Source organism: Streptococcus cristatus, from assembly GCF_003943535.1.
Lineage (GTDB): Bacteria > Bacillota > Bacilli > Lactobacillales > Streptococcaceae > Streptococcus > Streptococcus cristatus_L.
The window spans coordinates 1-57,671 of the sequence record NZ_RJPU01000001.1 but is presented as its reverse complement, the minus strand read 5'-3'; the positions used below and the strand labels follow the sequence as shown (position 1 = coordinate 57,671).

Sequence of the window (57,671 nt, the reverse complement as noted above, 5' to 3'; positions counted from 1 at the left end):
TTCCGAAACGCTCCGAATTTTTCAGGGTCGCCTTGCGAAAGAAATGACTAGGCACATGAGCCAGCTGGGAATTGGTCACATGGAAATAGTAACCATCTTTTTTGTTGTAATCAATCTTCAGATTACTGATGCCGCTGTGGGCACGTTCTTTAACTTCCAGCTCCGCAATCCATCCGGTCCCTTCCCGTAGCACAAGCCGATACTGATCCAAGGTCTCATCAAAACCGGTCCGAATGATATTTCCCTCGGTGATGATATGGGGTGCTTCCGGTGAAATGGCCGAGCTAATCAAGCCCGCCAACTCTGGAATAGGATCCAAGCCCTCAATCAAAGGCGCTAGATGCGGACTGCCAATCCCTTGCAAGATAGCCTTAATCTGAGGCACATTTCCCAATGTAGCTGCCAGCTGCAGCAGATCCTTAGGATTGGTCTTGCCAAAAGACACCCGACTAGCCAGCCGCTCGATATCATAGACTCCCTTGAGGCTCTCCGTCAAATCACTCCGCTCAAAGAAATGATCCAGAAAAACCTCGACGACATTCTGCCGCTGGCTAATTCGCACTTTATCAATCAGCGGACGCTGGATCCAAGAGCGCAGCATGCGGCCGCCCATGGCCGTCTTGGTCTCGTCCATCAGCCAATAAAGACTGCCGTGCTTCTTGCCCGAGCGAGCATTTTCTGTCAAATCCAGACTCGCCTTGGTAGCATAGTCCATTTGCAGAAAGTCCTTGATTTCATAATGCTGAGCCTTCTTTAAATGGCTGAGCTCCCTCATCTGGGTCCGGTGCACATACTCTAGCAATTTCCCCGCTGCCTGACGTTCCATAGGAGACAGTTTCTCTCCCAGCAGCTGGACATCGTCCAAGGCTGTCTGTACATAGGACAGCAAGAGGTTCATCTGCCCAGCCAAGACCTGTTCCTCAGCTTCTGGCAAGGCATAGCCCAGCACCACTTCCCTAGCTTTCAAATTGCGAATTTCCCCGCAGACCAAGCTAAAGTCCTCTAGACTGGTCACCTGAAACTCACCGGTCACCAAGTCCATATAAGCCAGGCCATAGAAGCCGTCTGAGTAATCCAAAGCCACCAGAAAGTTATTCGCAGAGTCGGGCTTAGTAGAGTCCACCACCGTTCCCGGCGTGATAACCTGAACGACCTCTCGCTTAACAACTCCCTTAGCTTCCTTGGGGTCTTCCATCTGCTCCGCAATCGCCACCTTATAGCCTGACTCGACCAAGACATCAATATACTGCTGCGCCGAATGATAGGGAACTCCGGCCATGGGAATGGGATTTTCTGCATTTTTATTGCGGCTGGTGAGAGAAATCTCTAAAATCTGGGCGGCATTGACCGCATCATCATAAAACAACTCATAGAAATCCCCCATCCGAAAGAGCAAGAAAGCATCTGGATAGTCCTTCTTGATATCCAAATACTGCTGCATGCCTGGCGATAACTTTTCTACTGCCATCTCTATCCTTTCTAAAAACAAACGAGGTCAGGACTTCCGTCTCAAACCTCTCCGTCAATTCTAAGCTTTTGGCTAGTCCATGCCTTCTTTGACACTCGTCTCGATTTCTCTAGCGGCATCCTGATCCCGGCAAATCACCAGCAAGGTATTGGCCCCTGCAACGGTTCCTAAAATCCGACTATCCAGCGAACCATCTACCACATTTGCCAAGACCGTCGCTTCGCCCAGTCCTGTACGGAAAACCAGCGTAAACTCCGCTCTAGAAACTGCCTGAACATGACTGGCCAGAAATCCAGCTAGATCCAACTCCTCTGCTTCATGAGCCAGCACATAGTAGACTTGCCCATCTTTCTTCAGCTTGGTCAAGCCAATCTCTCTTAAATCCCGCGAGAGGGTTGTTTGGGTCACAAATATCTCCTCGTCTTCCAGTCTTTTTTGAATATCCTTTTGTGTTCCTAACTTTTCTTCCTTGATCATCCATTTAATAAGCTGATGACGCTCACTCTTTCTCATACTCGACCTCATTGACTGAATATTTATACTCTCAATTATATCAAAAAATCTATCTTATACCAAAAAAATTGAAGATTCCTCATAAAATATGATAGAATAGTAACAAAAGACCCAAAGGAGCAAATATGGATAATAAACAATTAATCGCTAGCGAGTTGGCCAAAGTTATTGACAGCTTGGACCAAAGCGCTATCTCTAACCTACTAGAGCAACCGAAAAGTTCCGATCTTGGAGATATTGCCTTCCCAGCTTTCTCACTTGCAAAAGTAGAACGCAAGGCTCCTCAAGCTATCGCTGCGGATATTGCTGAAAAGATCGACCCAAGTCACTTTGAGAAAGTTGTCGCAACTGGACCTTATGTCAACTTCTTCCTCAACAAAGCTAAAATCTCTGATCAAGTCATCAAAGAAGTCATCAAGGAAGGCGCTGACTATGGTCAACAGAACGAAGGTCAGGGCGGAAATATCACAATCGACCTTTCCAGTCCCAACATTGCGAAACCTTTCTCTGTCGGTCACTTGCGTTCAACCGTTATTGGAGATGCCTTGTCCAATATTTTCCGCAAGATGGGCTACAATACCATCAAGATCAACCACTTAGGTGACTGGGGCAAGCAATTCGGTCTCCTCATGGTTGCCTACAAGAAATGGGGCAACAAGGAAGCCGTTGAAGCCAACCCAATCGATGAACTCTTGCAACTTTACGTCCGCATCAATGCTGAAATCGAAAACGATCCAGCCTTGGATGAAGAAGGTCGCCTCTGGTTCAAGAAACTGGAAGATGGCGATCCAGAAGCAACAGAACTCTGGCAATGGTTCCGTGACGAAAGTCTCGTTGAATTTAACCGCATCTATGAATTGCTCGGCGTTGAATTTGATAGCTTAAACGGAGAAGCCTTCTACAATGACAAGATGGACGAAGCCGTTAAAATTCTGGAAGACAAGGGTCTCTTGAAAGAATCAAAAGGCGCTAGCATTGTGGACTTGGACGATGTCAATCTCCCACCAGCTATGATTAAAAAATCAGACGGTGCTACGCTTTACATCACCCGGGATATTGCCACTGCTATGTACCGTGCGCGCACTTACAACTTCGTTAAGAACGTTTACGTCGTTGGTCAAGAGCAATCCAACCACTTCCGTCAGCTCAAGGCCGTCCTTAAGAAGATGGGATTTGACTGGAGCGATGACATGATCCACGTGGACTTTGGTCTGGTTACGAAAAACCGCCAAAAACTTTCAACACGTAAAGGAAATATCATCCTTCTGGAACCAACTCTGCAAGAAGCGATCAGCCGTGCAAAAGCTCAAATTGAAGAGAAAAATCCAAATCTGGAAAACAAAGAAGCTGTTGCCCATGCAGTTGGTGTCGGCGCCGTTAAATTCTACGATCTTAAGACTGACCGTCGTAATGGCTATGACTTTGATTTGGAAGCGATGGTTTCCTTTGAAGGTGAAACTGGACCGTATGTACAATATGCCTATGCACGTATCCAGTCTATCCTGCGCAAAGCAGACTTCAAGCCAAGTCTTGATGCCAACTACAACCTCAACGATGCTGAAAGCTGGGAAATTATCAAACTGCTCCAAGACTTCGCTCGCGTAGTCAAACGTGCAGCTGATAACTTTGAGCCATCTCTGATTGCCAAATACGCGATCAGCCTAGCTCAAGCTTTCAATAAATACTATGCTCACACTCGCATCTTGGATGAAAATCCTGAACGCGACAGCCGTCTAGCCCTCAGCTACACTACTGCTGTTGTGCTGAAGGAAGCTCTCCGCATGCTTGGTGTAGAAGCACCAGAAAAAATGTAACCCTACACAAACCTTCCAGTTTTGGGAGGTTTTCTTAGGAAGAGATATTTTATGAATGAAACTGCTTATATTTTAGTTGCCCTTAGCTTGGTCATTCTCTTTTTGTACAACAAAAGAGAAAAGGTAAAGTTGCAGATTTTGCTGCAGCAGGAACTCCTAAAAAGTGATCATTTTCGACAAGAACTCCAAGAAAAAATGGCCACTAGCGAAAACCAAAATGACCTTATTGCTTACATTAACAAAAACTACCGTTTAGGAATTTTATATTCAAAAGAGCTGGTCGAAACTATCGCTGGCGAGCATGCAAGTCAAGAATAGAAACAAAAGCCGTTCGATCAAAAATGTTGATCGAACGGCTTTTTACTTATGCTTTTATTTCGTACAATTCCTCGATAATGCCAGCTACTTTTTTAATATCGCCTAACATACCACGCATTTCAAAATCAGCTAAAACGGGGAAACCAAAACGTTGGCTGTATTGCTTAGCAGTCAGACAGTACTGGTTGTTAAAGTTACGATTACCACTTCCGATAACTCCCAAACACTTGCTAGCATTCTGTCCATAAGCTATAAAATCGGCCACATCCGTCGTAAGAATCTCAACATCGCCATTATCCACACCATTGCCACCTTCCAGATAGGTCGGTAGAAAAGTAATGAAAGGATTGGTCATTTCAAAGAACGGATGTCCCTCTTTCACTAAGTCTTTGATATGGATTTTCTCAATCTCTAAACTCGGATGCTGCTCTAACAAATAGTCGCTCAAACGACGGACAAAACTCTCTGTATTGCCACTCAAGCTGATATAAACTAAGGAAACTTTCATGTTTATTTGCTCCATTCCAAAAAAATAACATTTATCCACTCATCTAGATTATAAGCAGTAAATGTTATTTGCCAAATCTTAATTCTCTTCAGCTACTTCTACAGTTTCCTTTTGCTGCTTGATAAGCTTAAAGACAACAATCGAAAGGAAGATAAGACTAATCACAACAGAGAAGCCAATAGTGAAGTTCAGTCCCAGCATCTGAGATGAGAGTAAGGACGGATCTGAAAAAGAAGACGTTGCAATCCCTTTTGCCACCACATAACCATACGCTGTTCCAATCAGACCAATAAGAACGTTCACGATGTAAATAAGATTAGCTTTGAACATATCTTTCTTAAAAACGAAGAACCAAGCTGCAATCAAAAGAAGCAAGCCAACATAAAAGAAAATATTATTTATTAGCGAACCTGACAGTTCAGCGCTCTTGCTAAAGTAAGCTGCATACTGAGATTTTGCTGGCTCATTGATCCCCTTTAGTAAGGTTTCCACGGCATCATTTGAAGAGGAAAACTTCGAAATAAGCTCCCACAAAGTGCCTACTGTTTCTAATCCCAGTAAGACATAGAGATAAATTGGTTTCTTTTTCATAATAACCTCCTGTAAAGAAATACTTTTTCTTATTATACACCCAAAAGAAAAGACTGACAAGAGCCAAGGTCTGCTACGATTTTAAAGCTCTATCTACCAGAAAAGCTTATCCTCCAAGGCTACTTACTCTAGTCTTCTAACACGAAAAAAGCCAAGACAGGACTGTCTAGGCTTTTTTACTTATTTTAAATAATTAGTTCTCCAAATGCCATACTTCATCATTGTATTGTTGGATTGTACGGTCTGCTGAGAAGAAGCCAGCTTTTGCAATGTTAACGATCACTTTATCCAACCATGCATCGCGGTCTTCGTAGTCAGCAAGCATTTGCTCTTTCACCTTGATGTAGTCTTCCAAGTCAAGAAGCGTCATGAACCAGTCTTTGTTGATCAATTCATTGTAAAGACGTTCTAAGCGTTCTTTCTTACCTACTGCAAGAACAGCATCGCTGATGATAAAGTCAACCAACGGTTTGATAGCTGGACGAGCGTAAAATTCGCTTGATTTGTAGGCTGCTTTTGCGTAAAGGTCGATAACTGTTTCTGAATCTTCACCAAAGATGTAGATGTTGTCTTTGCCAACCAACTCAGCGATTTCCACGTTAGCACCGTCCATAGTACCAAGTGTCAAAGCACCGTTGAGCATGAATTTCATGTTACCAGTACCTGAAGCTTCTTTAGAAGCAAGTGAAATTTGCTCAGAAATATCACCAGCTGCAATCAAGAAGCTTGATGCTGTAACGTTATAGTTCTCAACCATAACCACTTGCAAGTGTGGTGCCACTGCTGGGTCATTCGCGATGATTTCTGACAAGCAAAGGATCAAGTGAATGATGTCTTGGGCAATTGTGTAAGCAGGAGCTGCCTTACCACCAAAGAAGACAGTGATTGGGCGAGCAGGAATGTTACCAGCCTTGATGTCCAAGTATTTGTGGATCACATACAAAGCGTTCATTTGTTGGCGTTTGTACTCGTGTAGACGCTTGATTTGGATATCAAAGATAGAATCTGGATTGATTTCTACACCTTGAGCTTCCTTCAAGTGACGAGCCAATTTACGCTTGTTGTGAGCCTTAATGCCTTCCAGCTTTTCTTTCACTTCTTGCTTGCCAGCAAAGTCAAGTAGACCTTCCAACTTAGTAGCATCATGGTGCCAATCGCGACCAAGAAGTTCATCTAAGTAGCTAGACAAACGTGGGTTAGCGTGCATGAGCCAACGACGGAATGTGATACCGTTTGTCTTGTTGTTGAATTTATCTGGATAAATATCGTAGAAAGCTTTCAACTCAGAGTTCTTCAAGATTTCAGTGTGGAGTGCTGCAACCCCGTTAACGCTGTATCCATAGTGGATATCCATGTGTGCCATGTGAACACGGCCGCTCTCGTCAATGATTTGAACAGCTGGATCTTTGTATTCTGCTTTGACACGACGATCCAATTCTTTGATGATTGGTACCAAGTGAGGAACCACTTCTTGCAAGAATTCAAGAGGCCATTTTTCAAGGGCTTCAGCAAGGATAGTGTGGTTTGTGTAGGCAGTCATGCTACGAACGATTGAGATCGCTTCATCAAGCTCGATACCACGCGCAGTCAAGAGACGGATCAATTCAGGAATAACCAGTGATGGGTGAGTGTCGTTGATTTGTACAACTGCATAGTCTGCAAGGTCATGCAAGTTGCTTCCTTTTTCGATCGCTTCGTCGATGATCAATTGTGCACCGTTTGAAACCATGAAGTATTGTTGGAAAATACGGAGCAATTCACCTTGCTTGTCACTATCATCTGGATAAAGGAAAAGAGTCAAGTTGTGAGCGATATCTGTCTTGTCAAATTCGATTCCCTCTTTGATGATGGAAGAATCAACTGAATCTAGGTCAAACAAGCGCAAACGGTTTTTAGTAGCTGTCTTGTAACCAGGTACATCGATATCGTAAAGAGTAGATGTCAATGTGAAGTGTGCAAATGGCACTTGGTAGCTACGACTTGAGCGAACCAACCAGTTTTGCTCAGTCAACCAGAAATTTGGAATAGTTGTTTGTTCATTGTTTTTAAGGACTTGTTGGAAAAGACCAAAGTGGTAGTTTAGTCCAACACCGTCACCATTGAGACCCAAGGTTGCGATAGAGTCCAAGAAGCAGGCTGCCAAACGGCCCAAACCACCATTACCAAGAGATGGTTCCAGTTCTACTTCTTCAACTTCGATCAAGTCTTTACCGGCAGCGGCAAGTTCTTTTTTCACATCGTCGTAAAGACCAAGGTTAATCAAGTTGTTTGACAAGAGTTTACCAATCAGAAACTCAGCAGAGATGTAGTAGAGTTTCTTTTTACCAGTATTAACTGGCTTTTGAGCGCTCGCTAATTTTGTGTAGTTCAAGAGAGCCAAATAAAGCTCTTCATTGCTACAATCAGCAATTTGCTTTTGATAAGTTTTTTGGATATATGTTTGTAAGTTTGACATGATTTCTCCTAGTATTAGAAAGTATTGAAATTTATTGTCTTATGAAAGTAAGTCCGTATTCAGACGACGATAGACCTTAGTCAAATGATAAAGCTGACCTTCTACGATAGGGTTAAGCTCTTCAGCTGTCATCCGCCATGCCCAGTTGCCGCCAATTGTAGAAGGCAGGTTCATGCGGGCAGAGCCATCTAGCTCTAGCAGATCTTGCATCGTTGCGATAGCCATGTAGCTAACGGAAGCAAAGATTGTACGAAGCATTGCATGTGGCACCGTTTCGTATTCTTTGCGGTTAGTGTACTGAGCCATGTATTCACGGGTTGGATCATCGATCTCATCCTTATACCAGCCCAATACAGTATTATTGTCGTGAGTACCAGTATACATCACAGAGTTATGTGGCGCCAAGTGTGGGCTATCAATGCTTTCATCATCTGGATTGAAAGCGAATTGCAGAATCTTCATACCTGGGAAGCCAGTTCGTTCACGCAATTCAATGACTTCATCCGTCATGAATCCAAGGTCTTCTGCAATGATGTTCAAATCACCTAAAGCTTCTTTCACTGCGGCAAACAGCTTATAACCTGGACCTTTGACCCAGTGACCAGTAGCTGCTGTGTCAGACTCAGCTGGCACTTCCCAATAAGACTCAAAGCCACGGAAGTGGTCAATCCGAACAATGTCGTAAATCTTAAAGCTTTCGCGAAGACGCTCAATCCACCAAGCATAGCCATCTTGATCCATGGCATCCCAATTATAAATTGGGTTACCCCACAATTGGCCAGTCTCTGAAAATTCATCTGGTGGGCAGCCAGCAACCTTGACTGGGCGACCTTGCTTATCTGTCTTGAAGAAGTGAGGCTGAGCCCATACATCTGCGCTGTCAGCAGCTACATAGATTGGCATGTCTCCAACGATCTCGATATGATGGTCATTGGCATATTTCTTGAGTTCCAACCATTGTTTAAAGAAGAGATATTGAGTTACACGGTGGTATTCCAGCTTGTCTGCCAATTTCTCACGATAGCTAGCCAAGCTTTCTGGTTGGCGACGACGAATCGCTTCATCTGGCCATTCTGTCCAAGCTTTCAGATCAAAATGCTCTTTAACAGCCATGTATTCTGCAAAAAGCTCCAACCAAGCTGCATTTTCCGCAACAAAGTGACGGAATTTGTCAAGATCGCCAACTTTAAGGAAACGAGCAACCGCTTTTTCCAAAAGAGGACGACGTGCTTCAAATACTTTTGCATAATCTACAGCTTTTGGATCATCACCAAAATCAACGCCTTTTAAATCTTCTTCTGCCAACAGGCCTTCGTCGATCAAGAAATCCAAATCAATAAAGTGAGTATTCCCTGCAAAGGCTGAGAAAGACTGGTAAGGAGAGTCCCCATAACTAGTCGTTCCCAAAGGCAAGATTTGCCAATAACGTTGCTTCGTTCTAACTAAAAAATCCACAAAATCATAAGCAGACTGACCAAAAGAACCAATCCCGTACTTGCCTGGCAAAGAGGAAATGTGCATCAATACACCACTTTGTCTCGCTTTCATATGTAACACCTCAAAAATTTTTTCATGCTTGTTTCCTACTTTATTTAGCGAAAACGTTTGCGTTGCTTGAATTATAACCTATTTTTTTTTCAAGTGCAAGCTTTTTAAAAAACTTTTTTATTTATTATACCATAGATTTCAATTTTCTATCCTTATATATCATATAAATTAGCACTCTTTCCTTAAAAATTTTTTAAAATTTTCTTAAAAACGCTTGCAAGCGTTTACCTTTTGTGCTAAAATTATTTTAAGTTCAAGAAAACGTTTGCGCTATGCAAGCGTGTTCTTAGATGGTATTATATTTTTTATTCTTTAGGAGGAATAATCATGAAAAACAAAATGTTGAAGAGCGTTGCTGTTCTCGGTACTGTTGCTTTAGCAGGTTTTATTTTGACAGCCTGCGGTAGCAAATCTTCTAAAAAAGAAACTGCTGCAAGCAACGAATTGACTGCTTATGTAGACCCAGGCTACAAGAGCTACATGGAAGAAGCTGCCAAAGCTTACGAAAAAGAAACCGGAACAAAGGTCACTATCAAAACTGGTGATGCTCTTACAGGTCTTGATAACCTTTCACTTGACAACCAATCTGGTAAATCTCCAGATGTCATGATGGCACCATACGACCGCGTAGGAAGCCTAGGTGCTGACGGACAACTTTCAGAAGTTGAGTTGGGTAAAGATGCAAAAGCTGACGATACTACTAAATCTTTGGTATCAATCGACGGTACTACTTACGGTGCTCCTGCTGTTATCGAGACCTTAGTAATGTACTATAACAAAGACCTGATCCAAAAAGCTCCTACAACATTTGCTGAACTTGAAGAATTGGCTAAAGATAGCAAGTACGCTTTTGAAGGAGAAGACGGTAAAACAACTGCCTTCCTTGCTGACTGGACAAACTTCTACTATGCTTACGGTCTCCTTTCTGGAAACGGTGCTTATGTCTTCGGTAAAGATGGGACAGATCCTAAAGATGTAGGTTTGGCTAACGAAGGTGCTATCAAAGGAATTGAGTACGCTAAAACTTGGTATGCAAAATGGCCTAAAGGTATGCAAGATACAGAAGGTGCTCCTAACTTGATCCAAACTCAATTCCAAGGTGGAAAAACTGCAGCAATCATCGACGGTCCTTGGAAAGCTGCATCTCTTAAAGAAGCTAAAGTAAACTACGGTGTAGCAACTATCCCAACACTTCCAAACGGCAAAGAATACAAAGCCTTTGGTGGTGGTAAAGCTTGGGTCATCCCTGCTGGTTCTAAGAACGTTGACGGCGCACAAAAATTCGTTAACTTCCTTGCATCAACTGCACAACAAAAAGCTCTTTACGATGCAACAAACGAAGTTCCTGCTAACACAGAAGCACGTGAATACGCTGTAAGCAAGAAAGATGAATTGACAGATGCGGTTGTTAAACAGTTCAAATCTGCAGAACCAATGCCAAACATCTCTGAAATGAGTACTGTTTGGGATCCAGCTAAGAACATGCTCTTCGATGCTGTAAGCGGCAAGAAAGATGCTAAAACTTCAGCTGAAGATGCTGTTAAATTGATCAAAGAAACTATCGATCAAAAATTCGGCAACAAATAAGCAAACTAAAATAAAGGGGTGGGAATTTTCCCTACCCCTTGTTTGATAGAATGAGGATTTATTCTATCTTCTAATAAGAAAAACTCGGATTAGGACTTGTACTTGCTGCACTTCCTCAATCTTTCTCGTATCTAAGGAGACTACAATGACAAAAAAAGATCCCAAACAAGCCATGTTGCGCTCCCTCATTCCAGGGTTGGGGCAAATCTATAATGATCAAAAAGCCAAAGGATACATCTTTCTTGGGGTTACAGTTGCATTTTTAGCTTATTTCGCAGCTATTGCCCTACCAGAAATTGAAAATCTCATCACTCTTGGTGAAGTCCGTGGGGACAACTCACTCTTCATGCTGATTCGCGGTGCCTTCCACCTCATCCTTGTAGCTTTTTTCCTGATTTTCTATGGATTTAACTTGAAGGATGCCCGTACAGTTGCCAAGCAGTGGAACAATGATTATCCTGTTCACACTACCTTGAAGGAAATGTTTGATGGAATCTATGAAAATGGCTTCCCTTACTTACTCATCATTCCTTCTTATCTGGCAATGACCTTTGCTATCATTTTCCCTGTATTGGTAACGCTCTTGATCGCCTTTACAAACTATGATTTCAAACACTTGCCACCAAATAAACTCTTGGATTGGGTTGGCTTTACCAACTTTGCCAACATTTGGCAATTGAGCACCTTCCGTGCGGCCTTTGGTTCTGTCTTGACTTGGACTATCATCTGGGCACTGGCAGCCTCTACTTTACAAATCGTAATCGGTATTTTCACTGCTATTATTGCCAACCAACCATTCATCAAAGGAAAACGCATCTTCGGTGTTATCTTCTTGCTTCCTTGGGCAGTTCCAGCCTTTATCACTATCCTGACTTTCTCAAATATGTTCAACGATAGTATCGGGGCCATCAATACTCAGGTTATCCCACTTCTCGGCAAGGTTCTTCCTTTCTTAAATGGACATCTGATTCCATGGAAGACTGATCCGACTTGGACTAAGATTGCTCTGATTATGATGCAAGGTTGGCTTGGATTCCCTTATATCTACGTCCTGACCTTGGGTATTTTGCAGTCTATTCCAAATGACCTTTACGAAGCAGCCTACATCGACGGAGCCAATGCTTGGCAGAAATTCCGCAACATCACTTTCCCAATGATCTTGGCAGTTGCGGCACCAACTTTGATCAGTCAATACACCTTTAACTTTAATAACTTCTCAATCATCTACCTCTTCAATGCAGGTGGTCCTGGTAGTGTCGGTGGAGGAGCTGGTTCAACTGATATCCTGATCTCTTGGATTTATCGTTTGACCACAGGTACAGCACCGCAATATTCAATGGCGGCGGCCGTTACCCTCATCATCTCCATCATCGTCATCTCTATCTCTATGATTGCCTTCAAGAAACTACACGCATTTGATATGGAGGATGTATAAGATGAATAGTTCTGTTAAATTTAAACGTTTTATCAACCACAGTTTGACCTATCTCTACCTTGTAGTGCTTTCCATTATCATTCTCTACCCGCTCTTGATCACGATCATGTCTGCTTTCAAGACGGGGAATGTCGTGGCCTTCAAGCTAGACACAGACATCAACTTCAGTCTGGAAAACTTCTCTCGTCTCTTCTCAGAGACTCTATATGGTACTTGGTACTTTAACACTATTATCATTGCCGTCTTGACAATGATTGTCCAAACCAGTATAGTTGTACTTGCAGGTTATGCATACAGCCGTTACAATTTCATCGCAAGAAAGCAAAGTTTGGTTTTCTTCTTGATTATCCAAATGGTGCCAACTATTGCAGCTCTGACCGCCTTCTTCGTTATGGCGCTGATGCTCAATGCCCTCAACCAAAGCTGGTTCCTCATCTTCCTTTATGTGGGTGGTGGTATTCCAATGAATGCTTGGTTGATGAAAGGATACTTCGATACCGTTCCTATGTCTCTGGATGAGTCAGCTAAATTAGACGGTGCTGGTCATTTCAGACGTTTCTGGCAGATTATCCTGCCTCTCGTTCGTCCAATGATTGCTGTGCAAGCTCTCTGGGCCTTCATGGGACCTTTCGGAGACTATATCCTCTCTAGCTTCCTTCTTCGTGAAAAAGAATTTTATACGGTTGCAGTTGGTCTTCGTACCTTCGTCAGCGATGTCAAGAATCAAAAAATTGCCTTCTTTGCTGCCGGTGCGATTCTCACTGCCCTTCCAATCTGTATTCTCTTCTTCTTCCTGCAAAAGAATTTTGTATCTGGTTTAACAAGTGGTGGAGACAAGGGATAATCTTGTCCCACCCTGTTTTTAATTTAAAGACAATTATAGTTATATGGCAGCCAATAAGTTCTTTATTGGCCACCACCTGATTATAATTTTAGAAAGAGGCAGCTATGTTACCTTATCCTTTTAATTATTTTTCGAGCTTGATTGGTTTTAGAAAAACATTCGCCAATCGTCGGATGCTTAGCTGGTTCCAGCTCATCTTTACGAGCGTCTTTTTGATTTCTCTGTCTTTGATTCCTGTGGCCATTCAGACAGCGTCTTTGACGAGCTATGCTCTGGATACCTTTGTTGATAAGGCTTTTGACACTCTGGATGAAGACGTGATGATTGACTTTGATCATCATGCCCAGATGAAAGACCATGTGCTGACCACTGAAAATCCTGAAGGCATTCATCGCAATGGCGCTGGGACTGTCATTATCGGCCATCACAAGGAGCTCAAATTAGGCAAGGAGCTGACCCTTTACTTCGACAAAGAAAATCTCAAAATCACTAAAGAAGGAAAAGAACTGGCCAATATCCGCTACCAAGCCATTGACCAGAAGGCTCTGAAAAGCAAAGAAGCCCTGACCAAAGCCATTTCTAAAGACTGGTTCCAACAAAACCGCCTGGTAATCAGCCTCTTTCTAGTCCTCTCCGCAGGTTTCCTCTTTAGCATCAACTTTGCCTTTCTAGCACTCGGTGCCTCCTTCCTGCTCTATCTAACCAAGAAATCACGGCTATTTTCTTTTAAAACCTTTAAAGAATGCTATCACTTTATCCTCAACTGCTTAGGATTACCAACGATTATCGGCCTTATCTGCGGTTTATTTGGACAAAGCCTGCCTACGATTATCACCGTCCAAAATATCTTGTTTGTTCTTTATTTGGTAATTATTTTCTACAAAACACATTTCCGTGATGAGGATTTCAGAAATTAGGAGGTTATTATGCGCGTTACAATTAAAGAAGTAGCGAAACTAGCGGGTGTGTCTCCCTCAACGGTGACACGCGTCGTACAAAACAAGTCTACCATCAGTGATGAAACAAAAAAACGCGTCCGCGCTGCTATGAAGGAGCTGGACTATCATCCAAATCTCAACGCTAGAAGTCTGGTCAGTCAGTCTACCCAAGTCATCGGTCTGGTGCTGCCCGATGATTCGGATGTTTTTTTCCAAAACCCATTCTTTCCAACTGTTTTGCGGGGGATTTCGCGCATCGCATCTGAACATGACTATGCCATTCAGATTAGCACCGGACAGGACGAGGAACACCGCTTAGAAAATATCAAACAAATGATTTTCGGAAAACGCGTCGATGGTTTGATTTTTCTCTATTCTAAGCCAAACGATCCGCTGGTTGACTTTGCGATTAAAAACCAGTTTCCTTTCTTGATTTTAGGAAAAGCGGTGTCCCCATTTGTTTCTTTGGTCGATAATGATAATATCAAGGCTGGCTACGATGCAACCAAATATTTCCTAGATCAAGGTTATAAAAAAATTGCCTTTCTGGCTGGGAATAAAGAGCTTGTCGTATCCCAAGACCGCTTTGCCGGCTACAAACAAGCCTTGGAAGAAGCGGGCATCCCTCTCGATGAAAATATCGTCAAGTTTTCTTTCGGTTTCCTCTTGGAAGATAGCAGCTATAAGATTATGGAAAAGATGCCTATTCAGGAAATTGAAGCCTTTGTGACATCGGATAGTATGGTTGCCGAAGGGGCTCTGCACTATCTTAAGGATATCGACTATCGCTTCCCGATTATCACTTTTGACTCTATCAAGCCACGCATCGACGTGGATGCCTATATTGATATCAATACCCTCGAGTTGGGTAGGGAATCTTTCCGAACCTTGCTCCAAATCATTAAAAATAATAAGGATGACAAGCATACTTGCTATCGCCAAGTCATCTCCCACAGCATTCTTACTCGTTAGTTAAGGAGAAATTTCATGGTTTATCGTATTTTCCAAGCCTACTTAGATGATGAAAATAGCATCACTATCGAATTGGAAAAGTCCTTTGATGCTTATTCTATCCATTTCACTCTAGAGGACAAGCATAGCTCTAGTCCTTTGACCATCAAAAAAATTGAGAATCAAGAACATCAGATTGTCTACACCCTTTCTGCCAATGATCCGATTGATTTGACTGAATCCTACACAGTCTATGATCAGGATCGCAATCACACCATTCTCCAGTATCGCCACATTGTCCAAAAGCCAATTTTTGATGAATTATTTAGCTACCAGGGAAGAGATTTGGGAGCTAGCTATAGTCCTCAGGCAACAGATTTCAAACTGTGGGCGCCTATTTCGGAAAAAGTTTTGCTTCATCTGGAAGATCAGGTCATCTCCCTCCAAAGGCAAGATAGAGGTGTCTGGCATACGCAGGTCCTTGGGGACTTAGAAGGCAAGGCCTACTACTATATCCATAAGGTGAACGGAAAATGGGTAGAAGTACATGACCCCTACGCCCTCTCTTCAGATGCCAACTCTGGTCATAGTTATGTCATTGACCGCAAAAAGATTAGCAAACCTATTCAGCGCGCTGCCAGCCAAGTAAAACCAACAGAAGCCGTTATCTATGAAATGAGCGTGCGTGATTTCTCCATGCAAAAGGAAGCTGGTTTTTCACAACCTGGTAAATTCGCTTCTCTATCCGAATCTCCAAGCGTACACGGTCATACTTTTGGTCTAAAATACTTGCAGGATTTAGGCATTACACACGTTCAGCTTATGCCTATCTATGACTTTGGTAGCGTTGACGAAAAACACCCCGAACTCGTTTACAATTGGGGCTATGATCCCGTCCAGTATAATGTTCCTGAAGGTAGCTTGTCAAGCGACCCACACAATCCCTATAGCCGTATCTTTGAACTACAAGACGCGATTGCAGCTTATCACCAGGCTGATATGAGCGTTATCATGGATGTCGTCTACAATCACGTCTATGAGGCAGATGCCTATGCTTTTGAAAAAATTGTCCCAGGCTACTTCTATCGTCTCGATGAGCAAGGCCTACGGACAAATGGTACCTTCTGCGGAAATGATGTAGCCAGCGAAAAAGCTATGGTGCGCCATTATATCCAACAATCCGTCCAGCAATGGGTTAGCCTCTACGGCTTTGATGGCTTCCGCTTTGACCTGATGGGCATTCTCGACATAACCACCATGAAGCAAATCGCTCAGGAACTAAAAGCCATTCATCCAAATATCTATCTTTACGGAGAAGGTTGGCAGATGCCTACTGGTCTTGATAGCAACCTTCTAGCTCATCAGTTTAACGCTGAGCAACTACCTGAGTATGGATTCTTCAGCGATCATTTCCGTGATACGGTCAAGCAAACCATCGTCCAAGGTAGCCGACTGGACAAAGAGCATGCGACTAGCTGGCTAGAAAATGTCCTGACAGCCAATGTCGGCCTGACAGGAGAGCCTCATTTCCTAGCGCCTCATCAGGCGATCAACTATGTAGAATGCCATGACAATGCAACGGTGTTTGATTATTTTGATATTCAAAATCCAAATATCAGCCTCCGTCAGCGCCTAGCAAACTCTCGTCTAGCACTGCATATCGTTCTCTTAGCACAAGGGGTTCCTTTCCTCCACAGCGGGCAGGAATTTTATCGGACCAAGAATCTGATTGACAACACCTACAACCTGCCTGATGAGATCAACAAGCTAGACTGGCTGCGCTCACTTCACTACTCCGAAGATATTGAATTTTTGAAGCAACTCATTGCCTTTAGAAAGGCTCATCCGCTTCTGACTCTGACAACTAGCTCTGCTATTCAAAAAGCTTGTCAAGTCAAATGGCTCAGCCCTAGCTTCGTTGAATATAAGATTCAAAAAGATAAACAAGCGCTGACCATTTTGATTAACTTTGGTACTGAAGCAGTAACTTATGAAAATAAAATGAAGCAAAGCATCCACCTTCAGTATCCGCACATTAACGCTAAAAAACCAATCGCACCGCTAGCAGACTCTTACACAGTTCCTGCTAAGCAAGTCTTGGTTTTGAAATAAAGTAATAACTATAAAAAAGAACAGGTTCATTTTGGATGGGGAAACATCCAGCTGAACTTGTTCCTTTTTTTATGTATAAATGTATGCACTGAGTTTGAGTAAGATTCGACAGTGATGCCAATAATCAAGACTACTCTTCTACAAATCTTCCTAAAATATGTACATTGTCAGATACAGAGACAAAGGCTGTCGGATCTGTCTGCTTCATGATGTACTTAAATTCACTAAATTCAGCACGCGTAATGACTGTAATCAGCACCGCCTTTTGCTCGTGATTGTAAGTTCCCTCCGCCCCATTGATAATGGTTGCACCGCGATGGAGTTTGTGGTGAATCTTGTTAATCACTTCTTCAGGATGACTGGTGATAATCATAGCCTGCATCCGCTTTTGCTTGGTAAAGACAGCGTCCGTTACACGGCTCGATACAAAGATGGTAATCATCGAGTAGAGAGCGTATTCCCAACCGAAGGTCAGACCAGCAATCAGCATAATAATGCCATTTACAATCAGGGAGATACTGCCTACATTACGGCCTGTTTTCTTGCGAATGGTCAGACTAACAATATCTGTCCCTCCACTTGAAATGCTTGACTTGAGGGCAAAGCCGATCCCTGTCCCCATGACAACTCCCCCGAACAAGGCATTGATAATGGGATTGGTCGTCAATGTCACTTCTGGCACAAAATGGATAAAAAGCGAGCTCATCGAAACAGTGATAAAAGTAAAAACAGTAAACTTATGCCCGATTTGGTACCAAGCCAAAATCATCAGTGGAATATTAATCGCATAAAAAGTAATGGAAACTGGAATGGTAAAGCCGATAAAGCGACTACTCAAAGCCGAGACAATCTGCGCCAGGCCCGTTGCACCGCTTGAGTAGACATGGCCCGGCTGAAAGAAGAAATTGACCGCTACTGCTGAGAGAAATCCATATACCAGAGAGGCCGAAAATTTCTCATCATATTTTTCACGCGAAATACTTTTCAGAACTTCTAGCAACTTGACATGGTAGGCAAAGCGATGAAGATAATAGCGAAAAAGTTTCCGCAAACTAGTCTTTTTCATGTGATTCTACTTGTAAACTTAATTCCTCTAATTGTGCAGGAGCAACCAAGCTTGGTGCTTGCGTCATTGGGTCAGAAGCCTTGTTATTCTTAGGAAAAGCAATGACTTCACGGATGTTTTCTTCACCAGCCAAAAGCATGACAAAGCGATCCAGACCCAAAGCCAGACCTCCATGTGGTGGGAAGCCATAATCCATAGCTTCAAGAAGGAAGCCGAACTGGTCTTGCGCTTCTCCAGCTGAGAAGCCTAAAGCCTTAAACATCCGTTCCTGCAGATCTTTTTGGTTGATCCGTAAGCTACCACCACCTAGTTCATAGCCATTGAGTACGATATCATAGGCAATCGCACGAACCTTGCTCAGGTCTCCTTCCAGCTCCTGCTCAGAATCTTTTTGAGGCAGGGTGAACGGATGGTGGGCACTCATATAGCGGCCCTCTTCTTCCGACCACTCAAACATTGGCCAATCTACTACCCACAAGTAGTTAAACTTAGCAGGGGCAATCAAACCTAATTCCTTGCCTAGGCGGACACGAAGAGCCCCCAGAGCTGCGTTGGCAACTTCCAAGGTGTCTGCCACAAAGAGAACTAAGTCGTTTTCTTCTAATTGTAAAGCAGTTGTCAACTCACTTGACAAGTCTGTCAAGAACTTGGCAACAGGACCAGCTAGTTCTCCACCAGCAAATTTGATCCAAGCAAGTCCCTTGGCTCCATGCTGCTTAGCTTGCTCTGTCAGCTTATCAATGTCTTTACGCGAGTATTTGTCAGCAGCATTTTTCACTACAATTGCCTTGACAGCCGGTGCCTCAGAAAAGACCTTGAAGTCAACACCCTTGACAAGCTCTGTCAAGTCCTGCAATAACATGTCAAAGCGAGTATCTGGCTTGTCGCTACCATAGAGAGCCATAGCATCGTCATATTTCATACGTGGGAAAGGCAAGGTCACTTCAATTCCCTTGGTTTCCTTCATGACACGGGCAATCAAGCCTTCTGTAATGTCTTGGATTTCTTGCTCAGATAGGAAAGAAGTTTCCAAGTCCACCTGTGTAAACTCTGGTTGACGGTCTCCACGTAAGTCCTCGTCTCGGAAACATTTGACAATCTGGTAATAACGGTCAAAACCAGCATTCATCAAAAGCTGCTTGGTAATCTGTGGGCTTTGAGGCAGGGCATAGAAATGACCTTGGTTGACCCGGCTCGGTACCAAATAGTCACGCGCCCCTTCAGGCGTTGACTTGGTCAAAAATGGTGTCTCCACATCGATAAACTCCAGCTCATCCAAATAATTGCGGATAGAGTGGGTCACCTTGGCACGCAACTTGAGATTTTCTAGCATTTCTGGACGACGCAAATCCAAATAACGGTAGCGCAAGCGCGTATCGTCATTGGCTTCAATCCCGTCCTTAATCTCAAAAGGAGTCGTTTTAGCAGTATTCAATACCGTCAGACTGTCTACGTGAAGCTCTACACTTCCTGTAGACAGCTTGTCATTGGCCTGCTCACGCGCGGCTACCTTACCAGTCACCTCAATGACAAACTCGCTGCGCAGACTCTCAGCTGTCTTCATGACCTCATCTGAAACACTCTCAGGATTAATAACTAGCTGCATAATCCCTTCGCGGTCACGCAGATCAATAAAAATCAAGCCTCCCAAATCGCGACGGCGGGCAACCCAACCTTTCAAAGTAATTTCCTGACCGACATGCTCACTCCGAACACGTCCCGCATACATTGAACGTTTCATCTTTACTCTCCAAAATTTTAATTCTGTTACTATTTTACCACAAAGAGCCTAGGAAAGCCCCCCTACCTGTCCTTTTTCTGAAAAAAATTAAAAGTCTTTATTTCCAGTGCCTCTTTTATAAAAAAGGTCTAGAGGCAATATCCCCAGACCTGCTAATTTATATAGACTATTCCTTTTTCTTCCCATCCTCATAAAGACTGGGAGCCAGCGTTTTTGTCACCATGGCTGTCAAGAAGCGAAAGGCTCCAGCTGCCAGACCAAAAATCGGCGCCAAAGCACGGAAGAAAAAATCCCCTCGCATAAAATGACAGAGCAGACCCGTTATCGCAAATAAGGCCACTCCCTGCGCCACAACCACTAATAATATTTTCTTCATCATTCCCTCGACTTTCTATAGACTATTATAGCATAGACGAGATACAAACGATACTTATATCAACAATTTCTTCGATCGTAGTCCCCTATCTTTCACCAAACCATAAAATCCAACATACACTTCCTCTTCATAGAGTCAGCATAAATCCGCGCCGTACGGAACCTCAAAAATTTCCAGCATAACTGGGGCAATCTTACTATATTATTGCTCCTAAGATTATGCTTTAATTTTACAACTCAAACCTTAAAACGAATAACAGCAATGCAGTCCTAACAATTAATATCTATAATTTCAAGTGTTTAGATAAAAATAAATACAATTTTTTATAAATACTAATAATCTACAGATAATTTAAAGCCTAATTGTAACTTGATTTACTGGGTTCAGCTTAGTTTTTCAGCTTTAATAAATTGGTTATTTAAATCTAAAAGTCTATTAACAACCCAATTCTTCGAGAACAGCCTGATAATTTTCTTGAACTTGATCTAGTCCAACCACCACTTCTTGACGAGTTTCATTATTCTTCACAGTGACTTGGCCGCTTTCGATCTCACTTTCACCTAAAGTAATGATAGTCTTGGCTCTGAAAGCATCTGCTGACTTAAACTGAGCCTTGAGCTTGCGGTCCAAATAGTCTCGCTCGGCCGCAAATCCTTGATTGCGGAGAGCTTGCACTAATTCCAAAGCGCTGCGATTGGCAGCCTCACCTAGAACAGCAATATAGGCATCCAAGCCTGTCTCAAGTGGCAGAGCTGCTCCCTGTTTTTCTAAAATCAAGAGGAGACGCTCCATTCCCATACCAAAACCAAAGGCAGGGGTTTCTGGCCCACCAAAGTAGTCAACCAAGCCATCATAGCGACCGCCCGCACAGATAGTCAGTTCACTGCCTGCCACATCAGTCGTAAACTCAAAAATCGTGTGATTGTAGTAGTCCAGTCCGCGTACCATATTGGTGTTAATGACATAAGGAACGTCCAAAGACTCTAGCATTGAGCGGACAGCCGCAAAATGCTCCTGGCTCTCCTCGTCCAGAAAGTCCAAAATCGAAGGAGCCTGCGCAACAGCTGCCTTATCTTCTTTTTCCTTCGAATCCAGCACCCGCAGCGGATTTTCCTCCAAACGACGCTGACTATCCTTAGAAAGACTGTCTTTCAGCGGAGTCAAGTAATCAATCAAGGCCTGACGATAGGCAGCGCGACTTGCTGCATTGCCCAAACTATTCAGCTGCAGCGTCACCTGCCCAATTCCAATTTCCTTGAAGAATTGAGCCGCCATAGCAATCGTTTCTGCATCTGTCGCTGGATTTTCAGAGCCGAAGCACTCTACCCCGATTTGGTGAAATTCGCGCAAGCGACCAGCCTGAGGCCGTTCATAGCGGAACATAGAGCCCATATAATAAAGCTTAACTGGCTTTTGAACCTCTGGCGCAAAGAGCTTGTTTTCGACATAAGAACGAACGACCGGTGCAGTTCCTTCTGGCCGCAGCGTGATATGACGGTCTCCCTTATCGTAGAAATCATACATTTCCTTGGTCACAATGTCTGTTGTATCTCCAACTGAGCGACTGATAACCTCATAGTGCTCAAAAATCGGTGTTCGAATTTCCGCATAGTTGTATTTTTTAAACGTCTTACGAGCAAACTCCTCCAGATACTGCCATTTAGCAGATTCCTGAGGGAGGATATCCTGAGTTCCTTTAGGTTTTTGTAATTTCATTTTCTAATCCTCTGCAACTATATAATATCTATTATTTTACCATAAATCAGATGTTTTGAGGAGTTAGAGCAGAAAAATTCCCTCCAAGAGACTAAATCCGTTTTCATTCGCCAGAATTTCTTGAAAAATTGTCAGAATTATGAGAAAATAAGACCACCATTCTATAGAGAAAGAAGGACTGAAGATGAGAGACGATATCAAAATCAATGACCGAGCAGCAGCTATCCAAGAAGAATTAATTAAGAAACTCGAAACGATTTACGATCCAGAAGTCGAGCTTGATGTCTACAATCTCGGGCTCATCTATGAAATCAATCTTGACGAAACTGGCCACTGCAAGATTGTCATGACCTTCACAGACACAGCCTGCGACTGTACCGAGACCGTTCCCATTGAAATCGTCGAGTCCCTGAAGCAAATCGAGGGCATCGAAACTGTCTCCGTTGAAGTCACTTGGTCGCCTGCGTGGAAAATCACGCGCATCAGCCGCTTTGGACGCATTGCGCTGGGGATTAGTCCTAGATAAGAAGATGCCTTGTTCATCTGCATTAAATAAAATAGTAAACCCGCTAGAAAAACTAGCGGGTTCTTTCGTCATATATAGGCTATTTTTTACCTGTTTCTTCTGGTTTCCAGAAGTCGGTAACAGCACCCTTAGCGGCAGAAGATACCATGTGAGCATATTTACCAAGTACACCGCGGCTATAAAGCGGTGGAATAGTTGTTTCTGCCTTACGTTTTTCAAGTTCTTCTTCAGAAACTGCCATGGAAATTTCCTTGGTATCTTGGTCAACCGTGACTATATCGCCTGTGCGAAGGTAGGCAATCGGGCCACCATCCTGAGCTTCTGGAGCAATGTGTCCGACAACGAGACCGTAGGTACCACCTGAGAAGCGACCGTCTGTCAAGAGTGCCACCTTATCTCCTTGACCTTTCCCTACGATGATAGAAGAAAGTGACAGCATTTCTGGCATACCAGGGCCACCCTTTGGACCAACGTAGCGAACCACGACTACATCGCCATCGACTACTTCATCGGCCAGCACTGCATCAATAGCAGCTTCTTCTGAGTCAAAGACCTTAGCAGGCCCGACGTGGCGGCGCACTTTAACACCTGATACCTTGGCAACCGCGCCGTCTGGAGCTAGATTACCATGCAGGATAATCAATGGACCGTCCGCACGTTTTGGATTTTCAAGCGGCATAATGACCTTCTGACCTGGCGTCAAATCAGCAAAGTCAGCCAAGTTTTCAGCAACCGTCTTACCTGTACAAGTGATGCGATCACCGTGCAAGAAGCCGTTCGCCAAAAGATATTTCATAACGGCAGGCACACCACCGACATTGTATAGGTCTTGGAAGACATACTGGCCAGATGGTTTCAAATCCGCCAAATGCGGCACGCGCTCTTGAATAACATTAAAGTCATCCAAGGTCAGCTCCACATTAGCCGCATGAGCAATGGCCAACAAGTGCAGAGTAGCATTGGTAGAACCGCCCAGAGCCATGGTCACTGTGATGGCATCTTCGAAAGCTTCGCGCGTCAAGATATCAGACGGCTTGAGCCCCATTTCCAGCATCCGGACAACAGCTCGGCCAGCTTCCACGATATCATCCTTCTTGTCTTGAGATTCTGCTGGGTGAGAAGAAGAACCAGGCAAGCTCATACCCAGGACTTCAATAGCTGTCGCCATAGTATTAGCCGTATACATACCGCCACAGCCACCAGGGCCAGGGCAGGCATTACACTCGATGCGGCGTACTTCCTCAGCAGTCAAATCGCCATGATTCCACTTCCCGATGCCTTCAAAGACTGAAACCAAGTCAATGTCTTTTCCGTCAAGATTTCCCGGTGCAATAGTTCCACCATAAGCAAAAATGGCTGGAATATCCATATTGGCAATGGCAATCATGGAGCCAGGCATATTCTTATCACAGCCCCCGATAGCGACGAAGGCATCCACATTATGTCCGCCCATGGCAGCTTCGATGGAGTCTGCGATGATGTCACGTGAAGTCAGAGAGAAGCGCATGCCCGGTGTCCCCATGGCAATCCCGTCTGCTACGGTAATCGTACCGAACTGAACAGGCCAAGCACCTTGTTCTTTTACTCCTTCCTTGGCTAGTTTACCAAAATCATGTAGGTGAATATTACAAGGCGTATTTTCAGCCCAAGTCGAAATCACTCCGACAATCGGAGTCTCAAAGTCCTTGTCTGTCATCCCTGTCGCGCGAAGCATGGCACGGTTAGGAGATTTGACCATACTATCATAAATCTTACTTCTGTGGCGTGTATCTAATTTATCTGTCATGTCTTTCCCTTTCATTGTAGTCATCTTTGTGCTTTATTATACCACACTTATGCTCTATTGGATAGAAGGAAATTTTTAAATTTTCAGAATATTGGAATAATACTCCAAAAATAGGTGCAACTGCTAAAAAGCTTTGCTATTGTCAAAAAGAAAATCAAAAAATTCTGTCAAGTAACTTTACTTTACAAAAAAGTTTTGTTATACTGTTAAAGTTGATGAAAATCATGAGATTGCATCGAATTACATTCTAAAAGGAGAAACAAACAATGGCAGTACCTGCACGTCGCACTTCAAAAGCGAAGAAAAATAAACGTCGTACACACTACAAAGTAACAGCTCCATCTGTAAACTTTGACGAAACTACTGGGGATTACTCACGTTCTCACCGCGTATCACTTAAAGGATACTACAAAGGACGTAAAATCGCTAAAGCTGCAGCAGCTGAATAATAGAAGGGAGATACCATGCGCGTAAATATTACACTTGAACACAAAGAATCTGGTGAACGCTTGTACCTTACTTCTAAAAACAAACGTAACACTCCAGACCGTCTTCAATTGAAGAAATACTCACCAAAACTTCGCAAACACGTTGTGTTTACAGAGGTTAAGTAAGGGTTTCAGTACACGTCAATAGACGTCAAAATATTGATTTTAAGCGATTTTTGATTTTTTGAAACTCATTATATCGCACTACAAATCAATAAAAACTCTACCTTTTACTCTACCTTTTTTAGATAAATATATCATCTGGATATTGAAGTTAAGCCCTGCCATCGAAATGATAGCAGGGCTTTTTAATATTTGGTACACTAACTTCTTATCTATATTTTGGTGGATTTTAAGTTGACATCTACAAAGTTTAATGTTAGAATACATTCAAAAATATATTTGAATGAGGTGTTTTATGATTCAAAATATTGTTACTTCAATAATCCTGTATTCTGGGACAGCCGTAGACTTACTTATTATCCTAATGTTATTTTTTGCCAAAAGAAAAAGCAGAAAGGACATCATTAACATCTATTTAGGACAATTTCTAGGCTCTGTTAGTCTAATATTCCTAAGTTTGCTTTTTGCATTTGTCTTAAATTATATTCCTAGTAAAGAGATTTTAGGTTTACTCGGTTTGATTCCAATTTTCCTAGGCCTCAAAGTTTTGCTTTTAGGAGATTCTGATGGAGAAGCTATTGCAAAAGATGGTTTGCGAAAAGACAATAAAAACCTGATTTTTCTAGTCGCTATGATTACTTTTGCAAGTTGTGGCGCTGACAATATTGGTGTCTTTGTCCCATATTTTACCACCTTAAATTTAGCGAATTTAATAGTGACTTTACTTACTTTTCTAGTCATGATTTATCTCTTGGTTTTTTCTGCCCAAAAATTAGCACAAGTCCCTTCTGTTGGAGAAACTTTGGAAAAATATAGCAGATGGTTTATTGCCGTTGTCTATTTAGGATTGGGGATGTATATCCTGATTGAAAACAACAGCTTTGACATGCTATGGGCTGTGTTAGGCTAGGAGAAAAAATTATGAAAAAAGATAGTATCTGTCAAGTGGATGTTATAAATCAACAAAATGTTACAACCGCAACGAACTACCTTGAAAAGGAAAAAGTCCAAAAATCACTTCGCATTTTATCAAAATTTACCGATAATAAACAGATAAATATCATCTTTTATCTCCTTGCCGTCGAAGAACTATGTGTCTGCGATATAGCCTGTTTATTAAATCTCAGTATGGCATCTGCCTCCCACCATCTTCGTAAACTAGCCAATCAAAACATCTTGGACACTAGAAGAGAGGGGAAAATTATATATTATTTTATAAAAGATGAGGAAATCAGAGATTTTTTTAATCAACTAGGATAACAACTATTTTTACTACTTTCTACTTTTCCATGATTATAGGGGGATTATATATGAAATTTTTTGAAGAAAATTATTCACAAGAAATACCTACTCGTATCAAAAATTTAAGAAAAAAATACAATATTACACAAAGCGAACTAGGCAATGCAGGTCAAGTTAGTCAAGTTGAAAGTGGTAAGCGACCAATTACGAGTTCGATGTTAGTTTATTTAAATGCTCTAACCGCTTCGAGCTATACGTATATCGTTTTTGGAGAGTTAGATGAGTTTATTGAGAATCTGTTTCATTATTTTTTCAGTTCTATTTTATATAGAGATTTAGATGCTGTAGATGAAAAACTATATTCTTTCATGAGTGATGATTTAATTTCAATCCAATCAAGTTGTCTAAGTATTGCCAAGACATTTGCAAATTTCAATATTCAAAGAAAAAAATTTATGATTTCTACTGAAACTGAAATGGATACTTTTCACAAGAAAGATGACATTGACGTATGGGTTGGTGGAAAAAGTTATAACCCCGCTAGGAGTTTTAGGAATAATCCAATAAATGAATTAACTGTTATTGATTTTGAAGAAATGGCTGATATTCTTTTGTTGACGTTGAGAGATAATCTAATTAGGTCGTTTGAAATTAATGTCTGCAACACACTGTTCGAATTAGATAAAAATGGTGCACCGACAACATTTAATCTAGATAAAATTGACTCAATAATCAACAAGTGGTGGTCTGAGAATGTCTCAACAGAGATAATCCCCAACCTCATAAAAAAACTTAGAGAAAATCCCTTGTTTAATATCGGATTTATGGTAAATGATATATTAGAAAGAATGTATAAAGAGAATATTCCAAAATCTTACCTTACATCCGTCCCGTTAGTTATTTCTCAAAAAGGAAGAACAACCTCTTCGTTTAGTATGACTGGTGGTCAACAAATAGATGAAGTGAAATTCAAACAGATATCTGAGGACTATATGAAATTACTCAGTCAAGGTAAGGATATCACAGAGTTATATCAAAAATATTCTAAAGAAGAGTTGGCAAATCTAGGCATTAATATTTATCAATCCAATGATATAGAAAGGACTGAGGAAAGAACTTTTGATGAAATTATCAGTTGGGTTTCCAACCCTTATGCAACAAGACCAATTCAAGAAAGGCACACTATTCAATTAGAGCCAACAAGATTTTCACTAGAGGATAAGAAACGTATTGAAAAAATTGCCTCTCAGGGAATAAACGACAGCGACCTTGTTGATTTAGTTGAACTCTATGATATCAATTTAGATAATACAAATGTCACTCGCTATATTGAGGGATTATTGACGAATAATACACAAGTAACATACTATTTCCAAGAACAATTAAACGAGGAATTACTCGCAATGGCTTCGGCTTTAGATAGAGTTCAACAAGCATTTATTAAACTATTAAGCGAAGAGGAAATACGAAAATTTGCTCTTTAGAGACTAGGTAAATCGCCTAGTCTTTTTTTGCGCTTCGTTTTACAAATTAGCCTATTAAAGTAAAAAATGAAGTAAAAAATAAAAGAACATTATGCTTTATACTGAGTACATCAAGAAAAACTCTTGATAAAAATTTTAATAGTCCAAATTGATGGCCATCAAAGGACAGATTGAAACAAATATGATGATATGACGATAAAGGTCATGTCTTGCATAGAATTGTTTCGCTGTTTCTTTGATGTGCCTTTTGACATACTCAGCGTTCAATATTTGCTCATTTTGTTTCCTTCTGTCCAAGGACGGAAAGGAGCTCATCATTATGAGCAATAAAGTCAAAGAACGCAGAGATGCGAAAATCGCAAAAGCTGTTGAAGCTAAAAATTGGGACGAAGTAAGTCGGCTTCTCCAGCAAGAACAAAGCAATGCTGAACGTCGTGACCGATACCACCATAAAAGAAGCCTTGAAGAGAGCGTCTCTCGTAATGACGGTAAACGGCGTGAACGCTATGAAGTAGTTGCAAGTCCCGATTTGAATCCCGAAGAAGCTTTAATCCTAGAAGAGTTAAGACAAGCTATTCGTGAAGCTAAAGCATCCTTATCAGAAATTGACAGTAAAATTGTTGAAATGGTGGCTGAACAAGGATGTAGCTATAAGGCGACGGCACGCTATATCAGTGAACACTATAAAAAAATGAGCGATGTAACCGTCAAATCTCATTATTTTAAAGCGCTTGAAAAATTAGCTTCTTTATTAGAAGACTATCGCTAATACCTTAAATCCAGTGCTAAGAGGCATTGGATTTTTTGTAAAAAAATTAAAAATTCAACAAATAACTTTGCGTTTAACTGTCTCATTCTCCTTAGTAATAAGGAGGTGGTATACAACTAAAACAACTATGTCCAGCTCATGACCAAAACCGAGCAAGTCGCATTCGTATTATTTCTCAATAATAAAGGAGGAACAGCCCCATGGCATTCAAAATGAAAACCACAAAAGGTGGTTATACAACTACATTGGCTGATAAGATTATCAGTCAAAAACAACCGATTTACTCGCTTAGTACCGAACTTGAACCACAACAACGGTTTGAAGAAGGAAAACCAACAGGAGAAATCGTAGCCTATAAAGCATGGTTTGTACAGGAAGGGCAAGACCCTTTCCAAGTAAAATTCGAAGATAGGATTGAGCTTCCATCGTTCCAATCCATGATTCAATTTGACACCCTACAAGCTTGCGAAGTAAAATATAACGTTTACTTCAAAGCAAATGGTATCAAGGAGGTGCGGTAATGATCTCACAATCTCGTGATGCGCTGAACCAATCTTTCCTGCAATCTTACCTGCTCCAGAGCCTAAACATGGCTCTGGGGGCTTTAATGCAGGGGGAAACCAGCTATACTAATTCTTTTAACGTCATTATTCAAGAAGACGGCTTTGTCTTTGTCCCTCGCCTGCCTTGTGCTTATATTCTTGATGATGACTTGTACAAGAAAATTTTTCTGATTGCTAACGCTTCTCTCTACCCTCAATTTACTCTCTTGAAACAAAATGCAACCTATTTTGTTCCACTCGAAACAGATGACTTACACATTCAACGTGGCTTATTCTTTCCTTGGAAAAAGGGAATTTCTGAACGGTTGGCAATTCCTGATTTGGATGAATTTTCAGCTAGCTTACCACAGGGGAAAATCCCTATCATGAAGCACTTTGAACTCAATCTCGAAAAGGTAAATCACTGGGCTATTGCCGGAAATTCAGGCTCAGGGAAGTCTTACGCCCTTACTTACTTCTTGAGTGTACTGAGGCACATGTCCGACCTGATTATCATTGACCCTAAGTTTGATACCCCAAGCAGATGGGCAAGGGAAAATCATATTGCAGTTATCCACCCTGTCGAAAACCGTTCAAAATCTGATTTCGTTTCACAAGTCAATGAACAATTAAGCCAATGTGCAACCCTCATTCAGAAACGACAAGCTATCTTATATGATAACCCCAACCATCAATTTACTCATCTAACCATTGTCATTGATGAAGTCCTAGCCCTATCAGAGGGAGTCAATAAGAACATCAAAGAAGCCTTTTTCTCTTTACTCTCACAAATTGCCTTGTTGGGACGTGCTACCAAAATCCATCTCTTTTTAGTAAGCCAGCGTTTTGACCATAACACTATCCCCATTTCAGTGAGGGAACAGCTAAACGTATTATTGCAAATTGGAAATATCAATCAGAAAACCACTCAATTCTTATTTCCAGACCTAGACCCGGAGGGGATTGTCATTCCGACAGGACACGGAACAGGTATCATTCAAGTGATCGACAATGAACACCCCTACCAAGTTCTACCCCTACTCTGTCCAACCTATTACACAAAACGAGGTATCCTATGACCACTAAAACCTATTTCATGAGAAGTTTTAATCTCATTTTATACTTGCTCCTAGTCACCCCTATCTGTTGTTTGTTCGGATGGCTGTTCAATTTTGTTTCAGTTCAACTATCTACCGCCACACTTATCAATCTGGAGACTGTCAAACCTATTACAGATAAAATCAGTTCTGCTAGTTATGTCTCTGCTATTGTCTGTCTACTCCTCGTCTTATTCTTAGCTGGGATTGAAATTTTTCAACGATTCAAAAATGATAGTCTTTGGAATTATATTCAATCTATCTATCACACTTTCCTATTGAGACACTTCCTTTTCCAACGTGAACGAGTTCAGAAAGTAAGTAACCTAGAGCACCAGACAGTTACCACCATCAATCCAATTTATGACGGATTTAATCGAGCTGTTCGTAAGTGTGTAGTAGATGTCCAGAGTGATACCGTCGCTGTTTTTCTAAAAGTCCCTAGAGACCAACAGGGACAGAAAATTCTAAAAGATATAGAAGCACAGCTAAAAGAGGAGATTGCTAGCCAACACGCAGGCTATTATTTCTCATCTCCTGTTCGAGTTCGTAACCAATTATGGTTCATTGGTCAGAAACGTTAATCCTAGGGGCTGTGGCTTGCGAAGCAAGAGCCAAACAGCCCCTTTTTTATACTCTGCTCCGCCATGACCTATTGGGGTTACTACGACCCCCAATAGGTCAATAATCAATAATCACAAAATTTTGAAAAAATCTCCCAAAAAACTTTGCATTTAGCCTGTCATTTCTCCTTAGTAATATAACCAATAGAAATGAGGCATTTACCTATGGCAGAACAACGTACTAGCAAATGGACATTTCTCTTTTACAAAGAGAACGCTCCAGAAGACTACTTGAACGTCTTGGAAGAACTTCATATCCCATTTATCCTTAGCCCTTGGCACGATAAAGATGTGAACAGACAAACCGGAGAGTTCAAAAAGGCACATAAGCACGGTGCTTTCTTCTTTGATTCACTGAAAAGCTATTCCCAAGTGTCCAATATTATCAGCGACAAGTTGAATGGTCCAGCACATGTGGAAGCCGTCATGTCTCCTACTGGGTTATTTGACTACTTTACCCATGCTGAGAATCCAGAGAAGACCCCCTATAATATTGAAGATATTGAATTTGGCTGTGGCTTTGATTTAGATAAATTTTTAATAGAGATGAGAACCTCTGATTTTATCAATGAAGTAGTCGATATCATCGAAGAGAACGACTTTACAGAATTTGAAGAACTTGTCTGGTATGCACGAGCAAACAATATCAATCTACTAGGTCTCATTATTGAACGTACCTATTTCTTTGCTAAGTATTTAGATTCACGACGGCATAATCCAAATCGGTTACAGACTGCCAATACAGAGGAGAAAGACAATGATGAATAACGAAAAGTTAGAACAAATTGAACAGTTATTGCAAACACTTATCAAGCTCATTCAAATCAAAGAGCAGAGCAGACCACTAAAGATTATTCAGCAACGAGAATTGCTGAGACAACTAAATATTTCTCCAAACACACTAAAAAATTGGGAACAAAAAGGATTAAAAAGATTAGAACCTCCTATAGAGGGGACTCGAACCGTCTTCTATTTATTAGACGATGTTATTGACTTCTTGAACTCCTAATGTTGAAGTTTTGTGCTAAAATAGTATTATCTAAAAGAAAGAGTGGTAACTATTTTAGCCTGCTTCAATATCCTGAAGAAAGGCAAATATGGAAACTGAAACAATTGTCCATAATGGCAAAAAAGTCATTAAAAAAATCAAAAAAGATAAGTCCGTCTCATACACTTTGAAGGGGGCATTTCTCGGAAAGGATGCTAAGACTGGCAAACAGGTTACTACAACCATTACAGCAACAACACTAAAACAGCTTGATAGAGAAGTTATCCAAGCACGGTTAGATTTTGAAAGAAATGGATTTACTCGAAAAGAAGTTATAACTATTGCTACACTTGAAGATTTAGCTGAAGCATGGTTTCAATCTTATCAAACTTGGGTTAGCTCGCATAACACATTAAATAGAGTGAGAGGTTACCTAGATAATTATATTATCCCAAAGTTTGGAGATTATAAACCAGATAAAATAGAATCTGCTGATATTCAGTTATGGCTAAATGACCTAGCCAAAAAATCAAAGAAATCTGTTGAATCTGGTGTGAAACGTGCAAATAAGGGGAGCGCAAAAGACTTCGGAGCGGTCATCCATAAGTTGAAAGATATTTTTGACTATGGTATTACAAACTATGGTCTAACCGCTAATCCCGTCAGCACCGTTAAGATTCCACCTAAGCCAAAATCAAATAAGCAACGTATCATGGTACTACATGATGATAGCCTTGCTATGTGGCTTAATTATCTTAAAAATTTAGATAACAGTAGAGCCAATCGAAGGTTTAAGTTGATTTGTAATACTCTCTTGGCTTCAGCCTTGCGTATAAATGAGTTATTGGCATTGACAAATGATGATTTGAACTTTGAAGAATCCTCTATTAGTGTCAACAAAACATTACTTTGGAAAACCGCTAATAAAAAGGCAGGAACAAAAGGGGAAGTTATCTGTAAAGCAACACCAAAAACTGACGCAGGCAATCGCTCTATTCCAGTTCCTTTATCTATACTTGAAGAACTTCAAGATTTTCACAAAGAAATGAACAAGTATCTTAAATTACACAATAGACCTGAAACAAAGTTGGTTTTCCCAACAATTTACGGAAACTATATGTGTGATAGAAACGAGCGAACAACTCTCAAGAAAAGATTAGCTAGTCTAGGATTACCCGATTATGGTTTCCATTTATTCCGACATACCCATGCTTCAATGTTGCTTAATGCTGGCACAAATTGGAAAGAACTCCAAGTCAGAATGGGGCATAAATCAATTTCAACCACAATGGATACTTACGCTGAATTAGCACCGCAAAGAAAGTTAGAAGCTGTAGGCATTTATCTTGATAAGATTGCTGAGCTAACGCAATAACTACTCTACCATTCACTCTACCTTTTAATAAGTAGAGTTACAAAAACGTTGACATACCAACGTTTCTAATGGCTAAAATAGAAAATACTTAACCTTTACAGAAGTGAAGTAAGCATTCAATACGAATCAAAACAGAAGAAAGACGCTGATTTCAAGCGTTTTTTCTTTTTCTTGAATTCAGTACATCACAATATAAATCAATCGAATCACTACCTTTTTCACTACCTTTATTTGAAATGAAAATACGGATTCGGACAATCAAGAGTAAGAGGGACTTCATTATGAGGCTCCTCTTTTTTCTATGCTCGCTCCAACATCTATTTTTTTATTGTGCTATGATAAAATAGCATACAAATTAATGTTCCTGACTTTATTCAGCTCGGCAAGCTAGAACTTATTTACTTACGGTATTCCTCTAGTTTAGATTCATACTTTTTTAAAAGTTCCCGTGAGTAAACTTTTTCATGTATCGAGTTTCTAACTTCTTTCCAGAGAATAGCTGCAACTTTTAACTTATTAGAATAACAATCGCTCAATTCATCTAAACAAAAGTCTTTTAGAAACTGATTCCATTGGCAAGCCGAACTATCATACTTGGCATAATCTGACTCACCATAATATATTTTAATCATATCTTGAATAGTGAATTTTATATCTTTATCCCTTTTTACTTTTCGCCAAGCCGTTGCCATATCAGCACTAAATTTAAACGGACTAATGCCTGTTACAGCTGAAAAATAATCTCGAAATTTTTGGTTAAAAGAAAAACCACAGTTAAGTAACGGAGTCTCCAAGGCTATCACTTCGACTTGACTTTTGTTTCCTTTACTCAAAAATTTTTCTACTTTATTCCCCCTAAAATACTGTTCGATAATATAGTTTAATTCTTGCTTCGTACATCTATACTCTAATCCAAGGGACTTACAAATTTGTGAAAGTTCTTCTCGATACCAGTAGTATCTATTAAATTCTTCAAATGATTTTATATCTCGAAAATCAGGTCTTTTTTCTCCCATATGCACACCTTAATAAATCAAATTTGTCAGACAATCAATTGACTTGCTAACTTGTAAACCTATCATATCTCTTTACTTTTTCATTTCAAGCTATCAAGCTCAATTTTAAGCAACTCTAGAAATTTCTTACTAATATCCCTTAAAGCATTTCCAACCACTTTTCTCTCATATTCTTTTAAGTTTGCAAACTTTCAATAGTTTCATTCGGATTTCCTTAAAATATGGTCTACTCGTCTATATTCTTAACCCCTCTATAATTACTCTCCTTGTATTAAGATTGAATAAACGGAATACAATCATAACTTCTCATATTATATCATTATTTCGAAGCTATTATCAATATCGACTTCAAATCCTTCAAAAAAGAGAGCAAAGATGGATAAAATTCAGCGAAAAACTCTTATAAAATTCCAAGAAAACCCTTACTTTTGAAAATCTTCATTTTAATGCAATAAATTTTGACAGATGCTCTACTAGCCTTTATAATAGTATTATTACTAAAATTAGGGAGAGTATGTCCATGCCAAATAATGATGAGAACAAAGGTATGTTTCGTAATTTTTTAGGTGGCTTTAAGCGTCTTATAAAAGGAGAAGAGGACGAATCATCCACTTCTGCGGTTCATAACAATGAAGGAAATAACCCACAAGTCAATGTGAACCCAGAAGATAGAGAAAATTTCCTCATTGAGAAAGCTTTGGAATCGATCCAATACTACGACCGCTTGGATGTTATGAATATCGGTGGAGAAGAAGTAGACGAATCTCCAGCTGTAGAAAGTGAAGCTAGTCTGGAGCAGGAAAAAATGGCAGCGAAAAGCCAGGCAGCTAGCACGACAGAATCTGCTGAGACAAGCATTTCTTCAGATTCTATGAAAAAGAGGGGCTTGAAGAGCACTGCTGATTCAATATCTCTATCATTAAGTATAGAAAGTAAAAAGGCTTCTCGTAGTTTAGAAGTAACCGAATCACAGACACAAAGTTTGGAAGTTGGGCAATCTGACAGCAAGGAAACGGATACTTCTGCTAGCTTGTCAATTGCGCAAAGTTATGCCTTCGAGCAATCAATCCTTGAAGAAAATAGAGCGTCGCTGAGCTTATCAATTTTTGAGTCTGTATCTCAAAGCATGGCCGCGGAAGAGTCTCTCAGTGTGGACAACGAGGCGTCTAAGAGCTTGTCCGTGGCGGAATCTGTATCGCAAAGCATCGCTATCCAAGAATCTATCAGCGCAGAATTGGAAACGTCGCTGAGCTTATCTGTTGCTGAGTCTGTGTCTCAAAGCATCGCCATCCAAGAATCGATCAGCGCGAAAATCGAAGCGTCTAATAGCTTGTCCGTGGCGGAGTCTATTTCTCAGAGCGTTGCCATCCAAGAATCGATTAGTGCAGAATTGGAAGCATCGTTGAGCCTATCTGTTGCTGAGTCCGTTTCTCAAAGTATCGTGATTCAAGAATCTATCAGCGCAGAAATCGAAGCATCTACAAGCTTATCTGTAGCTGAGTCTGTGTCTCAAAGCATCGCGATTCAGGAATCCATTAGCGCAGAATTGGAAACGTCGCTGAGCTTATCCGTGGCTGAGTCTGTATCTCAAAGCATTGCTATCCAAGAATCGATCAGCGCAGAAATCGAAGCGTCTATCAGCTTGTCCGTGGCGGAGTCTATTTCTCAGAGCGTTGCCATCCAAGAATCTATTAGTGCAGAATTGGAAGCATCGCTAAGCTTATCTGCTGCTGAGTCTATTTCTCAAAGCATCGCGATTCAAGAATCAATCAGCGCAGAATTGGAAACGTCGCTGAGCTTGTCCGTGGCGGAGTCTATTTCTCAGAGCCTTGCAATTCAAGAATCGATCAGCGCAGAATTGGAAACGTCGCTGAGCTTGTCCGTGGCGGAGTCTATTTCTCAGAGCCTTGCAATTCAAGAATCGATCAGCGCGGAATTGGAAGCTTCTACTAGCCTATCTGTAGCAGAGTCAGTTTCGCAAAGCATTGCAGTCCAAGAATCCATCAGCGCGGAAATCGAAGCGTCTAAGAGCTTGTCGATTGCTGAATCTGTGGCTCAAAGTATCGCAATTCAGGAATCCATTAGCGCAGAATTGGAAACGTCTAACAGCTTGTCCGTGGCGGAATCGGTGTCTCAAAGCATTGCTATCCAAGAATCAATCAGTGCAGAAATCGAAGCGTCTACTAGTCTGTCGATAGCTGAATCTGTATCTCAAAGCATTGCTATTGAAGAATCAATCAGTGCAGAGAACGAAGCATCTACAAGCTTGTCTGTAGAGGAATCCCAAGTCTTAGATAGAGCTATTGAACAGTCTATTATCACGGAAAACGAAGTGTCTACGAGCTTGTCTATCGTAGAATCAGAGGCGCTAAGCAAAGCAATTGAACAATCTATTAGTGCAGAAAATGAAGCGTCTATCAGCCTGTCTGTGGCTGAATCCCAAGCCTTAAGTCGAGCAATTGAACAATCTATTAGCGCGGAGAACGAGGCATCACTAAGCCTATCTGTGACGGAAAATGAAATTCAAAGCATCGCTATTGAACAGTCTATCAGCCTAGAAAATGAGGTATCTACTAACCTGTCTATGGCAGAATCACAAGCGAAAAGCGTGGCCGTAGAGCAGTCTATCAGCTTGGAACAAGAACAGTCACGCAGCCTGTCTATCGCAGAATCACAATCACAACATGCGGCGGTGGAACAATCCCGCAATCTGGAACAGGAATATTCATACAGTTTGGCAGCTGCGGAATCTAGAGCTAAAAGAGATACTATTGAGCAGTCTACCAGCTTGGAGCAAGAACAATCATTTAGTTTATCTACTGCAGAATCTAAAATCCTCAGCAGAGCCGTTGAACAATCAATCAGCGTCGAACAGGATCATTCATTCAGCATTTACCTTGCCCAATCTGAAGCCCAAAGTAAGATCATTGAGCAGTCGATCAGCCTAGAGCAAGAACAGTCACGCAGCCTGTCTGTGGCTGAATCGCAATCACAAAGTATCGCTATTGAGCAATCAATGAGCGTGGAAAGAGAGCGTTCAATCAGTCTATCTATTGCTGAATCACAGTCACAGAGAATGATCATTGAACAATCAATCAGTGCAGAGAGAGCCCATTCGATCAGTCTGTCTGCTGCCGTATATCAATCGCAAAGCATGGCTTCTGAGTTCACTACTGTTACACAGAATCTATCAACCTTAGCCATGATTACTAAGAGACAGAAAAAATAAGCTCAGAACAAGCAGCGAATGAATACTGAAAGGAACTAATATGATTAGAAATATTCTATCAAGTAATGGTAAAAGTCTAGGAATCACCGACATTCTACCCCAGTATGGTGAAGACTATCGTCTCTCTGTCATGGACGGAACGGTTGACTATCGAACAATTCCCTTAGGAGCCTACGATCTGTTCAAACAAGGCTCCAGCAAACAGGATTATCTGGCAGACATTGAAAAAATTAAAACAATGGGCTTCAATACCTACCAGCTGTCCTTTTCATGGACTCGCCTCTTCCCAACTGGAGAAGAGCGGAGACCCGATGCTAAGGTCCTTGCTTTCTATGAGTCAATTATCGATGCACTGCTAGAGAATGATATCGAACCAATTGTAAGCCTATCTCATTTTGATTTCCCACTTCATTTGTATGAAAAATACGGCGCATGGAAAAGTCGTCAAATGATTGCCCTGTACGAAAAATATTGCGAAGCCGTTTTGACCCACTTTAAAGAAAAAGTCACTTACTGGATTACCTTTAAAGAAATGAGCGCTCTTTCCTATTTGCCATTCTTAGGCGCTGGGCTACACTTTGATAGCACAGAAAACCAGGAACAACAAATTTGGCTTGCTGCCCACCATCAGCTAATCGCATCCGCAAATGTGGTTAAACTCGGCCAAACCATCAATCCAACCTTCCAATTTGGTAGCTTGATTACCATCAATAGTGACTCCCACCAAGAAAATCACTCAGCTACCGATGCCTTGGGCCATGAGCTGAACAGACGTAAAAACTACATTTTTACAGATGTGCAGACCAAGGGCCACTATCCAAACCACTTCCTTCGCTACATTGAGCGAAATCAGCTGGATCTGGGCATTACGGAAGAGGATGTCTTCGCCTTAAGAGAAGGCATCGTGGACTTTGTTGCCTTCTCACATTATGCGGCGGAAAATATCCAGGATTTGTTTACCAACAAATATGTCCGCAAAAATGTAGAAACTTGCCTTGCACAACCCGTCCTTCTTCGCATTGCCATGTCTGAGTTATACGAGCGCTACCACAAGCCTCTGTTGGTCATTGAGACTTGTTCTGAGGTCTCTGACCACCCACAATTAGCTAAGAACATTCAAGACAACGTTCAAGAAATTATTAAATCCGTTGAGATTGACGGGATTGAGCTGCTTGGCTACACACCATTTAGCTGGAGCGATGTAAACATCTAGGATCCAGTCCCATTTCAAAACATAGAAAAAATCTCCCTAAGAAAGTGAATAATCACTTGTGGGGAGATTTTTGATGTTTTAGAATAGAGATCAAAGCCTTACTCTTTTCCTTTGCTATCTCTATAAATCCGATAGCTGGTCTCAGCGACAGGCAAGCCGATGATGGTATGCGTATCACCTGTAATTGAGCGAATAAAGCGAGGATCCAGCTCCTGAAAGCCGTAAGCACCTGCCTTATCCAGCGGACGCTTTTTATGCAGATAGGCCTCAATGACAGCCTCTAATTCTGGGTAATAATCCACAAAGTCCACCTGCGCCACGGTGTAAAAAACTTCTAGAAAATCCTGCATACGTAGGCAGACCGAGGTCACTACATGGTGACTCTTACCAAAGTAAGAGCGAAACATCCGATTGGCTTCAGCTAAATCCTGTGGTTTATTGTAAATCTGACCATCCACCACGACGATAGTATCAGCCGAAATATAAAGGGTCTCGGCTTCCAAGTCCAAATCAGACTTGGCCTTGGAAATCTCACAGCAAATCTTGGCTGCCTTAGTCAGAAAGTCCTGATCATCGATGCTTGCCATACAATGCTCTTCGATAGCTCGCTCGTCCACTTCTACAGCCTGAATCTCTGGATTCAAAAAGCTCAGCAATTCCTTGCGTCTAGGCGATGTAGATAACAAGACAAAGCGGCGAATCTCTCCTTTTTCACCTTCCCTTTGGTAGTCAAAAACCGTCTTCATGATTGTCCTCCTAGGTCCTTTAATTGAAAGAGTTCCTCCACCCGCAAATCAAAAACCTGAGCGATTTTTAAAGCCATCTCTAGCGAGGGATTGTAGCGATTATTTTCCAAATGCAAGATCGTTTCACGCCGCATTCCAATGTGGTCCGCTAACTCCTGCTGGGTCATGCCTCTGGATTCGCGGACAGATTTGAGCTTGGTGATAATATTGCTTTCCTTGGCCATTTTTAACCTCTCTTTTCAAATAAAAAGAAGATAAAACCAAAGAGCAACACCAAAACACCAATCATGATGAAGAATATTCCGGCATTGACCGTGATAGATCCTACATTAGCACTAATCCCTGCAAGCACCAGTAAAGTTGCTATGCAGATGACAAACATCAAAGTCGCTGCTTTTGCTAGATTGGCATAAAAACGCTCGTCTGCTCTCTCCTTAACCTTTTTCAAAGCAAAAAACAGAAGAAAGAGAAACTGGATAGCGAGGAGCCCTCCCAAGGCAATGTACTTTATAAAGGGCGGATTGGTGCTTGGAGTCCACAACCAGATTCCGACAGTATAGATAGAGGTTGCTGAAAGCGTCAATAGATTGTAAAATTTCATGGTCAGATCATAGACCTGCCTTTCTTGAACTTCTTTCATCTTCTTAGGCCATGGTTTCATGTGAAACCAAGACCAGATACTCACGAGCTGACCTGAACTTACTAAACCGACAATCATCCACTTGGCTGTCCAGCTGAGATTGCTGGGAGCAAGGAAAACAGCGAAATCAATAAAGAGAGCGGTGGCGACCAGCAAAATGAGGCCACCCATTTTTTGACTGTTTTTCATGATAGACTCCTTTCATTTGTTAGAAATATTTAACACCTTTATGTTATAAATATATCACACATGAGAAAAAAGGACAAGCATTTATGTGCTGTTTGGGAAAATTTTTTATTTCCGCAAACAAAAGCCCCAGAATTTCTCTGGGGAGCTGGCTTATTCTTTACCAATACAATATTCTTTGTGTTCTTGCAAGCTTTCATCGGTCTGAATGGTTACTTTGGCAATGCCATAAGCTAAAAGCTTTTGGCGCAGGACAGCCTGCGTTTCAGCCAGCAAATTTGGATTTTCCAGACAGATATGAAGCATGGCATATTTTTCCAAACCATCCGTCGTCCAGACATTGAGCTGGGTGATGGCTCGCACGTTTTCCAGCACTGCTATTTCCTGATAAAGCTGACTGAGATCTACATCGCTGGGCACATGGTCTAGGAAGATCTGGATATTCTCCCAAAATTTTGGTAGAGCCTTGCTGAGAATAAAGCCTGCGATGACGAGAGAAAGCAGCGGATCTAGGAAATACCAGTCAGTGAAGCGCAGAATAATAGACACTCCGACAACCGCTAGCCAACCCAAAATATCCTCAAGAAAATGCAGGCTAAGAATGGATTCATTGTGACTGTGGCCATGGCTGACTACTCTGCTAGCTGCTGTATTAACGGCAATAGCGACAATTCCCAAAACCAGCATGCCATCATAATTCACCTTCTCAGGAGCCAATAATTTAGGGACATTTTCCACGATTACCAAGGTCGAACCGACCAGCAAAATCACTGAGGTCAAGAGGGCACCCAGCAGGCTGTAGCGTTTATATCCTAGGGTATATTCTCGGTCTTCTTTTCTAGTGGAAATCTTCTCAAAAAGAGTCGATAGGCCAATAGCCAGAGCATCTCCTGTGTCGTGAATTGCGTCCGCTAAAACGGCACTGGAATGAAAGAGAAGCCCAAAGATAAATTCAATAATAGCAAAAGAAAAGTTCAAGAGAAAGGCAATGGTCATATTTCTACTGGATTTCATGTGAACCTCCTTACTTATTTTCCTAAAAGAATGCGATTTATGGTATAATCTAATCAATACTGAACACTCTGTTCAATTATATTATCCACTATTATCAGAAAGGAAACAAGAGCCAGTTCATGCCCTTTGTCTCTTAGTAGACAAAAAGCTCTTTTTGTACGGAATTTCCATGGATAGACGAGTAAAAAAATCACGCGCAGCCATTTACCAAGCCTTTATCAGTCTGCTCAATCAGAAAAGCTACGAAAACATCACCGTTCAGGAAATCATTGATCTGGCAGATGTAGGTCGCTCCACCTTCTATAGCCACTTTGAGACCAAAGAAACCCTGCTGGAGGAACTCTGCCAAGATCTCTTTCAGCATACCTTTATTGAGCGATCTGAAGGACGCAATTTGTTTGAAGCGACAGCCCATATTTTTCATCACTTTCGGAAAAATCAGGATCGGATAGCCACCCTCCTCCTAGCTAAAAATACTTATTTCATCAACCGTCTGAAAATCGAGCTTGAGCGCTATCTCTTTCCCATGATTGAGCAGAAATTATTGCAGAAAAAAAGTCATCTGCCGGACAACTTTTTAAAAAATTATGTGACGTCAACTTTTGTAGAGACGGTCAGCTGGTGGTTGCAGCAACGAAATCAGGTTGACGAAGAAACGATTTCTCACTATTTTCTGGACTTGATGGACTAAGCCGCAATTCACCTATCATTTTCTAAAAAGATATGGTATAATCGTTCCTTGACGTACGAAAGGAGATTGACTATTTATGAAAAAAGAACACTCACCATTTTTAATTCCAGGTATAGTGATGATCGGGATAGCACTGCGGGCTCCTTTTACTGTTTTGCCTATCGTTCTGACAGACATTGCGAAGGGGCTACAGGTGCCAGTTAGTTCCCTAGGCCTCTTGACTAGCCTGCCTTTGATTATGTTTGCCCTCTGCTCATCTTTTGCTCCGCGCTTGGCGCAAAAGATGAGCTTGGAAAAACTGTTTGCTCTTGTGTTACTCGTGCTAACTCTAGGCTCGCTGATTCGCGTATTTAATCTTCCCTTACTTTATACGGGAACTATTATTTTAGGAGCGGCTATTGCTGTCTTAAACGTCCTTCTTCCGAGCTTGATTCAGGCCAATCAGCCGCATCGTGTCGGTCTTTTGACAACTCTTTATATCACATCGATGGGACTGTCGATCACGATTCTGTCTGCTTTGGCTGTTCCCATCGTTCAAATGAGCTCTTGGCAAGGTCTCATTTGGATATCAACCTTGATTTGCTTTGTGATTCTCCTGGTTTGGCTGCCCAATGTCAAATATAGCCATCGCTTGGCGGCTAAACAACAAGGAAAGCAAGAGCAAGGAGCTCTTCTGAAAAATCCAAGAGTCTGGGCCTTAATTTTATTTGGTGGCTTACAGTCACTACTCTTTTATACCAGTATGACTTGGTTGCCAACCTTGGGACAACAAGCTGGCCTTTCTACTGATACGACCGGACTACTAGCAGCGGTCTTTTCTCTGATTAGTCTGCCCTTTTCGATGACCATTCCTAGCTTGACAGCGCGCTTGAAAGCTCGTCAACGTCTGGTCATGATTAGCTTGGTTTCTGCTGCAGGTCTGATCGGCATTACCATGCTCTTGATTCGGACAGATTCCTTTGCTTATTGGCTGATTCTTAATCTGCTCATTGGTATGTCTGTCAGCGCCCTCTTCCCCTATCTCATGGTAACCTTCTCCCTCAAGACCTCTACGCCTGCGCAAACGGCCCAACTATCTGGACTGGCTCAAACTGGAGGATACATCCTAGCTGCCTTCGGCCCTAGCCTCTTTGGCTACAGCTTTGATTTGTTCCATTCTTGGACACCAGCCATTCTCATCCTCCTCGGACTGACCGTCATCATGACTATGAGCCTCTTTTACATAGAAAAATTTGATAAGATTCTATAAAACTTCTGATTCTCCATCAGGAGTTTTTTGCTGCCAAGTTTCTTGTAATTGCCGAAATTCACTTGAATTCATCTTTCCTCATCTTACCTGCTTGATTTTTTTGATTATAACATAATTTCAAAAGGATTTTCCATATTTTTGATAAAAGCACTTATATTTCATTATAAATACTTGCATATACTTATAAAATGACTTATAATGAACTTATAAAGAAGCAGAAAGGATGAAAAAGATGTATCAAGAGCAGCGGCTTTCAAAAATGCTGGAACTTTTAGAGGACAAAGGACAACTGGCAGCTAAGGACATGGTGGATTATTTTCAGGTTTCTAAGGACACTATTCGCCGTGATTTTTCAATTTTGAGCGAGCGAAAACTAGTCCAGCGCACCCATGGCGGGATTATTCCTTTGGAAAATAGTCGGCAAATTCCTTCTTTCAACGACCGTGTCGGCCAACTAAACCAAGAAAAAAAGGCCATTGCTCACAAGGCTCTGGACTTTCTCAAACCCAATCAAGTCAATTTCTTTGATGTGTCGACGGTGGTTCTTAAGCTGGCTCAGAAAGTTCAGCAACCGATGACAATTTTTTCTCATTCTTTGGATAATGCCATCATGCTGAGTGACCAAGAGCAGGTTGCTTTCCATCTTTTAGGTGGGAAGTTCTATCCGAGAAATCGTTTTTACTACGCCCTCAATGAAGCTGAGCTGCTCAGAGATATCTCTTTTGATCTGGCCTTTATTGGAGCTGCAGGCCTGAAAAATGGCCAAGTTAGCTTTGAAGATCAGGAAGATGCCTATCTGAAGAAGCTCGCCCTTAAGCAGGCTAAGACAAAGATTCTGCTGGCTGAGCAGGCCAAAGTTAAGAAAGAATCAACCTATATTTTAGGAAATATCAGCGATTTTGACTACTGGATCACCGATCAAAAACCTAGCCCTGAGCTAGAAGCTCTTCTAGCTGGGAAAGTCAACATTATTTACTAGTTTCATTTTATAGCTTACGTACGGAGGAAGCGACCATGACCAAGCAACCTATTCGTTTGATTATCAGCGACATTGACGGCACAATCCTTAATGACCAACACCAAGTATATCCGCAACTGAGGGAGCAGATTCCCTTGCTAAAAAAAGAAAACATCCCTTTTGTTCTAGCCTCTGCCCGCTCTCCTCTGGGCATGGAGCCAATTGCGCGCAAGCTGGGACTGGGTGATAACCCACTAGCCTGCTACAACGGTGCTCTAGTCATCAAGGGTGACCCGCAAGATTACGAGACCATTATCGAGCATCCATTGGATAAAAAAGAAATCCGCACTTTTCTGGAACTGGTAAAAACTAAGTTTCCTAGTGTTTCCATCAATCTCTACTCTGGTAAAGATTGGATTGCTGACCGTTTGGATAGGTGGGTGCAAATTGAAGCCGAGATTACAGGTGAGCAGCCTCTTATTCAAAATGTTCTGCTACCTGTTCTGGATGTGCTCATTCCAGTCCATAAGATGCTGTTGATTGATGATGCAGCTGTTATCCAGCAGCTCCATGCCTACTTGCAAACGATGGATTTTCCAAATACAGCCTTCTACCTGTCCAAGGACAACTATCTGGAAGTCACTCATAAAGAGGTATCAAAAGAGCAGGCCCTTCTGGAAGTGGCCAAACACTACCAGATTCCGCTGGAACAGGTCATGACAATTGGAGACAACTTCAATGACCTTCCGATGCTGCGACTGGCTGGTCTGGGAGTTGCCATGGGCAATGCCCCTGAAGCAGTTAAATTCGAGGCAACAGCCGTCACTAAAAGCAACAACCAGCACGGTGTCGCCAAAGCTATTGAAAAGTATGTTTTGATGTAACGAAAAAATCTGCCCTTGAGCAGATTTTTTAGGCTCTATAATTTCTGTAGTGGGTAAAACCACAGTAGGAATGATGGAGCCTCTTTTGTTGTAGAAAAAAAGTCCCATAAGAACTATAATGAAAAGCGACCAAACCATCATTAGAAAGACTCTCATGGAACAATTAAATTTTATCACAAACTTACTCGGAATTAAAGACCCTAACATTACGATTTTGGATATTCTAGATGCGGGAACACATAAAGAGATCTTCGCTAAGCTAGATTATCCTGCTCCTGAATGCTCCCACTGTCAAGGACAAATGGCTAAATATGACTTCCAGAAAGAATCCAAAATCCCCTATCTAGAGTGTGCGGGTTACAAGACTCTCATTCAATTAAGAAAACGTCGTTTTCGTTGTAAATTCTGCAGGAAAATGGCTGTCGCAGAAACGTCATTCGTCAAAAAGAATCACCAAATCTCAACGATTATTAACCAGAAAATCATTCAAAAATTGATCGAGAAAGTCCCTATGACGGCTACCTCAGAGAGTCTATCTGTATCTACTTCGACAGTCATTCGTAAATTGAAAGAATTCAAGTTCAAGACTGATTTCAACTGGCTTCCAGAACACATGTCTTGGGAATGAAACAGTCTGAGGATAGACTGTTTCAGCTGGCTTCAAGAAAGGTAAGATGAGCTTCACTGCACAGGATTTTGATTTAAGAAAGATTATAGCTATCCTAAATGGGCGGACACAAGTGACGATTCGCAATCATTTCTTTCGTTATTCTAGACAAGTGAGAAGTCGAGTCAAAATCATTACCATGGACATGTTTAGCCCCTATTACGATATTGCCAGAAATCTATTTCCATGCTCTAAAATCATCCTCGATCGCTTTCACATTGTACAACATCTCAGCCGTGCTATGACTCGTGTTCGTGTTCAAATCATGAAGCAGTTGGATCGAAAATCGTACGAATATAAGGCGCTGAAACGTTACTGGAAACTCATCCAACAAGATAGTCGCAAACTAAGTCATAAACGCTTTTATCGTCCGACTTTTCGTACGCATTGACCAACAAAGAGATTCTGGAAAAGCTGCTCTCTTACTATCAAGAACTTAGAGAACATTATGAAATCAACCAACTCTTGCTTTTTCATTTTCAAGAGAAACAATCTGAATATTTCTTTAGACTCATTGAAGACACAATTTCTTGTGTAAATCCTATCTTTCAAACTGTTTTTAAGACCTTTTTGAAAGAGAAAGATAAAATTATCAACGCACTGGAACTCCCCTACTCAAATGCAAAATTGGAGGCTACCAACAACCTCATCAAAGTCATCAAGCGCAACGCTTTTGGCTTTCGGAACTTTGACAATTTTAGAACTAGAATCCTCATCGCTTTGGATATCAAAAAGGAGAGGACCAATTTGGTCCTCTCCAGGTTGTAACTTTTCAACAACCCACTACAGTTGACAAAGAGCCGAAATAATCACTGTTAATAATATTCTTCAGTTAAAGATATATAGAACATTATCACTGTACACTATTTCATGAGTTTACCTCTATTCAAGCCTTTCATAAAAACCAATTCAACTAATGTAATTTTATAAAATAGAACGATTAGTTTTTATACTTTGCTTTTGTCAACCAAAAAGTAATTAAAATAGAAAATACACTTGATCCAATAATAGCAAGAATAATCCAAAACTGATTATTTTCTGGTGAGATGGCAATCGTCTTAGATTCCTTTTTAACTTCAATTGGTTGAGACAAGAAATTCATAACATTTTGATTCGTTATGCCACCATTTCGAGCATTCTTCATCAATTCTTTAAAGTTATTTGAATAAAGCCGATTCTCTTGAATAACTGTTGCTTCATTTACAATTAATTCATTTGTTGTAGATGCTGTTTTATCAATATTCTCTTTTACAGCCTGAACTTGACTTAAAAGATGTTCAAATTGTGGTTTAATTGTTCCAAGCGCTTCATGATTTTTAGAAGTCTCTTTAGCGCTATTTTGAGTAGTAGTCACTAGAGCCTCAATTGAAGTATAAATTTGATTTGAAGCTTTCTCACTATTTTCCAACGCTACTCCATTAGCAGTCTCCTTATTAACTATGTTTGTGGACTGTTTCGTCTGAAGATCCTTCCAGCTTTGATATTCAGATTCAAGGGAGCCTTTGGCGTTAGTATACCAATCTGACAAAGCAGTTAATCTATCCTTAAAATAGTTATTGGGAAGGTATAAGTCTTCATCTTTATCTTCAGATGCCCCTAGCTTAGGCATGTCTGTCAAACTTTTTTCTTGTTTAGAAATGGTTAAATCAATCTCTTCTAATAATTTCTTACCAGATTCTTTGAAACTCTCAACTTGCGTATCAAGTAATTGACTGGCAATATCGTTGCGACTAATATTCCCATACATTGAGTAAACTGAGGTTGAATCAGGAGAAGCGATATTGACTGTCATGTTTCCTAAATTACTAGGTGCTCCATAGATTGCCTGCACCATAGAAGAAGCTCGTTCAATTCTCCCTAAATATTGTAAAATCGTCTTCAAATCTTTTTTGACAAGCTCATATTCTTCCTCCTTGTTACTTACATATATAGTTTTAGTAATCGGAATTTTAGTATCACCAATGTGTAAAGTAAAGGAGATGGTATTCTCACCATATTTAGGCGTAAAACTATAAGATATCCTTAACTGATGAGGAGCTGCATCACTAATTTCTTGTGCTCCCCCATCTAAAGTCAGAGATAAGTCAGAAGTATTAGTAGCAATATCTGTAATAAAGACTTGTGCCTTTGGAGTTTCATACTGTACTGTGCCACTTGTTGAAGAAGCTACGGTTTGTCCACTAACAGAGTTTGTTGTAACTGCAGTGCCACTGCTTGCCCCTGAAGCTGTCTGAGATGAGCCGCTAGGAGCTACAGAGGAACTACTTCCAGGTGTTACTGCGGGAGAAGATGTTTTAATTGTTGGTTGAGGAAGTTGCACCGTGATTGGAATATCACCATTTTTTTGTATCAACTGATCATTTGTTACCTTTACAAATTCGAATGCGGGTGCTTGATTTGTTGTTGCACCATTAATTCGAGCATAATCTGCTAGTAGGCTCATCTGAGCTTTATATGTATTTATTTCAGCATCTGATAATGCATTTATAGTCTTAAGCTTATCAAATAAAGGTTCGTAGCTAGCAGGATCAATATTCGTTCCAGCTAACTCATTATTAATCATATTGGTAAACTCTTTTGGTAAATTATTCTTTCTCAAACTATTATCAATCTGATTAGCTAAGACTTTTTTAGCCTGTGCTATTAAAAATTTATCATCATTTAGTTTATCCTTAGGAAGTTCCTGACCAAAATAGTTATTAGATATGGTTTTCCGCTCTTCTTTAAGCTCTGTGACTCTCTCTTCTAATTCTTTTTTTCTAGCTTCAATATTATTTTTGTAATCACCCACTGTACGATTGTAGTCTTTTACAAGATTAGCAAGCTTATCAAGTTCTGATTCCGATTTCGATTCTTCATTCAATTTCAAGTCCGTTGAATTGTCAAGTGACACAGATAGAGGGCCTAGTTTATTCAGATCTTCTAAAATTTTCTGATTAAATATACTAGCTTGTATATCACTTTCCTTCTGTTGTGCCTTTAATATTTCAAGCATTTCCGAAATGTTCTTTGCATCTACCTCCTTTTTGGCATCAAAGTGACTTTTCACTTCTGTCACTTGCTTATTTAAGTCTGTTCCAGTGGTATCTAGCAGCGATACAACCGAATCAGAAAACTGCTTTTGGGCTTCTTCAAATGAATTATTGTTCTTTTGCAAAGATGTAGTAAAATCTGCAACTCCTACAATAGATTGCATAGCATCGCTTGAATAAGGATAAATAGTCTGAGAAATTTTTGTATATGCACCTGATTGCTCGTTAACAACGTTCTCAACATTTCTTTTGGCATCATCTAGATTATTGATAACGCTAGAGAAATACATTTTAATGACATTCTGATTAATCAGATTGAGATATTCTCCAACTTTAAGCTCAACATTTTTTGCCTTGGCTGAATCTAAATTAGATTTTGTTTTGTACGTAATCTTAGCTTTGCTTGGGTTAAAACTTTCTAATTGAACAATTTTTTCAGAAAACTGCTGCTCAATATAAACAATAACATCTATCGACCCATCTTCAAATCGATTTTCAGCAATATTTCTTGACATAACAGTCCATTGATTAGTTGAATCTTTAGACAAGAGGGTCGTAAAATCGCTTCCGAAGTTATAGCTCTCTCCTTGTAGCTTTCCTCCCATATCTTCGTTAACCAAAGCAATGTTTAGTTTACGATCATTCACTTTATTAGTTACTGAAACTTCTTGATTTTTAAAATGAATAAAGGTGATTGATGAAACTGTCAACAAGCTAATAAATAAGCTGACAGCAATTATGACTTTTTTCATATTATTCTCCTTTAAATTGTACCCTTCTAGTATAGCAATATTAGCATGTTTTTTCAAATACTTATTATCAATTACTTACAAATAATTAACGATCTAAGCGCATTTTATCAGTCTATAAAAAATCCCAAGAGAAAACTCTCGGGATTCCTACTCTATTTTTTAAACTCTTCTACTGTAAATCTGTCATAAGAAATCCTACCAACTTCTTCGTCATAGCGAGACAGAAACTCTTGAAACCGACGGTCAATATAGCCAATAAACAGCACTTCATCTATATCTTCTTTATTGAAAAAGATAATATTTTGATTCACTAAGCCAAGTGGCAGAGTGACAGCTCCAAAGTCAAAATAACCTTGCGTCCCATTTTTTTCTGTAACTGGGCACTGATTGACAATCATAAACGGCTCTGCGCCTTCCTTTACTCGGACAACACTCCCAATCGGTAAAGCAGTACGTTTTGACATTAGTCTACTCCTTCTAAATACTTCTTCGCTTCCTGAACATAGAAGAGCTCAGGATTTTCATTTGTAATACTCTCAAATAAGGCGCGTGTGCGTTCCTTATCACCCTTCAATTGCGCATTAAGCGCACCGTAGTAAGCAAACATAATTCGAGACAGTTTGTTCTGAGGTTCTGTTGTATCAAAATAATCATTCACTTCCTGATTGAACACAATATCCTTGATTGCTTCTGCTTGAGAAACCAAGGCTCCCTTAGTATTTTTCCAATCAGATGCTTTGGATAATTATTCCTCGAATAGAGGGATATTTTTCTCATCTTGCAGATGAATTGAAACCAGCAGTTGATAGAAAGTTGATTCTAAGAATAGATATGTTCTAAATCTTTTCCAAATCTTTTTAAAATTAATCTTTGACAAATTTTCCTTCGCAGACTGAAAATCTCCCTTTAAGTAGTATAGTTGTCCTTTAATAAAATGGAAATATTCTTGATAGGTTGCTCTATAGAGCTTAATCGATTTCTCAGATTCGACCTTGAACATCGCTTCATACAATTCTAGATTCATAGCATCATGTAACATTAAATAGATAACTTTATTGGAGACAAATCGTAAATATAAAATCAAAATGATTCCAAGCCACATCAATGATATAAATAATATCTGCCATATTTTTGTATCACTTTTAGATTCTAGAAATGCTGCTAACGCGCCCAAAACTATTGCTAATATTGAACTAATTTGACTGATTGTCTCTATTTGAAGTAAGATGTTCTCAGTCGCTGAATTAACTATTTTCTTTACAAATTTCATATATTACTTCCCTTTATCATTAAANATAGATACTCCGATAAAGATACTGACTACCGCACCTATAGCTTTAACGACTCCCAAAGTACCTAGCGCAGCACCTACAGCAGGAGCAGCAACTATTCCAACAACGACAGCACCTACAGCAAACGCAGTCTTGATTGGATTCTCTGCCACCCACTCAAGCGCATTTCCCATATGATCAACATTCCTCTGTCCAATTTCATCAGTGACTGTCAATGTTGCGAAGTCCTGCTTCACTGTGGCTGTCTCCTTTACATAAGAAACTCGATAGCCATCTTCAGCCTTGTTCCCAACCTCAAAAGAGTGGTTCTTATAACCAAAAGTCATTGATAAACTAGGGTTAAGGTCATTAAAGTCTGAGTCTAACTTGCCTGAGGTATTAAAGCCACTGCTTAAATAAAAATCTCCAAATGCGACTTTGTTACTGTACTTATAATCATACTTGCCTTGAAAAATATCAGTCGTCAAGCCGCCAAAAGCCATATCGCCAGTAACACTAGTCTTCCTATTCTTGTATTTTCCCTTAAAAGTGATAACAGAATCCTTTTTAGTTTGCGCCGTAAAACTAATTTTACTCTTAAAATATTGAACCCCTGTGTCATAAACAGTAATTTCTTTCTCAAAAGTAACCTGATGACCTTCAAGAAAGCGAATCAACTCTTTCGGCTTTTTACCGCCATTAGAATATGAAACCAAAGAGATTGAACGGCCAAGTGTGTACCTCTAGTAATCATTTGATCCATCTTTCATCATTATAACCGAAAAGAAGCATTTTTTCTAGCTTTCTTTTGTGTCAACCAAAAAATCCTGAGAGGAGTCTCAGGATTTTTCATCAGCTAGCTCGAACACCTACTAGTATATCAGTATACAAGACCCCATTGATCTTGCTCGAAATATAAAAAATTGGTGTACATTCCTCTAATTCTTCTTGCATCAATAGATTGGTTAAACCATGGAGTGCCTTATCAAAATCAACAGCTTCCTCACCAGTCACTCGTGCTCCTACCATTCGTGGAACTAGAAAATAACTGTTATAGGCAGTCCCTTCTAGTAATTCATCGTATCCTAGATAATCCTCATAAACTGGAAGATAAACTGTAATGTTGTAAGTACCATCTTCTAATTCTCCTACATGGGGACAAGAATAAAAGGGATTGCTCTTAGGAGTGTAACCCGCAGCTACTGCCGTATTAATCATATCTTGAAAGGCAACTGAAATTTCATCACCAACAATATTGTAATCTACACTTAAGACATTACTTAACATTAAAAATTGATTGGTACCGTATGTAATATCTGCCATATTATTTCTCCACTGGAATAATTAAATCTACGAACAAATCATCATATACTGGAATTAACACTAAATAAAGCTTATCTTGCAACTCCCAGCCCTTCTCACGGATATAGCTTTTCATCTCATAAAGTTTCTCATCCAAGCCTTCCGCGAATAATACACGCTGACTAACACCATCTATGCTCAAGCTTGGAAGATAAGTCAATTGGCTAGTGGAGGCTGTCTCTGAAATAACCGGAATATACACCGTCACATCTTGTCGTTCCTCATCAAACTGAGTTGGAATCATCTCAAAGATCGTTGGGCCATCCTTATAAATCCCTTCAGTATATGGAAGAAGCTCTGTGTGTGCAAATAGTTCTAGTAGCTCAGCTGGATGGATCTGAACTTGATCCTTCATCAAGTGTGTCATTTGAATCTGGGTTTCTTTAATCATGTTTCTTTTCCTTTCTAAATCTATCTCTATCAAACTCCTTATCTTGGATCATATCTGAGGATACTTCTATATGCTTGATCGGAGTTGTCTCTTCGACATCATTGCGGTGTTGGTAAGCATAGATAATATAAAACCATGTTCTATATAAGTAAGGGCCCATAGTCATAAAGAGAAATGACATTCCCCATCCCCAAAAATACTCATGCCCTAACATACCTAAAAAAACACAGCAAAGAGATAAAATTAAGGGTGGCCCCATTACAAAATTATAGACATTTCTGATGGCCTTGGCAGATATAATCTCTTCAGAGTCCAAGTCGACCAAACAGCTCATGACGATAATAATAACAAGAGCATAGATAAGGGGAAGAGAAAGTTTTAAACCAATAAAATTATGGTCACCGCTCAAACTACTAAATACAACAATGGCATAAACATGACCAGTCAGATACATTAGATAGGTCCCAAAACTTGTTAAAACCCCTCTCTTAAGGTCCAATAAGAAAACCAGATTTAAAATCCAAGTAACAATACCAGTAATTACCAGAAATTGGTATAAGGATGGATTTTTTAGAACCTCTAAGCCTAAACCTAAGCCCCAAAATGGTAAAAAAACTAAAGGATATAAAATAAAAATCCCATTTAATACTCCCCAAAGAGGGACGGGGCCATGGACACTCCTTCTTTGAAATTCAAAAGTTTTTTTAATTCGTTCCAGTATCATTTAAACCATCCTCTCATGCCTTTTATCAGGCTATTGACTCCTTTTTTAAGATTATCAGTTATATGAAAACTATCGTTAAGTTTATTTGCAACCCAAACCGCACCTGCACTTGCTGCGATTGCTACTGCTCCAGTTGCCCAAACAGGAGCTGTGGCACCCAAAACCATTCCTGCTAATGCTGCTCCTGCGCTTGCTGCAGCTGTTGCTGCAACAGTTGTTCCTGCCGCTTTTGCCGCATCAATCACAAAACCTGTTGCCACACTTGCTTTAACTTCATTACCTCTAAGACCCTGACGTTTGGCATTCTGAGAATTATCATGTATTTTCGAAAAAGTATCGACAACATCTAAGGCAACACCAACAACTGCTGCTCCTTTTAAGAACTTACCAAACTTAGAAGCTGTTTTAAGTCCTTCTTTATAGTTTCTCAACCCCTCCTTAGCAGACTGAACTAAACCTTTTCCTCCTCCTGCTTTGCTAGCATTCCACAAGGCCTTTCCAGCTCCGTTGAAAGTTACTTCTTTGATAAATCCTTCCTTAAACAAGCTACCACTCGTCTTCACAATACTTTTCGTCACCTTCGCAAATTTGTGCCCCATCTTAGTAGTATCAGTAAAGGATTTGAATACTTTGCTTAGTTCCTCATTGTAACGTGTTTTCCCTAACTTTTCCATCAGGGATTTAAAAGTTTTAGTTAATTCACCATTTTTATATTGTACAATTTTATATTTATTACTCTTATCCAGACTTTTTCCAAGCTTAAAGTATTCATCTAACAACTTACCAAATTTTGTTGCCTCTTTAAGAATGATGGTATTTCCTCGTTTATCTCGACTAAAACGATAAGCCGCATACAGAGCCGGCAAAACAGACTTCAAATATTTTTTATAACTTTTCCCATCTTTATATAGATCACTTTTTGTGATATTTTTATAAGAATTAAACAAGGAATCTATTAGGTCTTCATTTGCCGTTACCTTTCCACTATACTTAGATTCGGCAAGTTGTTTTGCAAGAGCATTTTGGTACTTTACATTTTGTGAGTTGCTATGGAGAGCTGTGTCAATTTCAGAAACGGAATTTCTAAATTGCGTTTTCTTGTAGTAATTTCTTGCTGTTTGATTGGTGTATGAAACACTGCTGTATGAAGACAAAGCCTTAAGTTGACCATCTTGCATATCAATCAGATCAAAAGTATCAGTATTCAGAATAACGTTATTAAACGTCTCCATGTTCTTAATCGTATCATCGAGGCTCTTTTGGGCTTTGGCATAGGTCGTATTGACATCATCCAAGCTAGGATTACTCAGTGAGATAATATCACTAATATCCGAATAGATACTCTGTGTTCGTGTCGAAATCTTACCTAAGCCTTCAATATCAAAAATTTTTATAAGACCTTATCAGTATAACCAACTAACAACTCTAGATATTGTAAACCGTCTTTTGGAAGCACATGATAAAAAGGGGTTGCTATCTCCAGACCATTTACTTCAATTGAAACTACTAATTTTGCAAATCCTACTTCTGTCATTGAAGAAAAATCTCCTCTGACAACTGTTTTCAACAAGTTATTAAGTTCAAAATAAGTTGAAAATTTATAACCTTCTAAGTGAAATATATCATTCGACACAGGCATAAACATTTCAATATCTACTATCTCATTTAAAGGAACATTATTTAAACTGTAGAAAAACGGGCCTTTTAACTGGTAGCCCGCATCTACAATTCCTGACACAAATTGTTCCAAATGTTTTTCTAATTCGCTATAATGAAATGATAGTCTCTTTCTTACGACGTTCTGAAATGCAATTTTGTGAACTTTTACGACATCTTCTGGTAAATTCATCTTTCTCTCTCAACCTCACAATATAAATCCAATACATAATCACCATATAAGTCCAATACAGCATGAAAAATATTTACCAACTTAAATCCTGATACAGAAATTTCTTTTTCAATTTCTTTATAAGGGATAGGATCTTCTTGATTGTAATGACGATAATAAAAATCTGTTGTAAAATTTAACGACTCCTGAAAGAAAATACCCGAAGTATTTTCTCCCTTTATCTCAAGTTTATTCCCAATTGTTGTAAATACAAGAACATCTTGTTCAGCTTTTTTGGGATTATAAGCATAAAACATTGGTCCATCTGTATAAAAGCCATTTTGTATCATTTGTATTTTAAATTCCTTCGAATCTGAAATCAAACGATCAAAGAAAGTAGCTTGAGGATCTAACTCTACCCCAAAACCAATTAAATTCTGCAGGCTTAATTCTTTTCTTTTAAATTTCATTGTTTCTTTCCTTTTTTAAATCCAGTTTTTAATCTTTTCATCATAGATAGAATAAAGCTCCCCAAAATATCCAGTCCTATCAAAAGTATAAATATTCTCCCAAGCCAAATAAGCCAACGGGGAGTGTATGAACTAGGATTAAAATAGCCTATATTATACATAATACCTAGGAATATTGCACAAAGCAAAATCTCAAGAGAAATTCTAATCTTTGCTTTCTTCAAACTGAAATACTTAAATAAATTTCGAAAAGTCTCTTGTTTCTTAGGTACATCTTCCCAATACTCCTTGCTTTGAGTTTTTAGATATAAAAGATAGGCAACTTCAATAATCAATTGGGGGAAAGCATAACAGTAAAGGAGTGTACTTGTAATACCTAAAACCATGGCAAACTTCCCTACAAAAGCACTAGTTAACAACACTAACATAAAAATAATGAGAATAGATTCTTGACTGTAGGCACTAGATTTAGCAAAGTAATTTCTCACCGTTCGACTTGCAGAAAAACCGTTTTTCAGTTGTCGCATCAACCAAAAATATTGATAAATAAATCCACAAACTGTAGAGGTTACTAAAAACAAAATTACTGGTATTGATGATTCATTAAACTCTTGAAAGCCATTATTATTAACTGTAAACAGAATATAACACGTTAGCATTAACGATAAGAAAATTCCTATATATAATAATAGTAATAAAATAGTTGATAAAATTTGTTTACGATAAATAAAACTCATCCCTAGTGGAATCACAGTTGCCACTATAAGATAGACCGAATATAATAAAATAAAATTAAAAAATATGTTCGATGACTTTTGCAAACCAAAATCAATTGTATATAGCTCTACTCCAAAGATGACTGCTCCTGTAAATGAAATCAACATCATACTTGCTGATGCCCGAGTATTCGCTAAGCTTTTAAAATATGCTTTATTTAATTCTTCAACTTCTGTCACTGTTTTTTCTTTCACTTTAACCTCCAAACATAGAACTTACTACATTACCTATACCATTTCCTATACTATCTCCTATACCCTTCCCAAAATCTTTTATCGTATCAACCAAACTATTGCCTGTTTCTCTGGATTTAACATTATTAAAAAGATAGTTAAATCCAATCCCTGCAACTGCACCTACTACGGTTCCTAAAGGAGGTAAAAATGCTGAACCAATAGCCGCACCCATGCCTGCAGCTGCAGCCCCTGATCCAATATCTACGGCTGTATCAATCAAGAAATCTCGCGCTTCTTTGGCCGAGATACCATCAGACATATCCACATTCTCCCTAAAATTATTATAGATATTTATAGCTGTTAAAATTCCTCCACCTAATTTAAACGCTTTGCCAACTTTCCCTACTTCTTTCCAGCCTTTAGCATCATTTAATGGATTAAGAGACTCTTTGAAACCGCTCCAGCCCGCTTTACCCATTTCTTTCATACGAGCAACACCTTGCAAATTACCTGAATAGTGGTAATTTTCTAGATCAATTCCTGAAGCATTTTGGAAATTGCGACCATGCCTGTATAAATTGTTAGTAGAAGATTTGAAAATAAACTTATTTCCCCATCTCATTCTTCCTTGGCTATCCATCGTTATTTCAACACCATTAAGAAAAATTTTGGAGCCTCGATAAGTAATGACAGCTTCTCCCAATGTCTTGATATAATCTGCAACTTCCTCGCTTTTTGGTTGAGAAAGACCAAAGGTTTCACCAATCTGCATTGCAGCAATATCTTTTTGTTGAGTCGAAGCTACTGTTCCACTATACTTAGACTCCGCTAACTGCTTAGCTAGTTTGTTTTGGTAGTTGACCTTACTACGCGAATTACTATGTAAGGCAGTATGAATTTCCTCCACAGAGTTTTTGAAAGATTCTCCTCTGTAGAAAGTTCTTGCTGTTTGATTGGTGTATGAAGTACGGCTGTATGCAGATAAAGTCTTAAGTTGACCATCTTGCATATCAATCAGATCAAAAGTATCTGTTTTCAGAATAACGTTATTAAACGTCTCCATGTTCTTAATCGTATCATCGAGGCTCTTTTGGGCTTTGGCATAGGTCGTATTGACATCATCCAAGCTAGGATTACTCAGAGAAATAATATCACTAATATCCGAGTAAATACTCTGTGTTCGTGTCGAAATCTTACTTAAGCCTTCAATGGGGTCTTTCATCCTCTGCTTGACTCGCTCCAGATACTCCGTATTGATAATCGCACTATCATTGGTCTCACCAACCGTCTCCTTAAAAAGCTTGATAATCCCATCATAGCGACTGACAATGCTATCTAGGGCATTGACATAGTTATCAACCAGTGGAGTGG

56 protein-coding genes and 2 pseudogenes (1 of these 58 running past the window's edge) are annotated in these 57,671 nt (G+C 40.2%); 28 read left to right on the top strand and 30 right to left on the bottom strand.

Going from position 1 to position 57,671, the window contains the following annotated elements:
• Positions 1–1,468, bottom strand: the 5' portion of a protein-coding gene (mutS, locus tag D8790_RS00290; RefSeq protein ID WP_125387174.1) for a DNA mismatch repair protein MutS. It extends 1,082 nt beyond the left edge of the window; only the first 1,468 of its 2,550 coding nucleotides appear in the window; its start codon is at positions 1,466–1,468; its stop codon lies off the left edge, out of view.
• 72 nt (positions 1,469–1,540) lie between these two features.
• A complete protein-coding gene (gene argR / locus D8790_RS00285) occupies positions 1,541–1,981 on the bottom strand; it encodes an arginine repressor (RefSeq protein ID WP_125370813.1) in 441 nt (146 codons plus the stop codon).
• A 125-nt stretch (positions 1,982–2,106) separates the two neighbouring features.
• On the opposite strand from argR, the gene argS reads away from it, so the two are divergent.
• A complete protein-coding gene (argS, locus tag D8790_RS00280; RefSeq protein ID WP_048792284.1) occupies positions 2,107–3,795 on the top strand; it encodes an arginine--tRNA ligase in 1,689 nt (562 codons plus the stop codon).
• A 51-nt stretch (positions 3,796–3,846) separates the two neighbouring features.
• Positions 3,847–4,113 (top strand): MarR family transcriptional regulator, encoded by a 267-nt coding sequence (locus D8790_RS00275; protein WP_125387173.1) that lies wholly within the window; start codon positions 3,847–3,849, stop codon positions 4,111–4,113.
• A 46-nt stretch (positions 4,114–4,159) separates the two neighbouring features.
• On the opposite strand, the gene nrdI is transcribed toward D8790_RS00275, so the two are convergent.
• From nrdI to malQ, 4 genes are all read right to left on the bottom strand, one after another.
• Entirely contained in the window at positions 4,160–4,636 is a 477-nt protein-coding gene (gene nrdI / locus D8790_RS00270) for a class Ib ribonucleoside-diphosphate reductase assembly flavoprotein NrdI (protein WP_376739406.1), read from the bottom strand.
• 63 nt (positions 4,637–4,699) lie between these two features.
• Positions 4,700–5,212 carry an ABC transporter permease gene (locus D8790_RS00265; RefSeq protein ID WP_125387172.1) on the bottom strand — a complete coding sequence of 171 codons (513 nt, stop codon included), beginning with the start codon at positions 5,210–5,212 and terminating at the stop codon, positions 4,700–4,702.
• 193 nt (positions 5,213–5,405) lie between these two features.
• Positions 5,406–7,667 (bottom strand): glycogen/starch/alpha-glucan family phosphorylase, encoded by a 2,262-nt coding sequence (glgP, locus tag D8790_RS00260; protein WP_125387171.1) that lies wholly within the window; start codon positions 7,665–7,667, stop codon positions 5,406–5,408.
• Between the two features lie 39 nt (positions 7,668–7,706).
• Positions 7,707–9,224, bottom strand: coding sequence for a 4-alpha-glucanotransferase (gene malQ, locus D8790_RS00255; protein WP_260470224.1), 1,518 nt, complete (start codon positions 9,222–9,224; stop codon positions 7,707–7,709).
• Positions 9,225–9,542: 318 nt separating this feature from the next.
• On the opposite strand from malQ, the gene D8790_RS00250 reads away from it, so the two are divergent.
• The 6 genes from D8790_RS00250 to pulA all read left to right on the top strand — a co-directional run bounded on the left by D8790_RS00250 (position 9,543) and on the right by pulA (position 17,082).
• Positions 9,543–10,802, top strand: coding sequence for an extracellular solute-binding protein (locus tag D8790_RS00250; protein WP_005591470.1), 1,260 nt, complete (start codon positions 9,543–9,545; stop codon positions 10,800–10,802).
• 145 nt (positions 10,803–10,947) lie between these two features.
• A complete protein-coding gene (locus tag D8790_RS00245; protein ID WP_125387170.1) occupies positions 10,948–12,237 on the top strand; it encodes a carbohydrate ABC transporter permease in 1,290 nt (429 codons plus the stop codon).
• Between the two features lies 1 nt (position 12,238).
• On the top strand, positions 12,239–13,081 hold the full coding sequence (locus D8790_RS00240) for a sugar ABC transporter permease (protein ID WP_125379106.1): 843 nt from the start codon (positions 12,239–12,241) through the stop codon (positions 13,079–13,081).
• A 104-nt stretch (positions 13,082–13,185) separates the two neighbouring features.
• Positions 13,186–13,998 carry a DUF1189 family protein gene (locus tag D8790_RS00235; RefSeq protein WP_125387169.1) on the top strand — a complete coding sequence of 271 codons (813 nt, stop codon included), beginning with the start codon at positions 13,186–13,188 and terminating at the stop codon, positions 13,996–13,998.
• 9 nt (positions 13,999–14,007) lie between these two features.
• Positions 14,008–14,991 (top strand): LacI family DNA-binding transcriptional regulator, encoded by a 984-nt coding sequence (locus D8790_RS00230; protein ID WP_125387168.1) that lies wholly within the window; start codon positions 14,008–14,010, stop codon positions 14,989–14,991.
• A gap of 15 nt (positions 14,992–15,006) precedes the next feature.
• The gene (gene pulA / locus D8790_RS00225; protein WP_125387167.1) at positions 15,007–17,082 is read left to right on the top strand and encodes a type I pullulanase; all 2,076 of its coding nucleotides are present in this window, start codon (positions 15,007–15,009) and stop codon (positions 17,080–17,082) included.
• Positions 17,083–17,212: 130 nt separating this feature from the next.
• Here the strand turns inward: pulA and D8790_RS00220 are convergent, their stop codons facing one another.
• The 4 genes from D8790_RS00220 to hisS all read right to left on the bottom strand — a co-directional run bounded on the left by D8790_RS00220 (position 17,213) and on the right by hisS (position 21,981).
• Positions 17,213–18,148, bottom strand: a complete 936-nt coding sequence (locus D8790_RS00220) for a YitT family protein (protein WP_125387166.1) — start codon at positions 18,146–18,148, stop codon at positions 17,213–17,215.
• Entirely contained in the window at positions 18,135–19,889 is a 1,755-nt protein-coding gene (aspS, locus tag D8790_RS00215; protein WP_125387165.1) for an aspartate--tRNA ligase, read from the bottom strand. The genes D8790_RS00220 and aspS overlap by 14 nt, the downstream gene beginning before the upstream one ends.
• Before the next feature lie 166 nt (positions 19,890–20,055).
• Positions 20,056–20,268, bottom strand: a complete 213-nt coding sequence (locus D8790_RS00210; RefSeq protein ID WP_125387164.1) for a hypothetical protein — start codon at positions 20,266–20,268, stop codon at positions 20,056–20,058.
• A 432-nt stretch (positions 20,269–20,700) separates the two neighbouring features.
• A complete protein-coding gene (hisS, locus tag D8790_RS00205; protein WP_125387163.1) occupies positions 20,701–21,981 on the bottom strand; it encodes a histidine--tRNA ligase in 1,281 nt (426 codons plus the stop codon).
• A 184-nt stretch (positions 21,982–22,165) separates the two neighbouring features.
• Here hisS and D8790_RS00200 point away from each other — a divergent pair, with 184 nt between their 5' ends.
• Complete coding sequence (locus tag D8790_RS00200) at positions 22,166–22,507, top strand: metal-sulfur cluster assembly factor (protein WP_005591447.1); 342 nt, start codon at positions 22,166–22,168, stop codon at positions 22,505–22,507.
• Positions 22,508–22,586: 79 nt separating this feature from the next.
• Here the strand turns inward: D8790_RS00200 and ilvD are convergent, their stop codons facing one another.
• Positions 22,587–24,308, bottom strand: coding sequence for a dihydroxy-acid dehydratase (gene ilvD, locus D8790_RS00195; protein WP_376738739.1), 1,722 nt, complete (start codon positions 24,306–24,308; stop codon positions 22,587–22,589).
• 251 nt (positions 24,309–24,559) lie between these two features.
• On the opposite strand from ilvD, the gene rpmF reads away from it, so the two are divergent.
• A complete protein-coding gene (gene rpmF, locus D8790_RS00190) occupies positions 24,560–24,742 on the top strand; it encodes a 50S ribosomal protein L32 (protein ID WP_000290416.1) in 183 nt (60 codons plus the stop codon).
• A gap of 15 nt (positions 24,743–24,757) precedes the next feature.
• A complete protein-coding gene (rpmG, locus tag D8790_RS00185; RefSeq protein ID WP_001265622.1) occupies positions 24,758–24,907 on the top strand; it encodes a 50S ribosomal protein L33 in 150 nt (49 codons plus the stop codon).
• 78 nt (positions 24,908–24,985) lie between these two features.
• Here rpmG and D8790_RS10760 read toward each other — a convergent pair whose 3' ends face one another.
• Positions 24,986–25,171 (bottom strand): FanG protein, encoded by a 186-nt coding sequence (locus D8790_RS10760; protein WP_125387162.1) that lies wholly within the window; start codon positions 25,169–25,171, stop codon positions 24,986–24,988.
• A 28-nt stretch (positions 25,172–25,199) separates the two neighbouring features.
• Between D8790_RS10760 and D8790_RS00175 the strand changes: the two genes are divergently transcribed.
• The 10 genes from D8790_RS00175 to D8790_RS00130 all read left to right on the top strand — a co-directional run bounded on the left by D8790_RS00175 (position 25,200) and on the right by D8790_RS00130 (position 33,024).
• Positions 25,200–25,814: a CadD family cadmium resistance transporter gene (locus D8790_RS00175; protein WP_002911684.1), complete on the top strand. Its 615-nt coding sequence runs from the start codon at positions 25,200–25,202 to the stop codon at positions 25,812–25,814.
• A gap of 11 nt (positions 25,815–25,825) precedes the next feature.
• Positions 25,826–26,164, top strand: a complete 339-nt coding sequence (gene cadX / locus D8790_RS00170; RefSeq protein ID WP_000711078.1) for a Cd(II)/Zn(II)-sensing metalloregulatory transcriptional regulator CadX — start codon at positions 25,826–25,828, stop codon at positions 26,162–26,164.
• A gap of 50 nt (positions 26,165–26,214) precedes the next feature.
• Positions 26,215–27,630, top strand: a complete 1,416-nt coding sequence (locus D8790_RS00165; protein ID WP_185761874.1) for a helix-turn-helix domain-containing protein — start codon at positions 26,215–26,217, stop codon at positions 27,628–27,630.
• Positions 27,631–27,949: 319 nt separating this feature from the next.
• Positions 27,950–28,399 (top strand): RNA polymerase sigma factor, encoded by a 450-nt coding sequence (locus D8790_RS00160; RefSeq protein ID WP_037612939.1) that lies wholly within the window; start codon positions 27,950–27,952, stop codon positions 28,397–28,399.
• A 200-nt stretch (positions 28,400–28,599) separates the two neighbouring features.
• The gene (locus D8790_RS00155; RefSeq protein WP_003032314.1) at positions 28,600–28,920 is read left to right on the top strand and encodes a hypothetical protein; all 321 of its coding nucleotides are present in this window, start codon (positions 28,600–28,602) and stop codon (positions 28,918–28,920) included.
• Entirely contained in the window at positions 28,920–30,020 is a 1,101-nt protein-coding gene (locus D8790_RS00150; RefSeq protein ID WP_125387160.1) for a P-loop NTPase family protein, read from the top strand. The genes D8790_RS00155 and D8790_RS00150 overlap by 1 nt, the downstream gene beginning before the upstream one ends.
• Positions 30,017–30,622 (top strand): hypothetical protein, encoded by a 606-nt coding sequence (locus D8790_RS00145; protein WP_125387159.1) that lies wholly within the window; start codon positions 30,017–30,019, stop codon positions 30,620–30,622. The genes D8790_RS00150 and D8790_RS00145 overlap by 4 nt, the downstream gene beginning before the upstream one ends.
• Before the next feature lie 204 nt (positions 30,623–30,826).
• Positions 30,827–31,429, top strand: coding sequence for a replication protein (locus D8790_RS00140; protein WP_082311980.1), 603 nt, complete (start codon positions 30,827–30,829; stop codon positions 31,427–31,429).
• Complete coding sequence (locus tag D8790_RS00135; RefSeq protein ID WP_125387552.1) at positions 31,422–31,670, top strand: hypothetical protein; 249 nt, start codon at positions 31,422–31,424, stop codon at positions 31,668–31,670. The genes D8790_RS00140 and D8790_RS00135 overlap by 8 nt, the downstream gene beginning before the upstream one ends.
• 88 nt (positions 31,671–31,758) lie before the next feature.
• Positions 31,759–33,024: a tyrosine-type recombinase/integrase gene (locus D8790_RS00130; RefSeq protein ID WP_125387158.1), complete on the top strand. Its 1,266-nt coding sequence runs from the start codon at positions 31,759–31,761 to the stop codon at positions 33,022–33,024.
• 398 nt (positions 33,025–33,422) lie between these two features.
• On the opposite strand, the gene D8790_RS00125 is transcribed toward D8790_RS00130, so the two are convergent.
• Both D8790_RS00125 and D8790_RS10755 read right to left on the bottom strand, forming a co-directional pair.
• Complete coding sequence (locus D8790_RS00125) at positions 33,423–34,040, bottom strand: SAP domain-containing protein (protein WP_125387157.1); 618 nt, start codon at positions 34,038–34,040, stop codon at positions 33,423–33,425.
• A gap of 80 nt (positions 34,041–34,120) precedes the next feature.
• Positions 34,121–34,319, bottom strand: a pseudogene (locus tag D8790_RS10755) (phosphomethylpyrimidine kinase); the annotation flags it as partial.
• A gap of 241 nt (positions 34,320–34,560) precedes the next feature.
• On the opposite strand from D8790_RS10755, the gene D8790_RS00115 reads away from it, so the two are divergent.
• Positions 34,561–37,269, top strand: coding sequence for a serine-rich family protein (locus D8790_RS00115; protein WP_125387156.1), 2,709 nt, complete (start codon positions 34,561–34,563; stop codon positions 37,267–37,269).
• Positions 37,270–37,309: 40 nt separating this feature from the next.
• Positions 37,310–38,482 (top strand): family 1 glycosylhydrolase, encoded by a 1,173-nt coding sequence (locus D8790_RS00110; RefSeq protein WP_125387155.1) that lies wholly within the window; start codon positions 37,310–37,312, stop codon positions 38,480–38,482.
• Between the two features lie 98 nt (positions 38,483–38,580).
• Here the strand turns inward: D8790_RS00110 and D8790_RS00105 are convergent, their stop codons facing one another.
• From D8790_RS00105 to D8790_RS00090, 4 genes are all read right to left on the bottom strand, one after another.
• Positions 38,581–39,228, bottom strand: a complete 648-nt coding sequence (locus tag D8790_RS00105) for a Maf family protein (RefSeq protein WP_125387154.1) — start codon at positions 39,226–39,228, stop codon at positions 38,581–38,583.
• The gene (locus D8790_RS00100; protein WP_125387153.1) at positions 39,225–39,452 is read right to left on the bottom strand and encodes a helix-turn-helix transcriptional regulator; all 228 of its coding nucleotides are present in this window, start codon (positions 39,450–39,452) and stop codon (positions 39,225–39,227) included. Before D8790_RS00100 ends, D8790_RS00105 begins: the two co-directional genes overlap by 4 nt.
• Positions 39,453–39,454: 2 nt before the next feature.
• Entirely contained in the window at positions 39,455–40,057 is a 603-nt protein-coding gene (locus D8790_RS00095) for a DUF3796 domain-containing protein (protein WP_125387152.1), read from the bottom strand.
• Positions 40,058–40,207: 150 nt separating this feature from the next.
• Positions 40,208–41,068, bottom strand: coding sequence for a cation diffusion facilitator family transporter (locus D8790_RS00090; protein ID WP_125387151.1), 861 nt, complete (start codon positions 41,066–41,068; stop codon positions 40,208–40,210).
• Positions 41,069–41,237: 169 nt separating this feature from the next.
• Between D8790_RS00090 and D8790_RS00085 the strand changes: the two genes are divergently transcribed.
• The 5 genes and pseudogenes from D8790_RS00085 (at position 41,238) to D8790_RS00065 (ending at position 46,285) form a co-directional block, all read left to right on the top strand.
• A complete protein-coding gene (locus D8790_RS00085) occupies positions 41,238–41,759 on the top strand; it encodes a TetR/AcrR family transcriptional regulator (RefSeq protein WP_125387150.1) in 522 nt (173 codons plus the stop codon).
• Positions 41,760–41,835: 76 nt separating this feature from the next.
• Positions 41,836–43,008 (top strand): CynX/NimT family MFS transporter, encoded by a 1,173-nt coding sequence (locus D8790_RS00080; protein WP_125387149.1) that lies wholly within the window; start codon positions 41,836–41,838, stop codon positions 43,006–43,008.
• A gap of 232 nt (positions 43,009–43,240) precedes the next feature.
• On the top strand, positions 43,241–43,987 hold the full coding sequence (locus tag D8790_RS00075) for a DeoR/GlpR family DNA-binding transcription regulator (RefSeq protein WP_125387551.1): 747 nt from the start codon (positions 43,241–43,243) through the stop codon (positions 43,985–43,987).
• Positions 43,988–44,022: 35 nt separating this feature from the next.
• Positions 44,023–44,850 (top strand): Cof-type HAD-IIB family hydrolase, encoded by an 828-nt coding sequence (locus D8790_RS00070; protein ID WP_125387148.1) that lies wholly within the window; start codon positions 44,023–44,025, stop codon positions 44,848–44,850.
• A gap of 154 nt (positions 44,851–45,004) precedes the next feature.
• Positions 45,005–46,285: pseudogene (locus D8790_RS00065) on the top strand (ISL3 family transposase).
• Positions 46,286–46,457: 172 nt separating this feature from the next.
• Here D8790_RS00065 and esaA read toward each other — a convergent pair.
• From esaA to D8790_RS00005, 12 genes are all read right to left on the bottom strand, one after another.
• A complete protein-coding gene (gene esaA, locus D8790_RS00060; RefSeq protein ID WP_125387147.1) occupies positions 46,458–49,301 on the bottom strand; it encodes a type VII secretion protein EsaA in 2,844 nt (947 codons plus the stop codon).
• Between the two features lie 152 nt (positions 49,302–49,453).
• Entirely contained in the window at positions 49,454–49,765 is a 312-nt protein-coding gene (locus D8790_RS00055; RefSeq protein ID WP_125387146.1) for a DUF4176 domain-containing protein, read from the bottom strand.
• A complete protein-coding gene (locus tag D8790_RS10750; protein ID WP_260470249.1) occupies positions 49,765–50,007 on the bottom strand; it encodes a hypothetical protein in 243 nt (80 codons plus the stop codon). Before D8790_RS10750 ends, D8790_RS00055 begins: the two co-directional genes overlap by 1 nt.
• A 39-nt stretch (positions 50,008–50,046) precedes the next feature.
• Positions 50,047–50,571 (bottom strand): hypothetical protein, encoded by a 525-nt coding sequence (locus tag D8790_RS00050; RefSeq protein ID WP_260470248.1) that lies wholly within the window; start codon positions 50,569–50,571, stop codon positions 50,047–50,049.
• Positions 50,572–51,424: 853 nt separating this feature from the next.
• Positions 51,425–51,895, bottom strand: a complete 471-nt coding sequence (locus tag D8790_RS00040; protein WP_061421954.1) for a DUF5085 family protein — start codon at positions 51,893–51,895, stop codon at positions 51,425–51,427.
• 1 nt (position 51,896) lies between these two features.
• Positions 51,897–52,325 carry a hypothetical protein gene (locus D8790_RS00035; protein ID WP_125387144.1) on the bottom strand — a complete coding sequence of 143 codons (429 nt, stop codon included), beginning with the start codon at positions 52,323–52,325 and terminating at the stop codon, positions 51,897–51,899.
• Complete coding sequence (locus D8790_RS00030; RefSeq protein ID WP_125387143.1) at positions 52,318–53,049, bottom strand: hypothetical protein; 732 nt, start codon at positions 53,047–53,049, stop codon at positions 52,318–52,320. The genes D8790_RS00035 and D8790_RS00030 overlap by 8 nt, the downstream gene beginning before the upstream one ends.
• The gene (locus D8790_RS00025; RefSeq protein WP_514133004.1) at positions 53,046–54,344 is read right to left on the bottom strand and encodes a T7SS effector LXG polymorphic toxin; all 1,299 of its coding nucleotides are present in this window, start codon (positions 54,342–54,344) and stop codon (positions 53,046–53,048) included. The genes D8790_RS00030 and D8790_RS00025 overlap by 4 nt, the downstream gene beginning before the upstream one ends.
• Before the next feature lie 95 nt (positions 54,345–54,439).
• Positions 54,440–54,898 (bottom strand): DUF5085 family protein, encoded by a 459-nt coding sequence (locus tag D8790_RS00020; RefSeq protein WP_125387141.1) that lies wholly within the window; start codon positions 54,896–54,898, stop codon positions 54,440–54,442.
• Positions 54,895–55,347 carry a hypothetical protein gene (locus D8790_RS00015; RefSeq protein WP_125387140.1) on the bottom strand — a complete coding sequence of 151 codons (453 nt, stop codon included), beginning with the start codon at positions 55,345–55,347 and terminating at the stop codon, positions 54,895–54,897. Before D8790_RS00015 ends, D8790_RS00020 begins: the two co-directional genes overlap by 4 nt.
• Positions 55,344–56,318, bottom strand: a complete 975-nt coding sequence (locus D8790_RS00010; RefSeq protein WP_125387139.1) for a hypothetical protein — start codon at positions 56,316–56,318, stop codon at positions 55,344–55,346. The genes D8790_RS00015 and D8790_RS00010 overlap by 4 nt, the downstream gene beginning before the upstream one ends.
• A gap of 1 nt (position 56,319) precedes the next feature.
• Positions 56,320–57,671: T7SS effector LXG polymorphic toxin (locus D8790_RS00005; RefSeq protein WP_125387138.1), on the bottom strand; the 1,352-nt coding region annotated here is incomplete at its 5' end.

What these genes read in the sequence shown, in the direction of transcription:
- esaA (WP_125387147.1), bottom strand. Translation starts at nt 49,301, where the DNA reads ATGAAAAAAGTCATAATTGCTGTCAGCTTATTTATTAGCTTGTTGACA.
- D8790_RS00055 (WP_125387146.1), bottom strand. Translation starts at nt 49,765, where the DNA reads ATGTCAAAACGTACTGCTTTACCGATTGGGAGTGTTGTCCGAGTAAAG.
- D8790_RS00165 (WP_185761874.1), top strand. Translation starts at nt 26,215, where the DNA reads ATGAAATTTTTTGAAGAAAATTATTCACAAGAAATACCTACTCGTATC.
- cadX (WP_000711078.1), top strand. Translation starts at nt 25,826, where the DNA reads ATGAAAAAAGATAGTATCTGTCAAGTGGATGTTATAAATCAACAAAAT.
- argS (WP_048792284.1), top strand. Translation starts at nt 2,107, where the DNA reads ATGGATAATAAACAATTAATCGCTAGCGAGTTGGCCAAAGTTATTGAC.
- nrdI (WP_376739406.1), bottom strand. Translation starts at nt 4,636, where the DNA reads ATGGAGCAAATAAACATGAAAGTTTCCTTAGTTTATATCAGCTTGAGT.
- D8790_RS00130 (WP_125387158.1), top strand. Translation starts at nt 31,759, where the DNA reads ATGGAAACTGAAACAATTGTCCATAATGGCAAAAAAGTCATTAAAAAA.
- D8790_RS00235 (WP_125387169.1), top strand. Translation starts at nt 13,186, where the DNA reads ATGTTACCTTATCCTTTTAATTATTTTTCGAGCTTGATTGGTTTTAGA.
- ilvD (WP_376738739.1), bottom strand. Translation starts at nt 24,308, where the DNA reads ATGAAAGGGAAAGACATGACAGATAAATTAGATACACGCCACAGAAGT.
- D8790_RS00200 (WP_005591447.1), top strand. Translation starts at nt 22,166, where the DNA reads ATGAGAGACGATATCAAAATCAATGACCGAGCAGCAGCTATCCAAGAA.
- rpmF (WP_000290416.1), top strand. Translation starts at nt 24,560, where the DNA reads ATGGCAGTACCTGCACGTCGCACTTCAAAAGCGAAGAAAAATAAACGT.
- D8790_RS00040 (WP_061421954.1), bottom strand. Translation starts at nt 51,895, where the DNA reads ATGGCAGATATTACATACGGTACCAATCAATTTTTAATGTTAAGTAAT.
- D8790_RS00090 (WP_125387151.1), bottom strand. Translation starts at nt 41,068, where the DNA reads ATGAAATCCAGTAGAAATATGACCATTGCCTTTCTCTTGAACTTTTCT.
- D8790_RS00145 (WP_125387159.1), top strand. Translation starts at nt 30,017, where the DNA reads ATGACCACTAAAACCTATTTCATGAGAAGTTTTAATCTCATTTTATAC.
- D8790_RS00230 (WP_125387168.1), top strand. Translation starts at nt 14,008, where the DNA reads ATGCGCGTTACAATTAAAGAAGTAGCGAAACTAGCGGGTGTGTCTCCC.
- D8790_RS00110 (WP_125387155.1), top strand. Translation starts at nt 37,310, where the DNA reads ATGATTAGAAATATTCTATCAAGTAATGGTAAAAGTCTAGGAATCACC.
- D8790_RS00275 (WP_125387173.1), top strand. Translation starts at nt 3,847, where the DNA reads ATGAATGAAACTGCTTATATTTTAGTTGCCCTTAGCTTGGTCATTCTC.
- D8790_RS00210 (WP_125387164.1), bottom strand. Translation starts at nt 20,268, where the DNA reads ATGATGAAGAAAATATTATTAGTGGTTGTGGCGCAGGGAGTGGCCTTA.
- D8790_RS00105 (WP_125387154.1), bottom strand. Translation starts at nt 39,228, where the DNA reads ATGAAGACGGTTTTTGACTACCAAAGGGAAGGTGAAAAAGGAGAGATT.
- D8790_RS00070 (WP_125387148.1), top strand. Translation starts at nt 44,023, where the DNA reads ATGACCAAGCAACCTATTCGTTTGATTATCAGCGACATTGACGGCACA.
- D8790_RS00035 (WP_125387144.1), bottom strand. Translation starts at nt 52,325, where the DNA reads ATGATTAAAGAAACCCAGATTCAAATGACACACTTGATGAAGGATCAA.
- D8790_RS00125 (WP_125387157.1), bottom strand. Translation starts at nt 34,040, where the DNA reads ATGGGAGAAAAAAGACCTGATTTTCGAGATATAAAATCATTTGAAGAA.
- D8790_RS00250 (WP_005591470.1), top strand. Translation starts at nt 9,543, where the DNA reads ATGAAAAACAAAATGTTGAAGAGCGTTGCTGTTCTCGGTACTGTTGCT.
- D8790_RS00015 (WP_125387140.1), bottom strand. Translation starts at nt 55,347, where the DNA reads ATGAAATTTAAAAGAAAAGAATTAAGCCTGCAGAATTTAATTGGTTTT.
- hisS (WP_125387163.1), bottom strand. Translation starts at nt 21,981, where the DNA reads ATGAAATTACAAAAACCTAAAGGAACTCAGGATATCCTCCCTCAGGAA.
- D8790_RS00075 (WP_125387551.1), top strand. Translation starts at nt 43,241, where the DNA reads ATGTATCAAGAGCAGCGGCTTTCAAAAATGCTGGAACTTTTAGAGGAC.
- D8790_RS00245 (WP_125387170.1), top strand. Translation starts at nt 10,948, where the DNA reads ATGACAAAAAAAGATCCCAAACAAGCCATGTTGCGCTCCCTCATTCCA.
- D8790_RS00265 (WP_125387172.1), bottom strand. Translation starts at nt 5,212, where the DNA reads ATGAAAAAGAAACCAATTTATCTCTATGTCTTACTGGGATTAGAAACA.
- D8790_RS00155 (WP_003032314.1), top strand. Translation starts at nt 28,600, where the DNA reads ATGGCATTCAAAATGAAAACCACAAAAGGTGGTTATACAACTACATTG.
- D8790_RS00080 (WP_125387149.1), top strand. Translation starts at nt 41,836, where the DNA reads ATGAAAAAAGAACACTCACCATTTTTAATTCCAGGTATAGTGATGATC.
- D8790_RS00140 (WP_082311980.1), top strand. Translation starts at nt 30,827, where the DNA reads ATGGCAGAACAACGTACTAGCAAATGGACATTTCTCTTTTACAAAGAG.
- D8790_RS00100 (WP_125387153.1), bottom strand. Translation starts at nt 39,452, where the DNA reads ATGGCCAAGGAAAGCAATATTATCACCAAGCTCAAATCTGTCCGCGAA.
- D8790_RS00050 (WP_260470248.1), bottom strand. Translation starts at nt 50,571, where the DNA reads ATGAAATTTGTAAAGAAAATAGTTAATTCAGCGACTGAGAACATCTTA.
- argR (WP_125370813.1), bottom strand. Translation starts at nt 1,981, where the DNA reads ATGAGAAAGAGTGAGCGTCATCAGCTTATTAAATGGATGATCAAGGAA.
- D8790_RS10760 (WP_125387162.1), bottom strand. Translation starts at nt 25,171, where the DNA reads ATGTATTCTAACATTAAACTTTGTAGATGTCAACTTAAAATCCACCAA.
- aspS (WP_125387165.1), bottom strand. Translation starts at nt 19,889, where the DNA reads ATGAAACGTTCAATGTATGCGGGACGTGTTCGGAGTGAGCATGTCGGT.
- D8790_RS00095 (WP_125387152.1), bottom strand. Translation starts at nt 40,057, where the DNA reads ATGAAAAACAGTCAAAAAATGGGTGGCCTCATTTTGCTGGTCGCCACC.
- pulA (WP_125387167.1), top strand. Translation starts at nt 15,007, where the DNA reads ATGGTTTATCGTATTTTCCAAGCCTACTTAGATGATGAAAATAGCATC.
- D8790_RS00220 (WP_125387166.1), bottom strand. Translation starts at nt 18,148, where the DNA reads ATGAAAAAGACTAGTTTGCGGAAACTTTTTCGCTATTATCTTCATCGC.
- D8790_RS00030 (WP_125387143.1), bottom strand. Translation starts at nt 53,049, where the DNA reads ATGATACTGGAACGAATTAAAAAAACTTTTGAATTTCAAAGAAGGAGT.
- D8790_RS00020 (WP_125387141.1), bottom strand. Translation starts at nt 54,898, where the DNA reads ATGAATTTACCAGAAGATGTCGTAAAAGTTCACAAAATTGCATTTCAG.
- D8790_RS00085 (WP_125387150.1), top strand. Translation starts at nt 41,238, where the DNA reads ATGGATAGACGAGTAAAAAAATCACGCGCAGCCATTTACCAAGCCTTT.
- D8790_RS00115 (WP_125387156.1), top strand. Translation starts at nt 34,561, where the DNA reads ATGCCAAATAATGATGAGAACAAAGGTATGTTTCGTAATTTTTTAGGT.
- glgP (WP_125387171.1), bottom strand. Translation starts at nt 7,667, where the DNA reads ATGTCAAACTTACAAACATATATCCAAAAAACTTATCAAAAGCAAATT.
- D8790_RS00160 (WP_037612939.1), top strand. Translation starts at nt 27,950, where the DNA reads ATGAGCAATAAAGTCAAAGAACGCAGAGATGCGAAAATCGCAAAAGCT.
- D8790_RS00240 (WP_125379106.1), top strand. Translation starts at nt 12,239, where the DNA reads ATGAATAGTTCTGTTAAATTTAAACGTTTTATCAACCACAGTTTGACC.
- D8790_RS00150 (WP_125387160.1), top strand. Translation starts at nt 28,920, where the DNA reads ATGATCTCACAATCTCGTGATGCGCTGAACCAATCTTTCCTGCAATCT.
- D8790_RS00175 (WP_002911684.1), top strand. Translation starts at nt 25,200, where the DNA reads ATGATTCAAAATATTGTTACTTCAATAATCCTGTATTCTGGGACAGCC.
- D8790_RS00135 (WP_125387552.1), top strand. Translation starts at nt 31,422, where the DNA reads ATGAATAACGAAAAGTTAGAACAAATTGAACAGTTATTGCAAACACTT.
- rpmG (WP_001265622.1), top strand. Translation starts at nt 24,758, where the DNA reads ATGCGCGTAAATATTACACTTGAACACAAAGAATCTGGTGAACGCTTG.